Annotated in this window: 56 protein-coding genes, 1 riboswitch and 1 other annotated feature (1 of these 58 cut by a window edge); of the genes, 25 read left to right on the top strand and 31 right to left on the bottom strand. The window is 47.0% G+C overall.

The genetic code is table 11. From position 1 onward, the window contains the following. Window positions 1-456: the 3' portion of a BaiN/RdsA family NAD(P)/FAD-dependent oxidoreductase gene (locus tag LCM00_RS04405; protein WP_224898287.1), read on the top strand. The gene continues 804 nt to the left of window position 1, outside the view; the window shows 456 of its 1260 coding nt (coding positions 805-1260); its start codon lies off the left edge, out of view; its stop codon occupies window positions 454-456. 136 nt (window positions 457-592) lie between these two features. Here LCM00_RS04405 and LCM00_RS04400 read toward each other — a convergent pair whose 3' ends face one another. The 7 genes from LCM00_RS04400 to LCM00_RS04370 all read right to left on the bottom strand — a co-directional run bounded on the left by LCM00_RS04400 (window position 593) and on the right by LCM00_RS04370 (window position 9743). Next, window positions 593-775: a sporulation protein Cse60 gene (locus LCM00_RS04400; RefSeq protein WP_224898285.1), complete on the bottom strand. Its 183-nt coding sequence runs from the start codon at window positions 773-775 to the stop codon at window positions 593-595. A 98-nt stretch (window positions 776-873) separates the two neighbouring features. Next, complete coding sequence (locus LCM00_RS04395) at window positions 874-1179, bottom strand: rhodanese-like domain-containing protein (protein ID WP_224898283.1); 306 nt, start codon at window positions 1177-1179, stop codon at window positions 874-876. Window positions 1180-1342: 163 nt separating this feature from the next. Beyond that, window positions 1343-3760 (bottom strand): leucine--tRNA ligase, encoded by a 2418-nt coding sequence (gene leuS, locus LCM00_RS04390; RefSeq protein WP_224898281.1) that lies wholly within the window; start codon window positions 3758-3760, stop codon window positions 1343-1345. A 99-nt stretch (window positions 3761-3859) separates the two neighbouring features. Next, window positions 3860-4078, bottom strand: a binding site (T-box leader). A 177-nt stretch (window positions 4079-4255) separates the two neighbouring features. Beyond that, window positions 4256-5032 carry a 3-hydroxybutyrate dehydrogenase gene (locus LCM00_RS04385; RefSeq protein WP_224898279.1) on the bottom strand — a complete coding sequence of 259 codons (777 nt, stop codon included), beginning with the start codon at window positions 5030-5032 and terminating at the stop codon, window positions 4256-4258. A 62-nt stretch (window positions 5033-5094) separates the two neighbouring features. Beyond that, window positions 5095-6414, bottom strand: coding sequence for a GntP family permease (locus tag LCM00_RS04380; RefSeq protein WP_224898277.1), 1320 nt, complete (start codon window positions 6412-6414; stop codon window positions 5095-5097). Window positions 6415-6735: 321 nt separating this feature from the next. Further along, window positions 6736-8100, bottom strand: coding sequence for a sigma-54 interaction domain-containing protein (locus tag LCM00_RS04375; RefSeq protein ID WP_224898275.1), 1365 nt, complete (start codon window positions 8098-8100; stop codon window positions 6736-6738). A 455-nt stretch (window positions 8101-8555) separates the two neighbouring features. After that, window positions 8556-9743, bottom strand: coding sequence for an MDR family MFS transporter (locus tag LCM00_RS04370; RefSeq protein ID WP_224898273.1), 1188 nt, complete (start codon window positions 9741-9743; stop codon window positions 8556-8558). 246 nt (window positions 9744-9989) lie between these two features. Here LCM00_RS04370 and LCM00_RS04365 point away from each other — a divergent pair, with 246 nt between their 5' ends. Next, window positions 9990-10793 (top strand): alpha/beta fold hydrolase, encoded by an 804-nt coding sequence (locus LCM00_RS04365; RefSeq protein WP_224898271.1) that lies wholly within the window; start codon window positions 9990-9992, stop codon window positions 10791-10793. 39 nt (window positions 10794-10832) lie between these two features. Here the strand turns inward: LCM00_RS04365 and LCM00_RS04360 are convergent, their stop codons facing one another. Beyond that, entirely contained in the window at window positions 10833-11015 is a 183-nt protein-coding gene (locus LCM00_RS04360) for a glycogen biosynthesis protein GlgD (RefSeq protein WP_224898268.1), read from the bottom strand. Window positions 11016-11027: 12 nt separating this feature from the next. Continuing rightward, a complete protein-coding gene (locus LCM00_RS04355) occupies window positions 11028-11291 on the bottom strand; it encodes a YtzC family protein (RefSeq protein ID WP_224898266.1) in 264 nt (87 codons plus the stop codon). Between the two features lie 347 nt (window positions 11292-11638). On the opposite strand from LCM00_RS04355, the gene LCM00_RS04350 reads away from it, so the two are divergent. Beyond that, window positions 11639-12610, top strand: a complete 972-nt coding sequence (locus LCM00_RS04350) for a TIGR01212 family radical SAM protein (RefSeq protein WP_224898265.1) — start codon at window positions 11639-11641, stop codon at window positions 12608-12610. Window positions 12611-12711: 101 nt separating this feature from the next. Then, window positions 12712-13284 carry a tRNA (mnm(5)s(2)U34)-methyltransferase gene (locus LCM00_RS04345; protein WP_224898263.1) on the top strand — a complete coding sequence of 191 codons (573 nt, stop codon included), beginning with the start codon at window positions 12712-12714 and terminating at the stop codon, window positions 13282-13284. Between the two features lie 149 nt (window positions 13285-13433). Here LCM00_RS04345 and LCM00_RS04340 read toward each other — a convergent pair whose 3' ends face one another. Further along, entirely contained in the window at window positions 13434-14525 is a 1092-nt protein-coding gene (locus tag LCM00_RS04340; RefSeq protein WP_224898261.1) for a tetraprenyl-beta-curcumene synthase family protein, read from the bottom strand. An 11-nt stretch (window positions 14526-14536) separates the two neighbouring features. Next, a complete protein-coding gene (locus LCM00_RS04335; RefSeq protein ID WP_224898259.1) occupies window positions 14537-15340 on the bottom strand; it encodes an alpha/beta hydrolase in 804 nt (267 codons plus the stop codon). Window positions 15341-15508: 168 nt separating this feature from the next. On the opposite strand from LCM00_RS04335, the gene LCM00_RS04330 reads away from it, so the two are divergent. Both LCM00_RS04330 and LCM00_RS04325 read left to right on the top strand, forming a co-directional pair. Continuing rightward, the gene (locus LCM00_RS04330; protein ID WP_224898257.1) at window positions 15509-16021 is read left to right on the top strand and encodes a gamma carbonic anhydrase; all 513 of its coding nucleotides are present in this window, start codon (window positions 15509-15511) and stop codon (window positions 16019-16021) included. A 118-nt stretch (window positions 16022-16139) separates the two neighbouring features. Beyond that, window positions 16140-17015 carry a C39 family peptidase gene (locus tag LCM00_RS04325; protein WP_224898255.1) on the top strand — a complete coding sequence of 292 codons (876 nt, stop codon included), beginning with the start codon at window positions 16140-16142 and terminating at the stop codon, window positions 17013-17015. Here the strand turns inward: LCM00_RS04325 and asnB are convergent. The 3 genes from asnB to LCM00_RS04310 form a co-directional block, all read right to left on the bottom strand. Continuing rightward, entirely contained in the window at window positions 17012-18916 is a 1905-nt protein-coding gene (gene asnB / locus LCM00_RS04320; RefSeq protein WP_224899293.1) for an asparagine synthase (glutamine-hydrolyzing), read from the bottom strand. The genes LCM00_RS04325 and asnB overlap by 4 nt on opposite strands. 328 nt (window positions 18917-19244) lie before the next feature. Then, entirely contained in the window at window positions 19245-20444 is a 1200-nt protein-coding gene (gene metK / locus LCM00_RS04315; protein WP_224898253.1) for a methionine adenosyltransferase, read from the bottom strand. Window positions 20445-20874: 430 nt separating this feature from the next. Next, window positions 20875-21053, bottom strand: a riboswitch (SAM riboswitch). 115 nt (window positions 21054-21168) lie between these two features. Further along, window positions 21169-21534, bottom strand: coding sequence for a thiol-disulfide oxidoreductase DCC family protein (locus LCM00_RS04310; RefSeq protein ID WP_224899290.1), 366 nt, complete (start codon window positions 21532-21534; stop codon window positions 21169-21171). 369 nt (window positions 21535-21903) lie between these two features. Between LCM00_RS04310 and qoxA the strand changes: the two genes are divergently transcribed. The 4 genes from qoxA to qoxD are packed head-to-tail and all read left to right on the top strand — an operon-like array spanning window position 21904 to window position 25737. Continuing rightward, window positions 21904-22860 (top strand): cytochrome aa3 quinol oxidase subunit II, encoded by a 957-nt coding sequence (qoxA, locus tag LCM00_RS04305; protein ID WP_224898251.1) that lies wholly within the window; start codon window positions 21904-21906, stop codon window positions 22858-22860. Between the two features lie 41 nt (window positions 22861-22901). Further along, window positions 22902-24854, top strand: coding sequence for a cytochrome aa3 quinol oxidase subunit I (gene qoxB, locus LCM00_RS04300; protein ID WP_224898249.1), 1953 nt, complete (start codon window positions 22902-22904; stop codon window positions 24852-24854). Beyond that, window positions 24854-25450 carry a cytochrome aa3 quinol oxidase subunit III gene (qoxC, locus tag LCM00_RS04295; protein ID WP_224898247.1) on the top strand — a complete coding sequence of 199 codons (597 nt, stop codon included), beginning with the start codon at window positions 24854-24856 and terminating at the stop codon, window positions 25448-25450. Before qoxB ends, qoxC begins: the two co-directional genes overlap by 1 nt. Window positions 25451-25452: 2 nt before the next feature. Beyond that, a complete protein-coding gene (gene qoxD / locus LCM00_RS04290; RefSeq protein ID WP_224898245.1) occupies window positions 25453-25737 on the top strand; it encodes a cytochrome aa3 quinol oxidase subunit IV in 285 nt (94 codons plus the stop codon). Between the two features lie 397 nt (window positions 25738-26134). On the opposite strand, the gene LCM00_RS04285 is transcribed toward qoxD, so the two are convergent. Further along, window positions 26135-26377, bottom strand: a complete 243-nt coding sequence (locus tag LCM00_RS04285; RefSeq protein WP_224898243.1) for a hypothetical protein — start codon at window positions 26375-26377, stop codon at window positions 26135-26137. A gap of 268 nt (window positions 26378-26645) precedes the next feature. Between LCM00_RS04285 and pckA the strand changes: the two genes are divergently transcribed. Further along, window positions 26646-28235, top strand: a complete 1590-nt coding sequence (gene pckA / locus LCM00_RS04280) for a phosphoenolpyruvate carboxykinase (ATP) (RefSeq protein ID WP_224898241.1) — start codon at window positions 26646-26648, stop codon at window positions 28233-28235. 85 nt (window positions 28236-28320) lie between these two features. On the opposite strand, the gene LCM00_RS04275 is transcribed toward pckA, so the two are convergent. Both LCM00_RS04275 and LCM00_RS04270 read right to left on the bottom strand, forming a co-directional pair. Continuing rightward, window positions 28321-28767, bottom strand: coding sequence for a DUF4385 domain-containing protein (locus tag LCM00_RS04275; RefSeq protein WP_224898239.1), 447 nt, complete (start codon window positions 28765-28767; stop codon window positions 28321-28323). Between the two features lie 72 nt (window positions 28768-28839). Beyond that, window positions 28840-29718 (bottom strand): LysR family transcriptional regulator, encoded by an 879-nt coding sequence (locus LCM00_RS04270; protein ID WP_224898237.1) that lies wholly within the window; start codon window positions 29716-29718, stop codon window positions 28840-28842. A gap of 109 nt (window positions 29719-29827) precedes the next feature. On the opposite strand from LCM00_RS04270, the gene LCM00_RS04265 reads away from it, so the two are divergent. Continuing rightward, complete coding sequence (locus tag LCM00_RS04265) at window positions 29828-30907, top strand: citrate synthase/methylcitrate synthase (protein ID WP_224898235.1); 1080 nt, start codon at window positions 29828-29830, stop codon at window positions 30905-30907. Window positions 30908-30968: 61 nt separating this feature from the next. Here the strand turns inward: LCM00_RS04265 and LCM00_RS04260 are convergent, their stop codons facing one another. After that, complete coding sequence (locus LCM00_RS04260) at window positions 30969-31211, bottom strand: DUF2584 domain-containing protein (RefSeq protein WP_224898233.1); 243 nt, start codon at window positions 31209-31211, stop codon at window positions 30969-30971. A gap of 21 nt (window positions 31212-31232) precedes the next feature. Continuing rightward, window positions 31233-32033 (bottom strand): alpha/beta hydrolase family protein, encoded by an 801-nt coding sequence (locus LCM00_RS04255; RefSeq protein ID WP_224898231.1) that lies wholly within the window; start codon window positions 32031-32033, stop codon window positions 31233-31235. Window positions 32034-32176: 143 nt separating this feature from the next. On the opposite strand from LCM00_RS04255, the gene LCM00_RS04250 reads away from it, so the two are divergent. Genes LCM00_RS04250 through LCM00_RS04240 form a run of 3 tightly spaced genes read left to right on the top strand, consistent with a single transcriptional unit; the run spans window position 32177 to window position 34769 of the window. Next, entirely contained in the window at window positions 32177-33172 is a 996-nt protein-coding gene (locus tag LCM00_RS04250; protein WP_224898228.1) for an ABC transporter substrate-binding protein, read from the top strand. Window positions 33173-33208: 36 nt separating this feature from the next. Then, window positions 33209-33979, top strand: a complete 771-nt coding sequence (locus LCM00_RS04245; protein ID WP_224898226.1) for an ABC transporter ATP-binding protein — start codon at window positions 33209-33211, stop codon at window positions 33977-33979. After that, window positions 33966-34769, top strand: coding sequence for an ABC transporter permease (locus LCM00_RS04240; protein WP_224898223.1), 804 nt, complete (start codon window positions 33966-33968; stop codon window positions 34767-34769). The genes LCM00_RS04245 and LCM00_RS04240 overlap by 14 nt, the downstream gene beginning before the upstream one ends. A gap of 333 nt (window positions 34770-35102) precedes the next feature. On the opposite strand, the gene ytkD is transcribed toward LCM00_RS04240, so the two are convergent. Next, a complete protein-coding gene (gene ytkD, locus LCM00_RS04235) occupies window positions 35103-35570 on the bottom strand; it encodes an RNA deprotection pyrophosphohydrolase (protein WP_224898221.1) in 468 nt (155 codons plus the stop codon). 326 nt (window positions 35571-35896) lie between these two features. Here ytkD and LCM00_RS04230 point away from each other — a divergent pair, with 326 nt between their 5' ends. Further along, the gene (locus tag LCM00_RS04230; RefSeq protein WP_263623274.1) at window positions 35897-36799 is read left to right on the top strand and encodes a DUF6612 family protein; all 903 of its coding nucleotides are present in this window, start codon (window positions 35897-35899) and stop codon (window positions 36797-36799) included. A 429-nt stretch (window positions 36800-37228) separates the two neighbouring features. Here LCM00_RS04230 and LCM00_RS04225 read toward each other — a convergent pair whose 3' ends face one another. Continuing rightward, window positions 37229-37558, bottom strand: a complete 330-nt coding sequence (locus tag LCM00_RS04225; protein ID WP_224898217.1) for a hydrolase — start codon at window positions 37556-37558, stop codon at window positions 37229-37231. Window positions 37559-37734: 176 nt separating this feature from the next. Here LCM00_RS04225 and LCM00_RS04220 point away from each other — a divergent pair, with 176 nt between their 5' ends. Continuing rightward, window positions 37735-37992 (top strand): DUF6154 family protein, encoded by a 258-nt coding sequence (locus LCM00_RS04220; protein WP_009795296.1) that lies wholly within the window; start codon window positions 37735-37737, stop codon window positions 37990-37992. A gap of 115 nt (window positions 37993-38107) precedes the next feature. Here LCM00_RS04220 and LCM00_RS04215 read toward each other — a convergent pair whose 3' ends face one another. Beyond that, window positions 38108-38545, bottom strand: a complete 438-nt coding sequence (locus LCM00_RS04215) for a Dps family protein (RefSeq protein WP_224898215.1) — start codon at window positions 38543-38545, stop codon at window positions 38108-38110. A 209-nt stretch (window positions 38546-38754) separates the two neighbouring features. On the opposite strand from LCM00_RS04215, the gene ytzI reads away from it, so the two are divergent. Then, window positions 38755-38940, top strand: coding sequence for a YtzI protein (ytzI, locus tag LCM00_RS04210; protein WP_224898213.1), 186 nt, complete (start codon window positions 38755-38757; stop codon window positions 38938-38940). Window positions 38941-39071: 131 nt separating this feature from the next. Continuing rightward, the gene (gene cls / locus LCM00_RS04205; protein ID WP_224898211.1) at window positions 39072-40520 is read left to right on the top strand and encodes a cardiolipin synthase; all 1449 of its coding nucleotides are present in this window, start codon (window positions 39072-39074) and stop codon (window positions 40518-40520) included. 55 nt (window positions 40521-40575) lie between these two features. Here the strand turns inward: cls and LCM00_RS04200 are convergent, their stop codons facing one another. After that, window positions 40576-41049 carry an S-ribosylhomocysteine lyase gene (locus LCM00_RS04200; protein ID WP_009795301.1) on the bottom strand — a complete coding sequence of 158 codons (474 nt, stop codon included), beginning with the start codon at window positions 41047-41049 and terminating at the stop codon, window positions 40576-40578. Between the two features lie 184 nt (window positions 41050-41233). Between LCM00_RS04200 and yidD the strand changes: the two genes are divergently transcribed. Continuing rightward, window positions 41234-41461, top strand: a complete 228-nt coding sequence (yidD, locus tag LCM00_RS04195) for a membrane protein insertion efficiency factor YidD (RefSeq protein ID WP_224899286.1) — start codon at window positions 41234-41236, stop codon at window positions 41459-41461. On the opposite strand, the gene LCM00_RS04190 is transcribed toward yidD, so the two are convergent. Next, window positions 41462-42025: a beta-class carbonic anhydrase gene (locus tag LCM00_RS04190; RefSeq protein WP_224898209.1), complete on the bottom strand. Its 564-nt coding sequence runs from the start codon at window positions 42023-42025 to the stop codon at window positions 41462-41464. It lies immediately after the preceding gene. A gap of 219 nt (window positions 42026-42244) precedes the next feature. Here LCM00_RS04190 and LCM00_RS04185 point away from each other — a divergent pair, with 219 nt between their 5' ends. The 4 genes from LCM00_RS04185 (at window position 42245) to LCM00_RS04170 (ending at window position 46184) form a co-directional block, all read left to right on the top strand. After that, window positions 42245-43264, top strand: a complete 1020-nt coding sequence (locus LCM00_RS04185) for a metal ABC transporter solute-binding protein, Zn/Mn family (protein ID WP_224898207.1) — start codon at window positions 42245-42247, stop codon at window positions 43262-43264. 255 nt (window positions 43265-43519) lie between these two features. Beyond that, window positions 43520-44881, top strand: coding sequence for a cytochrome ubiquinol oxidase subunit I (locus tag LCM00_RS04180; protein WP_224898205.1), 1362 nt, complete (start codon window positions 43520-43522; stop codon window positions 44879-44881). Window positions 44882-44894: 13 nt separating this feature from the next. Further along, window positions 44895-45944, top strand: coding sequence for a cytochrome d ubiquinol oxidase subunit II (locus tag LCM00_RS04175; RefSeq protein ID WP_224898203.1), 1050 nt, complete (start codon window positions 44895-44897; stop codon window positions 45942-45944). 84 nt (window positions 45945-46028) lie between these two features. After that, a complete protein-coding gene (locus LCM00_RS04170) occupies window positions 46029-46184 on the top strand; it encodes a DUF1540 domain-containing protein (RefSeq protein ID WP_224898201.1) in 156 nt (51 codons plus the stop codon). Between the two features lie 45 nt (window positions 46185-46229). Here LCM00_RS04170 and LCM00_RS04165 read toward each other — a convergent pair whose 3' ends face one another. The 7 genes from LCM00_RS04165 to LCM00_RS04135 form a co-directional block, all read right to left on the bottom strand. Next, window positions 46230-46928, bottom strand: a complete 699-nt coding sequence (locus LCM00_RS04165; RefSeq protein ID WP_224898199.1) for a hypothetical protein — start codon at window positions 46926-46928, stop codon at window positions 46230-46232. Between the two features lie 178 nt (window positions 46929-47106). Next, the gene (gene menC, locus LCM00_RS04160; protein WP_224898197.1) at window positions 47107-48216 is read right to left on the bottom strand and encodes an o-succinylbenzoate synthase; all 1110 of its coding nucleotides are present in this window, start codon (window positions 48214-48216) and stop codon (window positions 47107-47109) included. Next, a complete protein-coding gene (locus LCM00_RS04155; protein WP_224898195.1) occupies window positions 48213-49700 on the bottom strand; it encodes an o-succinylbenzoate--CoA ligase in 1488 nt (495 codons plus the stop codon). Before LCM00_RS04155 ends, menC begins: the two co-directional genes overlap by 4 nt. 94 nt (window positions 49701-49794) lie before the next feature. Then, the gene (gene menB, locus LCM00_RS04150) at window positions 49795-50613 is read right to left on the bottom strand and encodes a 1,4-dihydroxy-2-naphthoyl-CoA synthase (protein ID WP_224898193.1); all 819 of its coding nucleotides are present in this window, start codon (window positions 50611-50613) and stop codon (window positions 49795-49797) included. A gap of 17 nt (window positions 50614-50630) precedes the next feature. After that, the gene (menH, locus tag LCM00_RS04145; protein WP_224898191.1) at window positions 50631-51440 is read right to left on the bottom strand and encodes a 2-succinyl-6-hydroxy-2,4-cyclohexadiene-1-carboxylate synthase; all 810 of its coding nucleotides are present in this window, start codon (window positions 51438-51440) and stop codon (window positions 50631-50633) included. Between the two features lie 2 nt (window positions 51441-51442). After that, the gene (gene menD, locus LCM00_RS04140; protein WP_224898189.1) at window positions 51443-53191 is read right to left on the bottom strand and encodes a 2-succinyl-5-enolpyruvyl-6-hydroxy-3-cyclohexene-1-carboxylic-acid synthase; all 1749 of its coding nucleotides are present in this window, start codon (window positions 53189-53191) and stop codon (window positions 51443-51445) included. Beyond that, the gene (locus tag LCM00_RS04135) at window positions 53188-54594 is read right to left on the bottom strand and encodes an isochorismate synthase (RefSeq protein WP_224898187.1); all 1407 of its coding nucleotides are present in this window, start codon (window positions 54592-54594) and stop codon (window positions 53188-53190) included. The genes menD and LCM00_RS04135 overlap by 4 nt, the downstream gene beginning before the upstream one ends. A gap of 355 nt (window positions 54595-54949) precedes the next feature. Between LCM00_RS04135 and LCM00_RS04130 the strand changes: the two genes are divergently transcribed. Beyond that, the gene (locus LCM00_RS04130) at window positions 54950-55882 is read left to right on the top strand and encodes a 1,4-dihydroxy-2-naphthoate polyprenyltransferase (protein ID WP_224898185.1); all 933 of its coding nucleotides are present in this window, start codon (window positions 54950-54952) and stop codon (window positions 55880-55882) included. Window positions 55883-56032: the final 150 nt, after the last annotated feature.

Here is a 56032-nt window from a genome sequence, read left to right as displayed (position 1 = left end):
AGCCTTGATGCTGTTCCTGACCGGAAGGAAGAGCCGTTATTCCAGGAGGTGTCCTCCATGATAAAGGCAGATCCAAAAAAGAGCATAAAAAATATTCTGAAAGGGCTTTTGCCGGAACGCTACCTGCTGTTCCTGCTCGATTGGAATGAAATCGATCCATCTGCACAGGGCGGCACCATTTCCCACGAAAAGATCCGCCTGTTCGTAAAAAGCTGCAAAGCATTTCAGTTCAAAGCCGATGGCACCCTTCCGATTGACAAAGCATTTGTCACAGGCGGCGGTGTATCCACAAAGGAAATCGAACCGCAGACAATGGCTTCCAAGCTGATGCCCGGCCTTTACTTTTGCGGTGAGATCCTGGATATTCACGGCTATACCGGCGGCTATAACATAACCTCTGCACTGGTGACAGGGAGGCTTGCCGGAACCAATGCGGCAGAGGCTGCTTCCTATTAAGGAAAGCGCAAGCGCCTTGTTCACCTAAGGAACGCAGACTAAGAACACCACGTCCTGTGGCAACGTCTGCATGACCCCGAGGGGGCAGGCGCAGCTGCCAGATCATAATTGATTATAAAAAAACCGGCCCTTCTGTTCAGGACCGGTAAACAACCATAGCGGAAAAGCAGTAGATCTGATCTTCTTCCTCTTCCTGAATGGCTGCAACATTATATTTAATATCAATCAGCCTGTTTTCATCAATCCGTTCCAGGAAATGGTTCATATCCTTTTCAAGATCTTTTTCATGCTCATGGTCAAAGAGCTTCACTTTAATCATTTTCGCCCCTCCTCAATTGCTTTTTTTAAAAGTATGGACGAAATATTCAGAAATTATAACCATGATAAAAAGCTGCCTGCGACAGGCAGCTTTCTTCTTTACTTTGTTTCGCCTTTCCATTCGAGCATTCCGCCAGCCATATTGCGGACCTTGAAGCCCTGGTCCTGCATGTAATAGCAGACGTTCTCACTGCGGCGGCCGGAGCGGCAGATGAAAATATATTCTTTCTCATCATCAAAGTAATCCATATTGGCAGGAATATCTCCCATCCTGATATGCTTGGCACCGGGAATCATGCCCTGCTCCACTTCTTCATCTTCCCTTACGTCTACAAGCTCAAGCTTCTTGCCTTCCTTCAGCAATTGCTCAAGCTCTTCTGTTGTGATGATTTCAATATTCTCCATCTACGACACCCTCTCATTAATTCGTCTACCCAATATGATTAGTATAAACAAAGGAAGTAAAATAAGGCAAAAAACTGGTTCCATTGATGACAGTTTCTATCGCAAAAGTCTTCCCTGCCTTAAAAAATCCCCTGTCTCTCGCTGAAACAGGGGATCATTGGCTTTAGTTGGCTACTATATTGACAAGCTTTCCTGGGACGGCAATGACCTTGCGGATTGTTTTGCCATCAATCTGCTCCTGGATTTTATCATCATCCATTGCAATCTTCTCCAAGGCTTCACGTCCCGCATCGGCAGGCACCATAAGCTTCGCTTTGACCTTGCCGTTGACCTGGATGACGATTTCAACTTCATCATCGACCAATTTGGCTTCATCATAAGCAGGCCATGCTTCATAAGATATTGTGCCGCTGTGCCCAAGCTTCTCCCAAAGCTCTTCCGCAATATGCGGAGCAATCGGTGACAGCATTTTGACAAAGCCTTCAATATAGCTTACAGGCAGTGTCTCTGCTTTATAAGCTTCATTGATGAATACCATCAGCTGGGAAATGGCTGTATTGAACCTCAGCCCTTCATAATCTTCTGTTACCTTTTTAACTGTCTGATGGTAGGCTTTTTCCAGGCCTGATTCCGGCTCTGCATCCTTTATTCTGCTGTGCAGATTTCCATCAGCATCAATCAGCAGCCTCCACACACGGTCAAGGAAACGGCGGGCGCCATCCAGGCCGTTCGTTGACCAGGCAACAGAAGCTTCGAGCGGTCCCATGAACATTTCATACAGGCGCAGTGTGTCGGCGCCATGTGACTCAACGATTTCATCCGGATTCACTACATTGCCTTTTGATTTGCTCATTTTTTCATTGTTCTCTCCAAGGATCATCCCCTGGTTGAACAGTTTCTGGAACGGCTCCTTGGTAGAAACCACACCGATATCGTACAGGAATTTATGCCAGAAGCGTGCATACAGCAAGTGAAGAACCGCATGCTCAGCACCGCCGATATAAATATCAACCGGAAGCCATTCTTTCAGCAGGTCGGCATCAGCGATCGCATTTTCGTTTTTAGGATCGATATAGCGCAGATAATACCAGCAGCTTCCCGCCCATTGCGGCATTGTATTCGTCTCACGGCGCCCTTTTTTGCCTGTTTCAGGATCTGTCACATTGACCCACTCATCAATATTGGCGAGCGGTGATTCTCCTGTTCCGGATGGCCTGATTTCAGTTGTCTTCGGAAGCATCAGCGGCAGCTCTGATTCCGGTACGGCAGTCATTGTGCCGTCTTCCCAATGGATGATCGGAATCGGCTCTCCCCAATAGCGCTGGCGGCTGAACAGCCAGTCGCGGAGGCGGTAAGTTACTTTCTTCGTCCCGATGCCCTTTTCTTCAAGCCACTCGATTGCTTTGGATATGGCTTCTTCCTTCTGCAGGCCATCAAGGAATCCGGAGTTTACATGCTCCCCGTCACCTGTATACGCTTCTTTTTCGATATCTCCGCCTGCAACAACTTCCTTGATCGGCAGGCTGAATTCTTTTGCAAACTCATAGTCGCGCTCATCATGCGCAGGAACGGCCATGATAGCGCCGGTTCCATAGCTTGCAAGCACATAGTCGGCAATCCAGATCGGCATTTTTTCGCCGTTTACAGGGTTGATGGCATATGCGCCGGTAAATACGCCTGTTTTTTCTTTTGCCAGATCCGTACGTTCCAGGTCACTTTTGCTCTTCACTTTTTCAAGATATGCTTCGACCGCCTCAGCCTGGTCTTCAGCCGTAATGCTTTCAACAAGAGAATGCTCTGGTGCAAGCACCGCATAAGTCGCCCCAAAGAGCGTATCAGGACGGGTTGTAAAGACGGTGAATGCCCCTTCATGGTTCTCAATGCTGAAGGTCACCTCTGCTCCTTCAGAACGGCCGATCCAGTTCCTTTGCATGTCCTTCAGGCTTTCCGGCCAGTCAAGCTCTTCCAGATCCTCAAGCAGCCTGTCGCCGTAAGCAGTGATTTTCAGCATCCACTGCTTCATCGGGCGGCGCTCCACCGGGTGCCCTCCTCGCTCGCTCTTGCCGTCGATTACTTCCTCATTGGCCAGGACTGTTCCAAGTGCCGGGCACCAGTTGACAGCCACCTCGTCAATATAAGCCAGCCCTTTTTCATACAGCTTAGTGAAAATCCATTGTGTCCACTTATAATATTCCGGGTCCGTCGTGCTGATTTCCCGGTCCCAGTCATATGAAAATCCAAGCGATTTGATCTGGCGGCGGAATGTATCGATATTTTTCTTCGTGAATTCTGCCGGATCATTGCCTGTATCCAGGGCATATTGTTCTGCCGGAAGCCCGAAAGCATCCCAGCCCATTGGATGGAGTACATTATAGCCCTGCATCCTTTTTACACGGGACAGAATATCTGTCGCTGTATATCCTTCCGGATGCCCGACATGAAGTCCGGCGCCTGAAGGATACGGGAACATATCAAGCGCATAAAAATTGCTTTTTCCCTTTTCCTCGCCCATTTTAAATGTTTTATTGGCTTCCCAAGACTTTTGCCATTTCTTTTCAATCTCCCTGTGATTGAAGCTCATTGTGCTTTCCTCCTGCATAATATGAATTTTTCTTTTGGGGAAAGGTTTTGCCGGTCTGCTTTACAGCGAAAAAGACCATAAAAAAACCCCTCATCCCAAAACAGGGACGAGAGGATATGTATTCTCCCGCGGTACCACCCACATTAGCGGCATTGCCGCTCTCTTCATTCATCCTTAACGCGGAAAACGGCAGGCATTACTGTGGTTCACACCTGCAACTCCAAGGCGAGTTCATGACAGTCCCGGCTGGCTTGCACCTCCCGCCAGCTCTCTAATGAGCGGAACTACATCATTACTATTCCTCATCATAGTTTTTACTTTAAAATATATAAAGCTATTGTATTAAAATTCTCCTTTGTATGCAAGTATGCTCTTGAATTAGAAAAGTTATACTTTTCAATGTATGCAAAGGCTGTGCTCTCGTGCAAACAGCTTCACTATTCTTTGTGATGGCAAATAAAAGACGCAGCAGCCTTGCCGGCTGTCTGCGCCTTTTCATTGCACTGTATATCCCCCGTCAATGACAATAGCCTGCCCCGTTATACCTCTCGCATCTTCACCTGCCAGGAAAACGGCATAGGCGGCGACTTCTTCTACTGACAAAAGCCTTTTCTGGGGAACCAGAGGATAAAGTACTTCTTCGAGAACCTTTTCCAGCGGGACTTTTCTTGTGTCTGCCAGGTCCTTCAGCTGATTTCTGACAAGCGGGGTATCCACATAGCCCGGGCAGATGCTGTTCACGGTGATTCCATAAGGGGCCGCTTCAAGGGCCGCGACTTTTGTCAGCCCGATGACCCCATGCTTGGCGCTGTTATAGGCCGCCTTCCCTGCAAACCCCACCAGGCCATTGATCGAGGCCATATTGATGATCCTGCCGAACCCCTGCTTTTTCATGATGGGCAAACTATGCTTGATGGCGGTGAAAGGAGCCGTCAGCATGACCTTTAGCATAAACTCGAATTTCTCAGTCGGGAAATCTTCAATCATGGATACATGCTGAAGCCCCGCATTATTGATCAGAACATCCAATCCCCCAAATTCTTCAACGGCAGAATGGATGGACTTTTTGATTTCTTCTTCAAGTGTCACATCACATTTCAGGCCAACTGCCCTGAACCCCTCTGCCCTCAGCTGCTCAGCAGCCTTTTCCACCTGTTCTTGCTGGATATCAGTCAGGACAAGATTGGCTCCTTGCCTGGCAAAGCTTTTTCCTATCTCATATCCTATCCCCTGGGCTGCCCCGGTGATAAGTACTGTTCTTCCTTGCACCATTTCTTTTCTCCTTCCATCAAGGACAGGAAGGGATTGGAAAACCCCTTCCTGTCCCGAAAATGTTATATGCCCAGCCCAAGCGAGAATAAAAGGATCGCCAATGCCAGGCCGAGCAGAGGGACGATGACTGTTACAATGCCGACAGCTCCGTATGCATCCTGGTGGGTCTCTCCGCAGATGGATCTGACCGTGGTAACTACATATCCATTATGCGGCAGGGAATCCAGTGCACCCGATGATATGGCCGCCACACGGTGCAATGCCTCAGGGTTGACACCCATATCCATATAGTGCGGCGCAATCAGCGGCAGGGCGATTACCTGGCCTCCGGATGCAGAGCCAGTCATCCCGGCGATGACACTTACCGCGATTGCTCCCCCGATCAGAGGGCTTCCGGGGATATCTGTCATAAAGCCGACCGCTGTCTGGAACGCAGGCACTGCCTTGGCCACCCCGCCAAACCCGACGACCGCGGCAGTATTTCCGATGGCAATTAGCGCTCCAAGCGTCCCCTCGGAAACAGCATTCCAGAAATTCCTGAAGTACTTCCTATTCAGCAGGTAAGTAGCGATGACTCCACCCAATAAAGCTATAATAAGTGCGGATTGTGCGAGTGAGTCATGAAAAATAAAGGCAATGACCAGCACGACTGCCAAAGGCAGGACTCCCATTACAGGGTGCGGAAGCTCTTTTTTCTCTGCCACCGGATCTGTTTCCCTGGAAATAAAGGTTTCACCCCTGTTGACGGCTTTTGTAATGATCCTTTTCAGCCACCAGTATCCGAAGATCATCATAAAGACTGCGACAATAAGGCTGACCTCCCAGCCGGCATACGGAGATGTCCCCAAGTGTTCTATCGGGATCCAGTTCTGGATTTCAGGAGATCCCGCAGAAGTCATAGTGAAGGTGACCGACCCAAATGCAAGGGCGGCCGGAATAAAGCGGCGCGGAAGATTGGCCTGCTTAAAAAGGCTCAATGCCATCGGGTAGACAGAAAATGCCACGACGAACAAGCTTACGCCTCCATATGTCAAAACCGCACAGGATGCAACTATGGCAAGGACAGCATATTTCATTCCCAGCTTTCCAACAATCAATTCAGCGACACTGTCGGCTGCACCGCTGTCCTCCATCACTTTTCCAAAAATGGCGCCGAGCAGGAACATCAGATACCAGGATGTTACAAACCCGGAAAAGCCGGTCATATAATTCCCTACCAGGTTGGCCTCTCCCTCGCCCGCCAGCTGCGGAAACAATGGCATCCCGCTCAACACAGCAACAAACAGAGCTGAAAGCGGCCCGACAACAAGCAGGTTCATTCCCCTCATCGTCAGGAATATCAGGAGGGCAAGGCCTCCTACCAATCCAATCATACTAAGCATTCGTTTTCCCCCTTATTTATCTCCTTTTTTGAAATCGTTTACATTTGTATGAAAGCTTCCTCCCTTCTCAAAAATTTGTCTGCATATAATCCAATGCAAGATGTGTGCCAGGTGTCCGAAAATAGCAACGGCGGGAAAAGATGGCTGTTCTGCGATCTTTTCTTCCGGATTTCCGGAAAAAAAGTTTCTCCTATAAAATATCCCCAGATTCTAAATTACTAGATTATTGCCTTCCCTAAACAAGCATGAGGAACCTATGTCTCCTTTTCATATAAAAACAAAAGTCCGGAAATCCGGAATATTTTCCGGTTTTCCGGACTACTAGATTTCCAGTCCGTATTTTTTCAGCTTTTCATAAAAAGTCGATTTGCTGATGCCTAAAACCTTAGCAGCTTTCAGTTTATCATCCTTATACTTTTCCAGGCTCTGCGCCAGTACTCTCTTCTCTGTCTCTTCCAGGATTTCTTTCAGTTTTCTCGTCCCGATCGGGAGAACGGCCCTTTCCCGCAAATATTCTGGAAGGGATTCCTTCTGGATTCGTTCATCGCTGGTCAGGTAAATGGATGCTTCCATTACATTTTCTATTTCCCTTATGTTTCCCGGCCAGCTGTAGGCACGGAAGATCTGGCGCACCTCTTCATCTATGCCCGTTATTCTCTTCCCGGACTTTTTAGTAATTTTGCCTGTAAAATAGTCGACCAGCTCATCAAGGTCTTCCATTCGTTCTCTAATAGGCGGAATGAAAAACGGAACAACATTAATTCTGTAAAACAAATCCTCCCTGAATCGTTTTTCCTCCATCATTTTCTCCAGCGGCCTGTTTGTCGCGGCAATGATCCGGACATCAACTGAGATGGGCTTAACAGAACCCACAGCCTCTACCTCACCTTCCTGAAGAACGCGAAGAAGCTTAACCTGCATATTGGCCGGCATATCGCCGATTTCATCCAAGAATAAGGTCCCTCCGTGCGCCAGCTGGAACTTTCCTTTTTTCCCGCCCTTTTTCGCTCCGGTAAAAGCTCCTTCCTCATATCCGAAAAGCTCGGATTCAAGAAGATGCTCAGGTATCGCACCGCAATTAATTTTGACAAAAGGCTGATGGCTCCGCGCGCTGAGCTGATGGATGCTGTGGGCAAAAAGCTCTTTTCCAGTCCCGCTTTCACCCCTGATCAAAATGGAGATATCGCTGGAAGCGATCATTTTGACTTTTTCCTTCAGGCTGGCGATCTGCTTTGATTCTCCCAAAATATCCTCAAGGCTGTATTTCACCCCGCTGTCGATATGCTGGATATAATTCTGGATTTTGTTCAGCAGGCTTTTGACATGGCTGTTCATCTTCATCCATTCCTGTGTATCACGGAAAAAGACAGTCCCAAATGCGCCGATGATTTCTCCGCCTGACATGATCGGCATTCTGTTGGCAATCATATAATTCCCTTTTATATACTGAAGATCTGCCACTTCTTCCTTCCCGGTTGCTGCAACGATATGCATTCGTGTGTTTTCAATCACACCTGTCACATGCCGGCCGATCACTTCATCACGTTCACAGCCGATAAACTCGCAATAGTTGCGGTTGATATAGATGATATTGCCTTCCTTATCAACCACAACCAGCCAGCCGAAGGCATTTTCAACAATCGTTTCCAGGATCTCGTATGGAAGCTCCATCAATGTTTTGTTCATCTGCTTCTCCCTTTAACTCTAATCTTACTTAGGATTTTATCACATTTTTCTGATAATAAAGGATGGAGATAGAAATAATTGGACAAGCTGGTTTGGCGTATCTTTTTGATAAAACAATATTTGAGTTCTTTCAAAATGGTTCTAATTGCCATCAAAGTGTAAAAAGCCTGTTCATTGGAGTGCAAGGCACGCAGACTCCTGCGGGATTGCAGCGGCCATGCTGAGACCCCGCAGCGCGCAGCGTGAGGAGGCTCAGCGTCGCCCCGCGGAAAGCGAAGTGCCTGGAACGGAAATGAACCCCCTGTCTTACCGCCCTCCTTTGTGAATAAAAATTTCACAGGACACGTGGAAGAAGGCTGTCCAGAAATGCGTGAAACAGAGTCTTCCACGGCTGAGACCAAATCCATATGGGCACTAACACAGCCAAATAGAAAAAAAGCGCCGGAATCCGGCGCTTAGGATGCTCGAACAGTCATTTCTTCCGACTGTTTCAGCTTTTTATCATACATGATGGTTGTAAAAATGGAAATGACCAGCAGTCCGATCAATACGGAGAACAGCATGCCCATCCCATTCATATCTACAAGGATCCCGCCAAGAAGCGGCCCGATCATCCTGCCGCCGGTCGCCGTACTGTTGACGATTCCCTGGTAGAAGCCTTCCCGCCCTTTTGGGGCAAGATCATTGGCGATAGTCGGCACAGCCGGCCAAATGAGCATTTCACCGATTGTGAGAATGACCATGGAGGCAATAAATGCAGAGAATTGCTCAGCAGAAGCGGCAAGGGCAAATGAAACGATGAATATGATGATCCCGGTAATGATCTGGGTCTTCAGATTCTTGCCGATCTTTTTCAGCATTGCATTTAAAAACGGCTGTCCAAGGACGATAAGCGCTCCATTGATTGTCCACAGCAGGCTGTATTGCCTCAGGGAAATATTGATTTCCTGTGTATAAGCCGCAATTGTGGACTGCCACTGGACATAGCCGACCCAGCACAACAGATAGCCAGCACAAAGGACCAATAATGCGTATAGCTTGGCATGGTTCTTGATCCTTTTGTTTTCCTTCAGGACAGATGTCTGGTTTCCTGAAATCGTCTGGATCCCTTTATAGCCAAAGACGGCTATTAGAAGGAAAATAATATACATCAGTGCATTCGCAAGGAAAATCAATTGGAAGGAATAGGAGGCGACAAGCCCTCCAAGAGCTGCTCCAACCGCAACACCCAGATTCTGTGCTACATAAATGGCGTTGAAGGATTTCCTGCCGCCTTCCTTCCAGACTGAACCGGCCATTGCATACATGGATGGAAAAACAATCCCGGATCCGAATCCGATGACAGTCAGAAAGATCACATAATGCGGCCACCCATGCCAGATGGTAAGGCCTGTGAGAGCTAATACTGTAATGCCTATTCCAAGAAGGATCGATTTATATCCCCCGATTTTATCAAAAAGATATCCGCCGTATAAATTTCCGGCAACACTGGCTGCAGAATTGAGCATCAGCACAATCCCCGCAACCGACAGCGACTTGCCCAGATGATCGTGAATGTATATGGCATTAAGAGGCCACAAAAAAGAAGAGCCTGTTACATTCACCGCCATCCCTATAATTAAAAGCCAGAGGGCACGAGGCATGAAAAACGCTCCTTTGCTTAAATGATATTTCGAACACCAAAACAATTCTAGTGGTTTTTACCCTTCCCTGCAATAGAAAAGTTTCATGTTTTTTCGCCTAATGCTGCCAGGAAATGAATAAAAATAAATAGAAGAAAATAACGTCCGGCCCAGCGGCTGTTTTCCTCAATACAAAACAGGGGGAAATCCTGTATAGCCCATGGGTTAATATTCACTTTTCATCTGAAAAATAAAGGAGGATTTTTCATGCCAAGGGCAGCCGTCAGCGAATCACTTGAATTGTATTATGAGGAGTCCGGCAGCGGGACGCCTGTCATTTTTATACATGGCGTCTGGATGAGCAGTGCTTTTTTCCAAAAGCAGATTGGAAGGATTTCCGGTGCGAGGACTATTGCAGTCGATATGAGGGGACATGGAAAATCAGGCCAGCCGCATTCCGGCCATACCATTTCTTCGTATGCCAGGGATCTTCACGACTTTATGGAGAAGCTTGAATTAAAGGATGTGGTCCTTGCCGGCTGGTCAATGGGGGCATTTGTCGTCTGGGAATATATTAAGCAGTTCGGTGAGGAGAACCTCAAGGGTACGATCATTGTGGATGAATTGCCATCTGATTTTAGATGGCCGGATTTTCCGATGGGCGCATTTGATATGCCGGCCCTCATCCATTTCATGCAGGAAATTCAAAATAACAGGAGGGAGTTCGTAAGCGGATTTCTGCCATTGATGTTCAAGGAAAGCATTAAAGAAAAGGATTTAGAATGGATGATGGATGCTGTTACAGCGATGCCTGAATCAATTGCATCAAGCATCTTATTCGATCAATCCATCGTTGACTACCGGCCGCTCTATCCCACCCTGAAAAAGCCGTCCCTGCTCTGCTATGGCAGGGAAGAAAAACTGATACCGGTGGCGGCTGGCCAATATATACAAGAGCATAGCGCTGATTCTGAGCTGATCATCTTTGAAAACAGCTGCCATTGCCCCTTCCTTGAAGAAGCTGATTTATTCAATAAAACGGTGGAAAGTTTCCTTGTCAGGCTTGGATAATAGGTTAAGCCGGCTCATTCAGGATGAGCCGGCTTATTTTTATGAAAGCTGTTCAGGTTCGGGATGCTGCTTCGACTTAATGGGCTGGCTCCCAAGATTTTTTTCATATTTCTTTTTTGATTCTTTTACAGGATCATAATCCCTGCCTATTTCAATATCCTGGTTATTGATGCCGTTTCGTGTCTTTTGTTCGGGATTATTCTGCTTTGAACGTTTTTTCATCATGATTCCCCCTTAATGCCTGAGCAGTGTCATGCTGTTCTGAAGCTGCTGCAGCTGAAGCCTCATCCTGTGGAGCTGCTCCCGCTGCTGAGCATTGGCGCTATGGGCAAGATCCGCCATATCATTGAAAGCAGCCTCCAGCCCCTGCATCGCATCGGCATATTCATGGCTGTTAAAGTGCTCCTGCATGCTCGCTTGCTGGTATTGCTCATTTGCATTTCTTATCGCATCTTCACACTGCTGAAGAAATTGTTCTACAGATTGACGGGTAGCCATCATATACCCTCCTTATAAATCTCAGTGGAGAAGCTTTAAGCTTCCCTATTAGTGTGTTTCACGGGCACATTTCTATCACAGACTTAAGGCGGGAAATCATGGCAGCCCCATTCCCTCCAACCGGCTGACTGGCAAAAATTTTTAAAACAGTTGCTAAGGTACACATTGCTGTTGATTTTGGGCTCATTTATCCCGATAATCACCGCTGAAAGGCGTTGAAACAAAGTTTCACATGTATAGGTCCAAAATCCGCCAAAGTAAATACTGCATGCCCCTTCAATTTAATTTATGGTAAAATCCATTATAGAAAAGCGGATGCTCCGCGTTTATCAAAGGAGGTGTCTGACATGAATCAGGCCAATCCTTTTTCATTTGCCTCAGACAATAAAAGATACCACACGTGGAATTACCATCTCCGCCAGGTTTTTGGCCATAAAGTCTTCAAGGTGGCTCTTGACGGAGGTTTTGACTGCCCGAACCGTGACGGTACACGTGCCTTTGGCGGCTGTACATTCTGCAGTGCCGCCGGCTCCGGCGACTTTGCCGGCAGCCGGGCTGATGATCTGGAAAACCAATTTAATGAAATCAAGCAGAAGATGCATCATAAATGGAAGGAAGGCAAGTATATGGCTTACTTCCAGGCCTTCACCAACACTCATGCACCTGTCGAAGTATTGAGGGAGCGCTACGAAAAGGTGCTTGCACAGGAAGACGTTGTCGGCCTGTCGATAGCGACTCGCCCTGACTGCCTTCCTGATGATGTCATCGAATATCTGGCTGAACTGAACGAAAGAACTTACCTATGGGTGGAACTTGGCCTGCAGACAGTGCATGAGAAGACGGCCCTGCTGATCAACAGAGCGCATGATTACCAATGCTATATCGACGGTGTCAGCAAGCTCCGCAGGCATGGCATCCGCGTCTGTTCACATATCATTAACGGCCTTCCGCTTGAGACGCCGGAAATGATGATGGAGACGGCCCGGGAGGTATCCAAACTTGACGTTCAGGGAATAAAGATTCATCTGCTCCACCTGCTGAAAGGAACGCCGATGGTCAAGCAGTATGAAAAAGGAATGCTGGAATTCCTCTCCCAGGAAGACTATGTCCGGCTCGTCTGCGATCAGCTTGAAATCCTTCCGCCGGAAATGATTATTCACCGGATAACAGGGGATGGCCCAATCAATCTGATGATCGGCCCGATGTGGAGCGTCAATAAATGGGATGTCCTTAATTCCATTGATGCCGAGCTTAAGCGCCGCGGCAGCTGGCAGGGGAAATATTATAAACAGCCTTCAGAAACCGGTGCTTTACAGTAAATTCGTGTTAACATCAGCTGCACCGGCAATTCATCGGTGCAGCCTGTTTTGTCTTTATAGCTTATACCAATAATACATACTGCTATGCATGGAGGTTTGTCATGAAACTTGAGAGAATTCTTCCCTACGCCAGGACCATCCTTGAGAAAGCGGTAAGTCCCGGGGATGTCGTTGTTGACGCCACTCTTGGCAATGGCCATGATGCCCTTTACCTGGCTAATCTGGTCGGTCCGAACGGGCGGGTATATGGGTTTGACATCCAGGAACAGGCTATACAAAATAGCAGAACCCGCTTATCCGGGCATGGCATGGAAGAGCGGGTAACGCTTTTTCACAGCGGCCATGAACAGCTGCTGGAGTGCATACCGCCTGTCCATCATAAGAAAATTGCTGCAGCCGTCTTCAATCTGGGCTATCTGCCAGGAAGCGACAAAACTGTGGTCACCCGTCCGCGAACAACCATTTCTGCAATTGAACAGCTTCTGGAAGTCATGCCGCCAGAAGCTGTCATCGTCCTGGTGATCTACCATGGGCATTTTGAAGGGGCCGTTGAAAGGGACTATCTCCTGCGATATGTTAAAACAATTGAGCAGGAGCGCGCCCATGTCCTGCAATACCAATTCATCAACCAGGCCAATAAACCGCCTTTTATTATTGCCATTGAAAAAAGATGAAAGCCTGCCGCTGTGCAGGCTTCTTTGTTATACCGCTGCAATGCACGGGCGGGGAAACACTGTGGGTCAGAAAGACGGGGCCAGTTTTATCATTCTCCTTACCCAATGAAACAGCGCTGCCAAAAAGACAGCGCTGTACAATGCCAATTTTAAAAAAGCAGCCTGGCCAATCCTGCGGGCATCCATTTCTGTACGGTCCGATAGGCCCTTCCATTTACATAAAAGAAATAGCTGACTGGACCGCCTGTTTTTATGATATGGCGGGCCAGGCGGCGCACATGCTTTTGCCTGCGCACTTTTTCATCGGAGAGGTAAATGCCGAGCAGCCCCCTGTTGATAAGCCGGTGGAAGCTCTTGTGCGGCAGTCCTTCAATATGCTTATCCGCTTCGGCAATAAAGTGCTGCAATCGTGCAAAAAGCTGCTGTTCATCCTGATAATAGAAGCAGAAATTCAAGTCTCCTCCCTCCAGGTCTTCCTCCTGGTCGATCAGGTAATCGAGGAGGATATGAAGTCCCTGGATATAAGGAAAATAGCCGTGGCGGATCTTTGCTGCATCCTCCTCTGCAAATTCATCAGACAGGGCGAAGGACACAAGACTGAAAATACCGAGTGTAGAGCCGGAACAGGCTGAAAATTCATACCATTCCATTTCAGGTACAAGTCCCCTGTATTCTGCATGCCAATTTTGCAGCCTCGGGACACGTTCTTCGAGACAGACATGTTTATGTATCTGCAGATCCGAGTAATAGCGGCAAAGCTCCTTCAAATAAGAGCGGATGCTTTCATAATGCCTGCAGCCCCTCAGCATCCCCCGGCAGGCGCCGGCCAATTCTGCGAGATACCCGCCATCCTCTTTCTCCTGCCGCTCCCGGTAGTAATCACCTGATCCCGGCTCGAGGGAAAGGGCATCATCCATTGCCTCATGAAGGGCGGAGAAATCAGCAGGGTCCTGGGAAGTGCTTCGGTCACAAAGATTATCCAGATAATCGCTGACCGTCTGATAGGCGACAATGAACCGGACTGCCTCCTTGTACCGGTCCTTGGCCAAAAGGGCCATGATGGCCCCTCCCTCGCAGTGGAAGGCTTTATGGCCGATGCTTGCCAGCGCCTGCTTTCTAAGCTCCGGATCAGGGATATTCTCTGCTCTTTCCCTCCAGTACGCCAGCTCGCGGTGGACTTCAGGGATTATTTTTTTATATACCTTTGTCATTAAAGGAATCGGCATGGAAGGTACAGTCATTTCAACACCTCTTAAACAAGGTAGCCGAGCGTTTTCAGCTGGCTGTCGACAAAGTCCTTGGCATATTCGAAAACTTCTTCCCGTTCCGGTTCATTGAAGATTTCATGATAGCATTTTGGCCATTCCTTGAATCTTTTTTCCGTCAGGGGAGCCTGATTGAACCAGGTTTTTACCGTCGCTTTATTGACAATCTTGTCGTCCCCTCCCTGCATGACAAGCATGGGAATATCCTGTGTTTTTTCCTGATTTTCAAAAGCGAGCTTCATGGCATGCACAAGCTCTCTGTACCATCTGACAGATACCTTTGTCACATAAAGGCTGTCATTTAAGTCCGCTTCCTGCACATCCTTATTTCTTGTAGCCATATCAATCGTCAGCCCGGAATTCATCCTGAGGCTGGGCGCCACTTTATTAAGCCCGTAAGATAGGAGATTCAGCACACCGGATGGCTTTTGAACCAGTCCAAGGCAAGGAGAGGACAAGATGACACCGGCCAGATTCATCCGGTCTGTTTGAAGCAGCCTGATCGATGCAAGGCCTCCCATGCTGTGCCCAAGCAGGAATACAGGCAGTTCAAACTGATAGGCAGCCTGGATCCAGTCCTTAATTTCATATATGTATTCATCAAAGGAGTCGATATGGCCTCTTCTTGATCTGGTTGTCATGCCCTGGCCTGGAAGATCGCCCATTATTACATGAAAACCGGATAAGCGCCACATTTCGATAAGCCAGCCGTACCGGCGATGATGCTCCATGGCACCATGGACCATTACGATTACCGCCTTAGCCTCTCCTTCAGCTTCCCATTTCCACATAGTGTTCCTCCTGTCGGTACTCAAATTTTCTACTAGCATTATCCTATAAACAGAAGCTGTTTGCCAAACGGCAGCTTCATCGAAAAAAAACAATCTTCTGCAAAAAATGGCGGCCTGCTCTGACAAAAAATGATAAAATCTAACTATTACAACTAGGGAGTGTATAAAATGATATACCCATATAAAGGGAAGATGCCCCGTATTTCGCCGACAGCGTACATCGCTGATTATGCAACCATCACCGGGGATGTTGAAATCGGGGACGAATCCAGCATCTGGTTCAATACTGTCATCCGCGGAGATGTAGCCCCGACAATCATCGGAAGAAAAGTAAACGTCCAGGACAATTCCGTCCTTCACCAAAGCCCCGGCAACCCGCTGATCATTGAAGATGAAGCGACCATCGGACACCAGGTCATCCTGCACAGCTGCATCATCCGCAAAAAAGCGCTGATCGGCATGGGCTCCATCATCCTCGACAACGCCGAAATCGGGGAAGGCGCCTTTATCGGGGCCGGCAGCCTTGTAGCACAGGGCAAAAGGATCCCGCCCAATACGCTGGCATTCGGAAGGCCAGCCAAGGTAATCAGGGAACTGACAGAAGAGGATATTAAGGATATGGAGCGGATCAGCCGCGAGTATGCCGAAAAGGGCCAGTATTATAAGTCGCTCAAAGACTAGAAGTCGGCTGCAGAACGGACAGGCTAGTTACTTTATAGTTACCCTATTGGAAAAAACTTATGCTTATCAGCAAAAAGCGGCTGAATGGGCTGGAACAAGATAATACAGGGTGGTGCAAATGAATTATCTCTTTATTGTTATTCTATTGCTGCTGATCTTTTTTCTTTCTCTTCTTTTTAAAGCGAAGAAAGGGAAACGGCTCTTCAGCCCTCTTATTCTATTTATCTTCATTGCTGTTCTCCTTGCAGGGGCCATGGCCATTGACCATAATCAGCCAGGTTCACCAGGGGGCATTGCGGACCGGATTAAGTCATGGATCAGGTCCCCTTTGACCTCAGCAAGTTCCTTTTTGGACAAGACGCTTGACCGGCCTATCATCAAAATCAAGGATGAGGTGCTGCTTGATGCCCCTGCCCTGCATCAGCTCCCGGAGCTTCCGCGGGGCTGCGAGGTCACAAGTCTCGGCATGCTGCTGCTGCATGCCGGGGTTCAGGCAGATAAAATGGCGCTTGCAAAGGAAATAGAAAAAGAACCGACTCCCTACAAAAAGGAGAATGGCAAAGTATATTACGGCCATCCGAACGACGGCTTCATCGGGGACATGTACTCCCTTGATGCGCCCGGTCTCGGCGTGTACCACAAGCCGGTCAAGGATCTGGCCGAAAAGTACCTTCCTGGCGATATAATCGATTTGACCGGTTCTGACTTTACAGAGCTGAAAACACATCTATCAGATGGACAGCCTGTCTGGGTGATTACAAATACGGCCTATCAGAAACTGTCTCCCGACTTTTTCCAGACATGGGAGACGCCAAGCGGGCCGGTTGAGATCACTTATAAAGAACATTCAGTCCTGATCACCGGATATGATTCCGAATATGTATATTTCAACGATCCACTCACTGGAGAGAAAAATAAAAAAGCACCCATTGATGGCTTTGAAGAAGCCTGGGTGCAGATGGGAAGACAGGCAATCACCTATCTATCCCGCTAGCCTTTCATTGGCTGAAAGGATGGTTCGCTGATCAGTTCCTTTTCAAATGAATATTTCTTTTCGACATACACATCATGCCAGAGCATGAACATGAGCACAGTCCAGATTTTCCGGCTGTTGTCTGCTTTATCCTGGCAGTGGTCTTCAAGAAGCTTCAGAACATAATCTTTGTTGAGCAAATGATCCGTGCTGCTTTCGCGGATTATTTTTTTTGCCCACCCGTTCATCTCGTCCTTCAGCCAGTGGCGGATCGGGACAGGGAAGCCAAGCTTCTTCCGGGTAAGCACATGATCAGGCACAACGCCTTCCGCTGCTTTTCTCAGGATATATTTAGTCGTTCCATTGGCCGTCTTCAGGCTTGTAGGGATCCTTGATGCCACATTGAATACCTCTTTATCAAGGAATGGCACGCGAAGCTCAAGGGAATGGGCCATGGTCATTTTATCAGCCTTCAGTAAAATATCGCCGCGCATCCAGGTGTGGATGTCGATATACTGCATGCGGTCCACCGGATCATAGCCGCGGCTCTCAGCATATAAAGGCCTCGTGATATCTTTATAATCGATTCCGTTCTGGTAGACGCCAAGGAGGCTGCGCTTTTCTTCTTCAGTGAACATTTTGGCATTTCCGATATATCTTTCTTCCATCGGCGTCACGCCGCGTTCAATGAAGCTTTTGCCTTTCATGCCCTCCGGCATCATCTTGGCAATCAGCCTCAGGAAGGCTTTCCCAACCTGCGGTATTTTATTGAACATTTCAAGCGACTGTGGCTCGCGGTAAATATTATATCCGCCGAACAGCTCATCCGCACCTTCGCCTGAAAGGACGACCGTTACATGCTTCCTTGCTTCACGGGCAACGAAGTATAAAGGCACACATGCCGGATCTGCGAGCGGATCGTCCATATGCCACATGATCCTGGGCAATTCATCCATATACTCCTGCGGTGTGATCACATAGCTGATGTTTTCAACACCAAGCTTATCCGCTGTTTCTTTGGCTACATCAATTTCGCTGAACCCGTTCCGCTCAAAACCGACAGAAAAAGTCTTGATATTCGGATGGTACTGTTTTGCAATGGATGCAATGATGGAAGAATCAATGCCTCCGGACAGGAAAGAACCGACCGGTACATCGCTTCGCATATGCATTTTAACTGAATCGAACAGGACGTCTTTGATTTCTTTCACAAATTCCGGCTCAGACTTTTGGACAGGCTGGAAAGATGCTTTCCAATAGCGTTTGATGTCCATCGGAGAACCGATTTTTTTTGTGAAATAATGGCCTGGTTCAAGCTTATGGATGCCCGCGGACATTGTTTCCGGCTCCGGGACAAACTGGTAGGTCAAATAATGCTGGAGGGACTCATAGTTAAGGACGTCGTTTTCCAGCGCCATCAGGATACTTTTCTTTTCAGAAGCAAAGAATGTTTTCCCGTCATTCTCGAGGTAGAAGAAAGGCTTGATCCCGAAATGGTCCCTTGCCCCGTACAAGGACTGCTCCTGTTTATCCCAGATGACAAATGAGAACATCCCGCGGAGCTTTTCGACCGCTTTTTCCTTCAGGTGGCTGTAAAGCGCAATAATTACTTCTGTATCTGAATTCGTCTCAAATGTAAGGCCTTCTTTTAAGAGTTCTTCCCGAAGCTCCACATAGTTGTAGACTTCGCCGTTGAAAATGATCCAGTATCTTTCATTTTCATAGGTCAGCGGCTGATGGCCGCATTCGATGTCAATGATGCTCAGGCGGCGGAAGCCGAACTGAATATGCTCATCATTATAATAGCCTGCATCATCAGGCCCCCTGTGGGTAATAATATTGTTCATATTTTCAAACTGCTGCTTTTGCGCTTCGTTCAGAACTTGCGCATTTTCATGGACACAGCCGATAAAACCGCACATTATGTAGTTCACCTTCTTCAATTTAGTCAAAAATCCCATTCCGTCTGAAAAAAACAGCGGAAGGCATTCATGCCGGTGCAGTGCCTGCCCGGCCAGCCATAATCTGCAATATCACACATTGTTTCCCCAAAAAACATACTCTCTAATACTACCACTAAACCTGAAAAAATGGCACTATCAACATGAAAAACGGGCAGGGGAAAAATTAGGCATTTACATGAATTATTCACAGATCATCAGGCCGTTAAACACTCCTATCCTCTTAGACGAAATATAAAAGCGGGAGTTGCATATTTCAGCACTCCCGCTTTTTCTGTACATATGAGGATTACTTTACAGCCTGCTGGCGCAGGGCATCTGCTTTGTCAGTGCGCTCCCATGGAAGATCAACATCTGTACGGCCAAAATGCCCGTAAGCTGCAGTCTGCTTGTAGATAGGGCGGCGCAGGTTCAGCATATTGATGATGCCTGCAGGGCGAAGATCAAAGTTATCGCGGACAAGATCGACAAGCGTATCTTCGCTTACAGTTCCTGTTCCGAATGTATCCACTGAAATGGAAACCGGCTGCGCTACACCGATGGCATAGGCAAGCTGCACTTCAACCTTATCAGCAAGGCCTGCAGCGACGATATTCTTCGCTACATAGCGGGCTGCATAAGCTGCTGAACGGTCAACCTTTGTAGGATCCTTGCCGGAGAATGCGCCTCCGCCGTGGCGCGCATATCCGCCGTAGGTATCAACAATGATTTTGCGGCCAGTCAAACCTGCATCCCCTTGAGGTCCGCCAATAACAAAACGGCCAGTAGGGTTGATGAAGTATTTTGTATTTTCATCGATCAGTTCTTTTGGAACGACCGGATTGATGACATGTTCTTTCAGGTTGCGCTGGATTTGCTCCAGGCTGATTTCAGGATGATGCTGTGTGGAGATGACAATAGTATCGATTCGTACCGGCTTGTCGTTCTCATCATACTCAACAGTCACCTGTGTCTTGCCATCCGGACGCAGATACGGAAGAATCTCTTCTTTGCGCACTTCTGTCAGGCGGCGTGATAATTTGTGTGCCAGGGAAATCGGAAGAGGCATAAGCTCTTTCGTTTCATTGCAGGCAAAGCCGAACATAAGGCCCTGGTCCCCTGCGCCGATCGCTTCGATTTCTTCATCTGACATTTGGCCTTCACGCGCTTCAAGCGCCTGGTCGACACCCATTGCAATGTCAGCTGACTGCTCATCAATGGAAGTCAATACGGCACATGTTTCGGAATCAAAACCGTATTTAGCACGGGTATAGCCGATTTCCTTGATTGTTTCGCGGACAAGCTTTGGAATATCAACATATGTAGATGTTGTAATTTCACCTGCAACAAGGACTAACCCTGTTGTAACAGATGTTTCAGCAGCAACGCGGGCATTTGCGTCTTTTGCTAAGATAGCGTCTAAAATAGCATCAGAAATCTGGTCACAGATCTTATCCGGATGACCTTCAGTAACTGATTCAGAAGTAAACAAACGGCGTTTATTTGACATCTGATTTCCTCCTTATTTATAAGAATAGAGTGAGGTTCTTATCCGGCGCTACACCTTATTCTTCCCCTCGGATTGATACGGTACTCATTCCCTAAGTAGTATTGAATAAACATGGAGTTTTTATCCCGCTCTCGCGTATGCATTGCTTCACAATCTGCATAACCGGCTGGTTCCATTCCCCGGGACCTCCCGTCTCAGGCAAGTGCTGAACAGGCAGGTGCCCGCTGATGCAGATAACCGGTCAAAGGCATTATATATAAGCCAGGCTCAATAAGATTGTATGATTTTATCCTGTTAAATGCATAGCCATTGTAAATCAGCTTTATGCAAAAACTACCATAATATGCAATTAAAAGACTTCCCTCAAAATGCAAAATAAAAAACCTTCCCAAAGTGAAAAGGTTGAAAGCAAAATGATTCGCGCCTTTCACTCTTATCGTTCAAGGAATCTTCCTTGCATCAGGTTAGCACCTTTGCTAAAAACAGACCATTGCTGGCTGGTAATTTGAACCGTTATGCTCTTTTCAGCATATATCCGTTTTCAAAAAGCTTCATTAGCAGGTTGCTGGGTTTCATCGGGCCTGTCCCTCCACCAGCTCGGGATAAGAGAGTATCCGTTCAAGGTAAAATCATAACGTAATGATGTAGTGGCGTCAATCATTTTCTCCGCTATAAAGAGAAGAAATTCACCCTGGATCAGCTTTATATCTGATATGGGAATTAATCACAGGGAACAGCTGCCATCCCTGCATTTCTTCCTGAGCAATTTATGTCTGTTCCGTGCAATCAGCCGGTATACCGGAACCCCTGCTGCTGAAGCAAAAGGAAGGTGCATAAAGAGCCCGGGAACGAAGGTAAGGGGAAACAGCAGCAGCAGCTTCCTTACCGCATAAAAACCCTTCAGGACCTTTTTTTCAGGAGTAATAATATGAAGCTCTTTCCTCAGCTCCCTGCTGCTGAACTGTGGCTCACCATACTCCTGTTCATATTTCTGGAGTGAAACCCAGTCTACCCTGTGAAACAGGTCAAGCTTTTGGAAAGATTTCTTTGTCATTTGGCAAAGCTGGCAAGTATTGTCGTAAAGGGCCATCGTTTTCACATTACCATCTCCCGCCTGTAATATCGTGCATTTTATTAAATTTTACCATACCTTTCAATCATTTTAGAAGCAGTGTAAACTTATATCTATATAATATATGTTTCATTAAATAAAGTGCCCCATCTGCTTAGCTGCAGAGGTTTCCCCGCCTTTGGCAAGCCCCCCTAATTTATGTTGTGCAAATAATATGCCGCAAAGTTCGGAAAGAATTTCTATCTTCTTGAACAATTTGTGACACCTTTCACATTCTATTGAATTACCCTTTAAAATTGCTTATGATGATAACAGATTGTGAACTATGTAACATATACACTATTATTATGTTATTAAACTTTCAGCCATTGAGAAAGGGGCTTATCCATGAAAAAGAAATATTCTTTGCTTTTAGGAATATTTACAATCATTACTATTCTATCAGGCTGTGAGCCGCTGATGGTTCTGGATCCCAAGGGGCCTCAGGCCGCCATCCAGGCAAAAGACATCATCCTGTCAACGGCAATCATGTCTGTCATCGTTCTTGTGGTTTTTGCCATGCTTGCTTACATGCTCTATAAATACCGCTCTTCGAAGCAAAGCAAGGATTATGAACCGCCGCATATTAAAGGAAACCTTCTCGTCGAAGCAGTCTGTGTCGGAATTCCTGTCCTGATCGTTATCTTCCTTTCGGTCGTATCCACACAAAGTAACTATAAAGTGGAATCAGCACCGACAGGATACGGCGACAAAGAGCCTTTAGTCGTCTATGCATCATCTTCTAACTGGAAATGGCATTTCAGCTACCCGGAAGAAGATATCGAAACAGTCAACTATCTATATGTCCCGACTGACCGCCCGCTTGAGTTTAAGCTGTATTCATACGGACCGATTACAAGCTTCTGGATCCCGCAGCTTGGCGGACAAAAGTATGCCATGGCTGACATGGTCAATACGCTGCATCTGGCCGCTGATGAACCTGGCGACTATATGGGGCGCAATGCCAACTTCAACGGAAAAGGCTTTGCTGAAAATACTTTCAATGTAACAGCCATGCCGCAGGAAGAATTTGACCAATGGGTTGATGACGTCAAAGAGACGGCTGAGCCTCTTACAGAAGAAAAATTCGATGAACTGCTTGAACCAGGGCATCTTGGACAGTCCACTTATACCGGGACACATCTTGATTTCATGCCTGCTCCTGAAGGCGAGCATGGCGGCCATAACCATGGTTCCAGCTCTGACAGTGACGACGCTGACTCAGATCATGAACATCATGAGAATATGGATATGGAAGAGGACGGATCTGGCGGCAATGGCCACTCAGAACATGAAGGCCATTAATATGAACAGACCCGCTACCCTAGAAAGGAGTTTTAAATCCTATGGAATTCTTTGAACGTTTTGCCATTCCGCATCCAAGCCCTGTTATCTATGCGTCAATGGTTGCTATAGGTTTAACGGTTATTGCCATCATTGCAGGCTTGACCTATTTCAAAAAATGGGGCTATCTGTGGAGAGAATGGCTGACAACAGTCGACCATAAACGGATTGGGATCATGTATCTGATTTCCGCCCTGCTCATGCTTTTCCGAGGCGGCGCAGATGCCATCATGATGCGCGCCCAGCTGGCTGTGCCGGACAATACACTTCTTGACGCACAGCACTATAATGAAATCTTTACAACACACGGAACAGTAATGATCCTGTTCATGGCAATGCCATTCATCATGGCATTCATGAACTTTGTCGTGCCGCTCCAGATCGGAGCACGGGACGTTGCTTTCCCTAAGCTTAATGCACTCAGCTTCTGGCTCTTCTTCATGGGTGCCATGCTGCTGAACATCTCATTCGTTATCGGCGGTTCGCCTGATGCCGGCTGGACTTCATACTTCCCGCTTGCAGGCACCGAGTTCAGTGAATCAGTCGGAACGAACTATTATATGTTCTCACTGCAGATCGCAGGTTTGGGTACATTGATGACAGGTATCAATATGGTGACGACCATCCTCAGGATGCGTGCGCCTGGCATGACATTGATGAAAATGCCAATGTTCACATGGTCATCACTTGTTGCCAGCATCATTATCGTATTTGCTTTCCCAGTACTGACTGTTGCTCTTGCAATGGGTTCTCTTGACAGATTATTTGCCACTAACTTCTTTACAACCAGCAATGGCGGTATGGATATGCTGTGGGCAAACTTCTTCTGGGTATGGGGACACCCTGAGGTATACATTCTGATACTTCCTGCTTTCGGTATATACAGCGAGATCATCTCAACGTTTGCACGCAGGAATCTTTATGGCTATAAATCAATGGTAGGATCCATGGTGATCATTTCACTCTTGTCCTTCCTTGTCTGGACCCACCACTTCTTTACAATGGGCCAGGGAGCTTTGACAAACAGTATTTTCTCTATTACAACCATGGCGATTGCTGTGCCGACCGGAGTTAAGATCTTCAACTGGCTCCTTACGCTCTGGAAAGGGAAAATCACGATTACGACGCCAATGCTGTATTCCCTTCTTTTCATCCCGATTTTCACAATCGGCGGGGTAACAGGCGTTATGCTTGGAATGTCAGCGGCAGACTACCAGTATCATAATACAATGTTCCTGGTTGCCCACTTCCACATGGTTATCATCCCGGGTGTTGTATTCGCGATGCTAGCCGGATTCCATTTCTACTGGCCAAAAATGTTCGGCTATATCCTGAACGAAAAGATCGGGAAGCTGACTGCATGGATCATTTCCATGAGTACGCTCCTTGCTTTCATGCCGATGTTCTTCTCGGGCTTGGACGGACAGGCACGCCGTGCTTACACTTATTCTGAAGCTACAGGATACGGCATCTGGAATATGCTTTCCTTTATAGGAGCTGCAGGCCTTGCTGTCGGATTCGCCTTGATTGTTTACAATGTGTACTACAGCACGCGCTACGCTTCAAGAGATATCGGTTCAGATCCATGGGATGCACGTTCTCTTGAGTGGGCGACAAACACACCGGTGCCGGTATATAACTTTGCCGTGCTGCCTGAGGTGAAGACTTCTGAAGGTCTCTGGGATGCGAAAAAGCATGGGCATAACCTGTTCCCTGGCAAATATGAAGAAATTCATATGCCGAACAACAGCGGTTTGCCATTTATCTTAAGCTGCATCTTCTTTGTATGGGGCTTCTCCTTCATCTTTGCTATGTGGATTCCAGTCATCATTGCAACGATCGGCATCTTTGCCTGCATGGCAGTATGGTCGTTCCAAAAAGATTATGGCTACCATATACCGGTTAAGGAAATCGAAAAAACTGAAAATGAAACTAATATGCGGGGTGCTAACTAATGAAAATAGATCACTCGCTGCCGCTTGAATTCAGTACTGAAGAAAATAAAACGAAGATATTAGGATTCTGGATTTTCCTTGGTGCGGAAATCATGCTTTTCGCAACACTCTTTGCCGGATATTTTACCTTGGTGGACAGGACCGGAAACGGTCCGTCTGCCGGTGAAATCTTTGAGATCTCACCAGTATTGATTGAGACATTTGTTCTATTAACGAGCAGCTTTACGATCGGGCTGGCCATACACGCCATGAGGCTCGGCAATAAAAAAGCAATGCTTGCATTCTTCGGGATCACTATTGCTCTTGGGGCAGGATTCTTAGGAGTAGAAATTTTTGAATTCACCACTTATGTGCACGAAGGTGCAGGACTTCAGACAAGCGCCTTTACAGCGATCCTGCTTACAACGCTGGGGACCCACGGACTCCACGTCACATTCGGGATTTTCTGGGGACTGTCAATCATGCTGCAGGTGAAAAAACGCGGATTGAATCCTCACACTGCCAATAAGTCATTCATCTTTTCACTGTATTGGCATTTCCTTGATGTTGTGTGGATCTTCATCTTCAGCTTCATTTACCTGAAAGGACTGATGTAAACATGAGCGAATTATTTCCTCGCAAACAAGTGATGGGCTTTGTATTCTCACTAATCCTGACAGCAGTGGCCCTCATGGTTTACTTCTTTGACATGTCCTATACAGTCGGGCTGACGATTCTTGTCATTACGGCATTCATCCAGGCTGCACTGCAGCTGGTCGTATTCATGCACGCAGGCGAATCGGAGGATAAAGGAACGATTTTTACCAATATTTATTATTCGATCTTTATTGCCCTGGTGACTGTGTTTGGTACATTGCTCACTATGATTTGGGGTTATATGTAAAACTAAAAGCGGAAGCGCCTTGGTTAGGGCAAAAAAATAGGAGAGCCTTTTGTGGCGCTCCTATTTTTTTTGCCTTATAAATGAAGGCTGTTGATTTGCGTTCCAGGCACTTCGCTTTCCGCGGGGCGAAGTTGAGCCTCCTCGCGCTGCGCGCTGTGGGGTCTCAACATTTTCGCTGCAATCCCGCAGGAGTCTTCGTGCCTTCCACTCCAATCAACAGGCTTACTTAACTTTTTTGTGCTTTTGGGTTCCGGCGATTTATTACCATTACTATACCTAAGAGATAAGGAAATCAGAACATCAGATCTTAAGTGGCACCTAGAAATCAAAAAGGGGACAGAAAAGCTTTTTCAGTCCCCTTTTTCCTGCAAAATAAAAAGAGCGTCATCCGACGCTCCTATTTTTTATGTTGTACTGTCAGTCTGCAGCCTTCTGTTTTTTCGAGCATTTCTTCTGTTGCTTTGAAGAAGATGCCCATGAGGAAAATGAAAACTGCTCCGATGACCATCCCGATTCCGACAGGAGTCAGTAAGCTGGAACCGTTTGCAAAAAATCCAGCCAGAAAAGTGAGAATTCCTGCTGCCAGGATGGCTCCGCCGATATTTTTGGTGAAGATAATGATCTTTTGATTGCTGTTCATGCTTATCGCTCCCCTTTTTTCCTTATTATCCCTCTCCGTTCACCATTTTGTCAATATCTTTTCACATAATATACCTTGACTTTATTATTTTTTACCCTTAAGAATGGGAAATCATGCAGTTTTCTTTGAAAATAGGTGAAATGTTACAATTTCTTGTTAACACAAGGAAAAAAGTTAAATAGTATAGATTAATAATTTAAATGTGTTATACTATTTTTGAGATGTAATCACTTTCAAAAACAAATTGGCAAAGGAAGGTATTCATCAGATGAATTCTGTAAGCATCCCAAACGAACTCAGCACCCTATTGCAAGGCCAGAATATTCAAATGCAATTGTCTGTACCCCAGCTTGTGGAAAAAGTACTGAATAAACAGGAAGGCATCCTGACGGCAACGGGTGCAGTCTGCGCCACAACCGGAAAGTATACCGGCCGGTCGCCAAAGGATAAATATATTGTTGAAGAAGCATCTGTGAAGGATAAGATCGACTGGGGCCCAGTGAACCAGCCTATTTCCGAAGAGATATTCTCAAGCCTTTATTCTAAAGTAATCGATCATTTAAAAGATAAAGAAGAAGTTTATGTGTTTAAAGGTTTTGCAGGAGCGGACACAAAGCACAGGCTCCCTATTCAAGTAATCAATGAATATGCATGGCACAATCTTTTTGCACATCAGCTCTTCATACGCCCTTCTGAGGAGGAGCTTCTCGACCATGAAGCTGCCTTCACAGTCATTTCAGCCCCTGATTTTAAAGCAGATCCGGCTATTGACGGGACACAGTCCGAAACTTTCATCATTGTCTCCTTCGAGCGCAGGACTATATTGATTGGCGGTACAGAATATGCCGGGGAAATCAAGAAGTCGATATTCTCTATCATGAATTATGTCCTTCCGGAAAACGGCATCCTGTCTATGCACTGTTCCGCGAATGTAGGCACAGAAGGAGATGTGGCCCTTTTCTTCGGTCTGTCCGGAACAGGAAAAACAACACTCTCTGCTGATCCAAACCGCCGCCTGATTGGAGATGACGAGCACGGCTGGTCATCAACAGGGGTCTTCAATGTCGAGGGAGGGTGCTATGCAAAATGCATCGGCCTGACACGCGAGAAGGAACCGCAGATTTTTGACGCCATCCGCTTCGGCTCTGTTCTGGAAAATGTCATCGTCAACCAGGAGTCACGCCTTCCGGATTATGACGATAATACATTGACTGAAAATACACGTGCGGCATATCCGCTCCAGGCTGTCGACAATATCGTCGATCCGAGCGTAGCCGGCCATCCGAACACGATCATATTCCTGACGGCGGATGCCTTTGGGGTGCTCCCTCCAATCTCCAAGCTTTCAAAGGAGCAGGCTATGTACCATTTCTTAAGCGGCTATACGTCAAAGCTTGCCGGAACCGAGCGCGGCATTACTTCCCCGCAGGCAACGTTCTCAACATGCTTCGGGTCACCGTTCCTGCCTTTGCCAGCAATGAGGTATGCCCAAATGCTCGGAGAGAAAATCAGTGAGCATAATGCCAATGTCTTCCTTGTCAATACAGGATGGACAGGCGGGGAGTATGGAACAGGCAGCCGCATGAAGCTTGCCTACACACGCGCGATGGTTCAATCTGCGTTGATCGGCGAACTGAATCATGCCGAAACGGCAAAGGATGAAATCTTTGGCCTTGAAATTCCGCTTCACGTGCCTGGTGTTCCTGATGATGTCCTTCAGCCAGTGAAAACATGGGCAGACCCGGAAGCATATGCCGAAAAAGCAAAAGAGCTTGCCGCTCAATTCCGGGCCAATTTCAAGAAATTCACAGACGTACCGGCTGAGATCGTGGAAAAAGGCGGGCCTTCTGAGGCCTGACTACCATTTAAAGCTGAGATGCTTTTAACACTGAATAGATAGAAACAAAAAGCCGTGCCCGGACATCCAGGCACGGCTTTCTATTTTATCCATATTTCTTCTGATGCTTCTTTTTTAGTTCCAGGTATTCCTGATCCTCTCTGATCAGGTTCCATTTTTCCTTAAAAATGCGGGCCGACTCCGCTTTTTCCTGATCAATGTTTCTTTCCTTCACCTCCCCATCTTCATCATACTTGCGTCCGCCTTTATAATTCGCATACCTCCTGGCACGTGTATAACCCATCTGAATGAATTTACGGCTCATGTCCATGCCGGGAAAATCTCCTTTTTTCTTATACTCCAAATACAGCTGATAAATCTTTTCCGATGACTCCTTTGCAATCTCCGGCGTCCGGAACCGCCAGTGGGGAAGAATTTCACTTTTATACGGCTCGACCAGCAGCACTCCCTGCTCCCCTCTCCCAACCCTGTATTTCTCCGGATTTTTCCGGAAATCAATTTGTTCAAAGTCCAGTGTATAGTCAAATGCCACTGTTATCATCTCCCTGCTTATCCATTCCTTTTCAGGCAGGCTTCAAAACAATATGCAGCATTTTGCTCTCTTTTAGATTCTGTAATTGGATAGAAAGCTTAGAAATTCCCGCTGCTTTGAGTGGCTGTAACGCATGATTGCATAAGTAGCTGCTTCCGGCAGCTGTATATTCCTGCATTCTACCTCCAGAAGCCGTCCTTCCAGAAGCTCCCGCCTGACAGTCGACTCAGGCAGGAAAGATACGCCAAGGCCTTCGGCTATAAAGCGCTTGGTAATATGCGTCTGCGACACCCTCATCATTTTCACACGTGGATAACGGATCTTTACCGCCCTGCAAAGCTCATCCCAATAGCCTGGGTGGTTATGTGTCAAAAGATAGGCAGACAAGAGAATCTCTTCCTCATCCAGGGGCGGGGCACTTTCCGAATCTTTCCCGTCATGTCCGGCGACCAGCATCACCCGGTCATTGTATAGAAGCTCTGATATCATTTGCGGACCAGCAGCCGGAAGACATGACAGGCCGATATCCACTTCCCCCTTGCTGACAGCTCCTTCTATATCGGAAGAATCAGCGATCATGACTGAAATCTCGACCTGAGGATGCTGTTTTATATAGCTTTTCAGTACATATGGAAGGATGGTATCAGCAATCAGCGGGGAAATGGCAATTTTCAGCGATGAAGTGAACCCCTGTGAAAAGGACTGCAAATCTTCAAGGCTTTCCTGGTGGACAGCAAGCAGCTTCCGGCAGTGTTCCAGATATCTTCTGCCTTCTTCGGTCAGTTCCACCTTTCTGCCTCCCCGTTCAAAAAGAGATGCCCCAGTCTCTTTTTCCAGCTGCCTTATATGAACTGTGACAGTAGGCTGCGAGATATAAAGCAGATCTGCCGCTCTGCGGAAGCTCCCAGTCTCTGCCGCTGCAATAAATGTTGTCACCCAGCTTAAGTCCATAACTCATCCTTTCTGATTAATTTCCTTAATCAATCTAATTAAAAATAATTAATTTTCTTAATAATTAATATCTTATACAATGAAAGCAGATAAGGAAAGGAGAATGATCATGATTGTAAAAGGATTAAAAGGAATCATTGCTGCCGAAACCTCCGTTGGCCATGTGGATGGATTGAAGGGACAGCTGATTTACCGGGGCTATGAAATCGGGGAGCTGACCAGGAAGTGCTCCTTTGAAGAAGCAGCTTTCCTGCTTTGGCATGGCCGCCTGCCGGCCCAGGGGGAACTGAACGACTTGAAGACAGAACTGCTATCATTCAGGGCGCTTCCTCCGCATGTGGCCAGTATCATAACAGCCATGCCCGTGTCTTTTGGCATGATGGATGTTTTAAGAACCGCTGTATCCTCTCTTGGAGGAACCCTGGAAAAGCCTGCGGTCAGGCAGGCTGTCCAGCTGACCTCACTCATTCCAGTGATGATCGCCTTCAGGAGCCGGCTGCTGGAAGGAAAGCAGCCAGTAGATCCTGACCCATCTATGGGCCATGCCGCGAATTATCTTTATATGCTGAAGGGAAAAGAACCCGAAAAGGCTCATTCAGAAGCTTTGGAAACGTATCTGCTTCTTACGATGGAGCATGGAATGAATGCCTCGACTTTTTCAGCAAGAGTGACTGCATCCACGGAATCAGACCTTATTTCAGCCATTACTTCAGCAATCGGCACAATGAAAGGCCCGCTTCACGGAGGGGCTCCATCAGGGGTGATAGAGCTGCTGGATGAAATAATGGAGCGGGGAGATGCAGAAGCTGTCATCAGGGAGAAATTGGAGCGGGGAGAAAAGCTGATGGGGTTTGGCCATCGCATCTATAAAACGCTGGATCCGCGGGCAGTGGCATTAAAGGAGAAGCTTCAGCAGTTTGCCGGCCATGATACATGGCTTGATATGGCGATGGAGACGGAAAAAACAGCATTGAGGCTGCTGGGTGAATATAAGCCGGGCCGATCATTATACACGAATGTGGAATATTACGCAGCAGCCATCATGAAAGCCCTCCAGATGGACCCTTCCCTCTTTACCCCCACATTCACTGCTGCACGGATAGCAGGCTGGACAGCCCACGTCATCGAACAGGCTGACAACAATGCGATCTTTCGTCCAGAGTCGCTGTATATCGGCCCGCATCACTAATAATGATGTTTTCTCTTCCTTGCAAAAAATTAACAGGCCCCCTTCACAGGGACCTGCTTTTTTAGTTAGTTGAATTCAATGCTACCAGCTGATAAGTGATGCGTGTTTTTCCATCTCCCATTTCAAGCTTCCTGATCAGGGCGGTTCCGCTTAGATCAGCTTCTTTTGTTTTGCGGACCTCTACGGGGATGTCCAGCGGATAGATCCTGTAGCCTTCTTTTTCAAGTGTAAAATAATTGTCTTCAAGCCTGGTTTCCCTGCCTTTTGTCACAATCATCGTATTTAATTCCAAAGGCATGCCCATAGGATATCTCTCCTTCATTCTCTAATCTACTCTTATAGTACCGTATTCAGCCTGTTTTTTCATCCATGCAGTTAAATCGTAAACCACCCTGCGGTTGACTGCCGGCGGGAAGTAATGGGTATATTCGTTGAAATACCAGCTCTCGACCGGCTTCCCTAATGCCTTCAGCCGCTTTTCAAGCCTGTAGGCATGCTCGACAGAAACATTATGGTCCTTAGCTCCATGAATGATCAGCACGGGCGGACCCATATCCTCAAGCTGGTAAAGGGGGGTCCTGCTTTCATACCGTTCAGGATATTTAACCGGTGTTCCCCCGATGACCCGCTTCATCATCCTCCGCAAGTCATTCCTCTCCACATACGTCAATGCCATATCGCTGACTCCGCCCCATGTAACGACAGATGCCGCTTCAGGAAAATGGATGCCTGCAAGGAGCGCCATGACCCCTCCCCTGGAAAAGCCAAAAATATGGACTTTATCTACCCGGGGATGCTTCTGAAGCAGGCGGAAACCAGAAAATGCATCTTCCCTGTCTTCACCTGCAAAGTCTTCATTCCCTTCGCCTCCCTGGTTTCCCCGGTAAAATGGCGCGAATACAATGAAGCCTTCCGAAGCAAATTGGACAATCCGCCCCGGCCTGACTTTTCCCACATTTTTGATTCCTCCACGCAGATAGAGAAATCCGTCATATATCTCCCCATTCTTCGGCTCTGCCAGCAGGCCTTTTACCTTCAGCCCACCGGCTGTATAAGTGATAAGGCTCAATTCAATGGCAGGGTTTGGGGAAGGAAAGCGCTGCCTGTCTGTAATCATATCTTCCATATTCTCATCTCCTTAACCCCTTCAGAATAATAGGCACAAAGCCTTCCTTCATTTTTCCGTTACTGGGCATTCACACATTTTTTGCCCAAATCATACGATAGCTTAGATAAGAACACACACCTTTACACACAGGAGGCAATAGCATGAAAAGAGCTTTAAAAATAAGTCTTTCTTTGCTGGCTGTATTTGTATTGCTGGTGCCGCTGGCGGCTTGCGGCAAAGATGAAGTCCAGACCGTCCGGATTGCAGAAGTTACTCGTTCCATCTTCTATGCTCCCCAATATGTTGCCATTGAAAAGGGATTTTTTAAAGAAGAAGGCCTTGATGTCAAACTGACAACCACCCCTGGCGGAGATAAAACGATGACAGCCCTTCTTTCAGATGGAGCTGATGTGGCGCTTGTCGGATCTGAAACCTCCATCTATGTATACGGCCAGGGCACAAATGATCCTGTCATCAATTTTGCGCAGCTGACACAGACAGATGGAACCTTCCTCGTATCCCGGGAAAAGATCGGTGACTTTTCCTGGGATCAGCTGAAGGGTAAAACCTTCCTTGGCCAGCGCAAAGGCGGAATGCCGCAGATGGTAGGGGAGTTTGTATTGAAGAAGCATGGAATTGATCCCCAGGAAGATTTAAACCTTATCCAAAATGTGGATTATGCCAATATTGCTCCAGCCTTTGCTTCAGGCACCGGTGAATTCGTGCAGCTTTTCGAACCGACTGCCAGCGTATTTGAAAAAGAAGGCAAAGGGCATATTGTTGCCTCCTTTGGCACAGAATCCGGTCATGTACCTTATACCACTTTTATGGCAAAAGAAAGCTATATGAAAGAAAACAGTGAAACGGTTGAGAAATTTGCCCGCGCAATCTATAAAGCCCAGCAGTGGGTTGACTCTCATGAACCGAAAGAAACAGCAGAAACAATCCAAAAATATTTCGAGGATACTGACCTTGATATCATTGAAATGGTAGTGGACCGCTACAGAAGCCAGGGCTCATTTGCAGCTGATCCAATATTGGATGAAGAGGAATGGAAAAACCTCCAGGATATTATGGATGAGGCCGGCGAGCTTCCAAAACGGATTGATCATAAAACATTAGTAAATACAGAGATTGCCGAAAAAGTGATGAAGTAGGCAAGGCTCTGAGCTTAAAGAAACGGAGGGTGAAAAATGGACTTTCTCGAGATTGAACAGATCAATCATACTTATTTCACTAAAAATACTGCAAATACGGCCCTCTCTGATATTACCTTAAGCATCAGGGAAGGGGAGTTTGTCTCCTTCCTTGGCCCAAGCGGCTGCGGAAAGACTACGCTTTTGTCCATTATCGCCGGCCTTATAGAGCCCTCGGAGGGCAAGGTTTCACTTGAGGGGCGTCCAGTCAATATTTCTGAACGGAAGATCGGTTATATGCTTCAGCAGGACTATCTATTCCCCTGGAAAACAATCGAGGAGAACATCTTGATCGGCTTAAAGCTTGCAGGAGAAGACACCGGCAGCAAAAGGGATTATGCCTTCAGCCTGCTTGCTGAGATGGGGCTCTCCGGCGTGGAAAAACAGTTTCCCAAAGAGCTGTCGGGAGGCATGCGCCAGCGGGTGGCCCTGGTGCGCACCCTTGCCGCTGAGCCAAAGCTGCTGATGCTCGACGAGCCCTTTTCCGCCCTTGATTATCAGACTAAACTGAAGCTTGAAGACCTTGTTTCAGGCACGCTGAAAGCATTCGGAAAAACGGCCATCCTTGTGACGCATGATATCGGCGAGGCCATCGCCATGAGCGATAGGATATTCATGTTTTCCCCTCGCCCCGGAAGGCTGCACAAAACCTTCCACATCCCGGATGAGCTGCGGAATCTGAACCCTTTTCAGGCCAGAAGCCATTCATTATATTCTGCATTGTTCCAGTCTGTATGGAAGGAGATGGAGTCCCTTGAGTCAGAATAACAGGATTGATGCCCTGCATCTTAGTTACAAGAAGGGGCTGAGACGGGAGAAAAGGTGGGTCCGCTTCTTCCAGCTTGTCATATTCGCTGTGTTTTTTGCCGGCTGGGAAATATTCAGCAGGAACGAATGGATCAATCCGCTGATTTTCAGCTCGCCCGCAAAAGTATGGGACCTGCTCCTGTCTAAGCTGAGCGACGGCTCGCTCCTGGCCAACCTGGGAATCACCCTTTCGGAAACTGTGTTCGGCTTTGTCCTGGGGACCTTTCTTGGTACATTGCTGGCAGCAATTCTCTGGTGGTCTCCCATCATTCAGAAGATACTGGATCCGTATCTTGTCATACTGAATGCCATGCCCAAGGTTGCTCTCGGGCCAATACTGATTGTTGCCCTCGGCCCGAGCTTTACATCCATCGTCGCCATGGGCGCCATCATATCAGTCATCATTACAACCATTGTCGTTTATACATCCTTCAAGGAAGTGGATCCCAACTATCTGAAGGTGCTGCAGACCTTCGGCGCCACCAGGGCCCAATGCTTTAAGGAAGCCATCCTTCCAGCCTCATTCCCTGTCATCATCTCAACATTGAAGGTCAATGTCGGCCTGTCCTGGGTCGGAGTGATTGTCGGAGAATTCCTGGTATCTTCAAAGGGTCTTGGCTATATGATCATTTACGGTTTCCAGGTGTTCAACTTTACGCTTGTCATGCTGTCTCTCCTGGTCATCGCTGTCTTTGCCACTATTATGTACCAGCTTGTGGATCTGCTGGAGAAAAAACTGATTAAAAGCTGAATGCTGCCAGCCTGGGCGTTTCAATTTTCCCCTGCCTTTTAATGGGGCTGTTGATTTGCGTTCCAGGCACTTCGCTTTCTGCGGAGTCTCAGCATTGCCGCTATCTCCCGCAGGACATTGAATGACCATCCTGGAATCTGCTTCGCACGAGAAAAATGCGCATGCATTTTATGAGGAGTCTGCGTACCTTGCACTCCATTTTACAGGTTTATAAAATTTATTGGGCAAAGCTGCAGTCCGTCTATATTTTTCATTAAAACCTATGTATAAAAAAGGTTTGGGAATTCCCTCTGATCCTCTTTTTGATGCACTTGCCCCGGAATGGCTGTGCTATTAGAGCTTTCCCTGCAGCATTTCAATGCTTCGTTTTACCACATCATCCTTCATGATGAAGCTGAAACGGCTGTCCATCCTTTCCTCTATTAAGTCCCCTTTAAAAAGAACCGGTCCATCTGTCTCCAAATAAGAATCCTTTTTCTCCAGCGCTGCTGCATGCCCCCAGTAAATGGCCTTTACAAAGGACAGGCCATCCAGATTCACCTCATATTCTCCAATAAAATGCACGTCATCAAGCAGGGCTCCTGTCTCTTCCCAGACCTCTCTCCTTGCTGCCTCTTCGATCGTCTCTCCCGCTTCACATTTCCCCCCCGGGAACTCCCAGCCCCTTTCCCGGTGATCTGTAAGAAGCCAGCTGTCTTCATAACGGCAGATGACAAGGACATGCTTTGCTTTTTCAAGGAAGGATCCCCTCCGGAAAGACAGCCTTACATCCCCCCCATTGTAATCTTTGAAAACTTCCATTCAAGTCCACTCCTGTTTTCTTTTTTCTCTATTATAGAAGAAGCTTCCGGAATGAAACCACTTTTGCAGCGCACTCAGGCAAATTTTTCATATAAAAACAGCTTAACCTCTTCATAAACAGGGAAAGGACCTGTGAATCCGTTCGATTTTCCTATGAAACTCGCAGAGGATACATAAAAAGCCCGGTATAGGGCGTGTCATAGAGGGAGGGAGCTTAATCAAGATGATTATATTTAGGCTTAAAGGACCATTTTAGACCATATTCGAAACTTTTCGGCAAACAGCCCGTAAAAAAGATAACAAATACTAACAGAGGAGTGTATATTTTGAAAAAATTTTTATCATTAGCAGCAAGCCTTATCCTTCTATTCATGCTGGCTGCATGCAATCAGACTGCTGACCCTGTCAGTGAGGACAATACCAAAGGAGAAAATGGCGCAGCTGCGGAAAATGGCGCAGCTGCGGAAAATGGCGAAACGGCAGAGAAAGAATCTGACCTGACTCTTGAGGAAGTTTTGAATAAAACGACAGAAGCCTCAGAGAACCTAAACAGCTTTTCGGTCGATATGACAATGGATCAGATGATCAGCGCCGGCCAGGAAGAGGAAAACATGAATATCAGCTCTGATATTCAGATGGATGTCGTTACAGAGCCAATGGCCTTTTACCAAAAAACGGCCATGTCCCAGGACCAGTCCGGAGAAACTTATGAAACTGAAAGCTATTTTACTGAAGAAGGCATGTTCATCTATGATCCTGCCGGAGAAACGTGGATGAAGTTCCCGAAAGAAATGTCAGATCAGCTGATCCAAATGTCCGGACAGCAGACAAATCCGGCTGAAGAATTAAAAAAGCTGCAGGAGTTCACAGATGACTTCACATTTGAACAGGACGACAATAATTTCATTCTCAAACTGAAAGCATCAGGGGAAAAATTCACGGAACTCATGAAAGAAACCATGGCTGACACACTGCCGCCAGAGATGGCTGCTGATGAAGAAGTATTCAACAACATGAACATTGAAAACGTTGAGTACACCATCCTGGTCGATAAGGAAACTTTCTATCCTTCAGCACTGAATATGGATATGACTATGGAAATGGCAGTTGAAGGGCAGACAGTCTCACTCAATCAAAAAATCGAGGGCAAATACTCAGACTACAACGAGGTAAAAGAAATCACAATCCCTCAAGAGGTTTTGGACACAGCAGTTGAAATGGAGATGTAAAATAGCAAACATAACTGGGGGCGGGGAAAGATTTCCTTGCCTCTTTTTTTGTATTTTATTGTGAAAAGTCATTTTACCTGCATGGGCGTCGTGCGCTGAAGTTAAACTAAAAAAATTCCTGCCTTTAATGGGGCTGTTGATTTGCGTTCCAGGCACTTCGCTTTCCGCGGGGCGACGCTGAGCCTCCTCGGAGCAAGCTCCTGTGGGGTCTCAGCATTGCCGCTGCAATCCCGCAGGAGTCTACGTGCCTTGCACTCCAATCAACAGGGCTTTGAAATAAATTGGGCATTTGTACACTCCAGGCCAGACAGCAAAACAAATCCATTGAAAGACCCGACTGTTAAAAATATGTTCGTAAAGCACAGTAGGTACAAGACTTCTTATACCTTCCTCATTCGCCTAAAACTGAAACGGGGTATAAAAGCTTTTTCAGCTTTTCTCCCCAAGAATACCCATCTCATCAATATGCTTCCTGGCTTCTTCATCCCCAAGCTCATAAATCATTTTGTATGCCCCGGCCAGGCCTTCATCATAGGCATCATTCTCCCGGTCATAATGATACTGGACATATGGAACATGGGCACGGAAGAAATTCTGCCAGTCAGTTGAATGGTTCTGGTCAAAGTACTCTCTAAGCATGGTGATTTCTTCGTCATTGGCCTCTATTTTAAAATTCCAGGGCGAACTGTCCGAACTCTGGGAGATTTCTCCGCTGGCAACGCTTATATAATACACTTTCCTATTTTCCATCCTGGTCATCCCCTTTTTATTTCCTTCTTATCTTTGTTTCCCTCAAGGAAGGCAATTTTATTCTCGGGGAATACTTTTCATAATGGAGGGTATTTACTAAATATAATATAGAAAGACTGGCGGGCAGGATTTTTCCTGGCCGCCGCGAATATACATTAGCAATCCATCACGAGGAGGTGTACCATATGAAAATTGTTGACGAGCTCTATGAATTGTACCGCGGAAAACTGACAGGGGATGAGGAAGACATTGATATGCTGGCATTCGCTTTTCTTGAGGAAATGAGCTATGATGACCTTCTTTCCCTCCTGAAGGAAATGGATAAACAGGAGCTATACAGCCTGATGGGCCTTTATTTAATCGAAAGCCTGAAGGGCAAATTTGCCAATGAGGACTACGGCCAGGAAAGGCATCCAATTTTCCCTCAGCGGAATATTCATTAAATTGATACATAAATGGAGAAAGGAAAAGCCGGTATCACTTATCCAGGCTGCTCCTTTCTCTCCTTTTTTTTGGACACAAAAAAAGCATCCGGCAGCTGCCGGATGCTTTTTATACTTATCCTAAGAATGCTTTGAACATCCAAATATGCTTTTTCAAGCCCTGCTTCACAGACAGCAGCATATCCGCTGTGCCTTCATCATTTGCCTCTTCAGCAATTTCAATGGCACTTTGCAATTCATCTTCCATTTTGATGAAATCATTGCAGATGCTCCTGACCATATCTTCTTCTTTTTCAGAGCCTGACGCTTCTTCAACAGAAGCCATTTCAAGGCATTCCCTCATCGTAGCAACAGGGCTGCCTTCCAAGGCCAGTACCCTTTCAGCAAGAACATCGATATGCTCATTTGCCTCGTTGTACAGCTCCTCGAATTTTTCATGAAGGGTAAAGAAGTGGCGCCCCTTTATGTACCAGTGGTAATTATGGAGCTTTACATATAATACCGTCCAATTGGCCACCTGTTTATTAACTGCTTGTACTAATTGATTTGACATACTATCAACCTCCCTTCTTTATAGTACCCACCCTCGTTTTTTTAAAAACATGCTGCTGCTTTTTTTCTGATAACCCACCAAGCCAATGTTTCATGATAAAATACGAATATTGGAAAACCCGCGATTACCAGGTAATTTAAAGGGAAAAATACAGAAACATTGCCATGATGGCAGCTGTTCTTTCCGCCTGTTTAAAAAGGAGGGAAATCATGTATATCATTTTAATAATCAGCATCATTATTGTTTTAGCCGTACTGCTCCTGAGCGTGGTCACAACCTCCAAGGCATATACGTATAAACATACCGTCGATCCAATCGAAAACAATCCCCATCTGAAAAATCAAGAAGGGGATAATGCAGAAGAAGAGCAAACAGAGACAGAAAACAAGGCTTAAAACACCTATACTGCAATCATGATTCGCAACGGTGCTTAAGCGGCCGGAACTATCTTATTCATCCGGATAGGGAGCTGGCCGTTAGACTGCTGGATACAAGCGGTTTTGCCTTAGCAGGGAGAGTAGTTTTCATGGATGTTTATTCAATTTTCATCAGTTTGATTTTTGTATTGAATGTGATTTTTGCCGTCATTGTTATTTTCCTGGAGCGGAGGGACGCAGGAGGGACCTGGGCGTGGCTGATGGTTTTATTTTTCATACCAATCCTTGGTTTCATCATGTATTTCCTGTTTGGCCAGAACCTTGCGAGAAGGAAGATGTTTCAATGGGAGGATCGGGAAAAGGTCGGCATAGATGAAATGATCAGACAGCAGATCCATTCGATCAAAAATAAATTGTTTTCCTTCCGCAATGAAACCATCAGGGAGAACTATGATCTGATATATATGCATTTGATCAATAATGAAGCCGTCCTTACCCAGGATAACGAGGTTGAGATATTTACCGACGGAAGGAAGAAATTCGATTCTTTAATCGGCGATATAAAATCGGCAAAAGATCATATCCATCTCCAGTATTATATTTTTAAAAAGGACAACCTCGGCAAAGGGCTTGTGTCCCTTTTAACCGAAAAAGCAAAAGAAGGGGTAAAGGTCAGGGTCTTATATGATGAATTGGGCTCCAGAGGCGTGACAAAACGTTTCTTCAGGGAGCTGCGTGCAGCCGGAGGGGAAGTGGAGGCTTTCTTCCCGTCAAGGCTCCCTTTTATCAATATCAGGGTCAATTACCGCAACCACCGGAAGCTTGCCATCATAGACGGCAAGCTAGGCTATGTGGGAGGCTTTAATGTCGGAGATGAATATCTGGGACTGGATCCTTCCTTCGGATATTGGAGGGATACCCACCTGAGGATTTCCGGAGAGGCAGTCCACGCCATCCAGACAAGATTCATTCTTGACTGGAACCAGGCGTCACACCGCCACGATATCCATTATCATACCCGCTATTTTCCGGAAAGCACCGGCAGCGGGAATATCGGGATTCAGATCGTCAACAGCGGGCCGGACTCAGAATGGGAACAGATTAAAAATGGCTATATCAAGATGATCAGCTCGGCAAAGGAAAGCATTATGATCCAGACGCCGTACTTCATCCCTGATGCGAGCCTGCTTGATGCACTTCGGATTGCTTCGCTTTCAGGGGTAAAAGTAAAAATCATGATTCCGAACAAGCCGGACCATATGTTTGTCTATTGGGCCACTTACTCATATATCGGAGAAATGCTGAAAACCGGTGCAGAGATCTATATTTATGATAATGGTTTCATTCACGCCAAAACCATTGTCGTCGATGAAAAGATTGCCTCCGTCGGTACAGCCAACATAGATGTAAGAAGCTTCCGGCTGAATTTTGAGGTCAATGCCTTCATATATGATAAAGAGGTATCCCGCCAGCTTGCCGGCAAGTTCCGTGATGACATCGAATTGTCCAGCCTGATGGATGCAGATCGCTACAGCAAAAGAAGTTTTTACATTCGCCTTAAAGAATCCATATCGCGGCTTCTGTCGCCCATTTTATAAAAAGCTGAAATCAAAAAAACCGGCATTATGCCGGTTTTTTGCTTACTGCGTTCTATTAAGCAAATACTTGCTTCAGATCTTCCTTGCTTTGATCGAGCCAGAAGCGCATCAGACGCTTTGCCCCTTCAAGGTCATGAAGCTTGGCCTGGCCGCACTGTTTTTCGTTTGCAGCTGGAATCTCCGTGATCTCAAGAGCATCCTTTAATGTGTCTTCAAGCAAATCAATGATTTCTTCCACTGTAGGCTCGCCGCTGACAACAAGATAGTAGCCAGTCTGGCATCCCATTGGGGAAATATCAATAATATCGAAATGGTCATATTTCTCTGCATGCGTACGGATATTAAAAGCAAGCAGATGTTCAAGCGTATGGATGGTGTCCGGCTTCATCGCCTGCTTGTTCGGCTGGCAGAATCGGATATCGAATTTATTGACAACTCCGTCGCTCCCCACTTTGTGGACACCGCAATGTCTTACATATGGAGCTTTAACGGCATTATGATCTAATTCAAAGCTTTCTACTGAAGGCATATAATCACTCCTTATAAGTCTTAATTCCATTATAACGCAAAAGCCGAGTATTTTCATCAAATTAATATAGAATGAAATCCCCAGTCCGTTACCAGCATAACTATGCATGCAGATGGACTCTTATGACTCAAAAACAGTATAATCAATAATTATGCCAGTACATATTGAAAGGATGAGGCAGAACATGCTCCAAAAGATGATGATCGGACTGATCCGGTTTTATCAGATTGCCATTTCACCCCTTAAGCCGCCGTCCTGCCGTTTTTACCCGACCTGCTCCCATTATGGCCTGGAGGCCGTCAAAAGATTTGGTCCCTTTAAAGGAGGCTGGCTTGCGGTCCGCAGAATAACAAAGTGCCACCCATTCCATCCTGGAGGCTTTGATCCGGTTCCTGAGAAAAAAGAGAAATGACTACTGCCCGTACCCGTCAACCACCAGGTCCAGCTTTCCTGTTTCCGGATTGATGACAAGGCCATGGACCGGCACATCCTTCGGCATCAGCGGATGCTTTTTAATCATATCGGCACTGTGGGCGACACTCTCGCTTACACTGCTGAAGCCCTTGAGGAACTCCTCCACATTGATCCCTGAATATGCCAGTGTTTCGAATGCCTGCTCGTCCACGCCTCTCTTCTTCATTTCATCAATCACAAGCTCCGGCTTGATGGCGCTCATTCCGCAGTCATGATGGCCGATGACGAAAACTTCATCCGCCTGCAGCTGATAAACAGCCACCAGGATGCTCCGCATGATGCTTCCAAACGGATGGGCTACAAGCGCACCTGCATTCTTGATGATCTTAACATCCCCATTCGCAACATTGATGGCTTTTGGCAAGAGCTCAAGCAGCCTTGTGTCCATACATGTCAGGATCACCATCCGTTTATCGGGAAATTTTGTTGTTGTAAACTCCTCGTAACGCTTATTTTCAACGAAATCCTTGTTGTGGTCTAAAATTTGCTGTAACAGTTTCATAATACCCTCCTGTAAACTTTAGAATGATTCACTACCTTCTAGCATACATAATCCCGTTCCCTTAGACAAAATTTTTCCCTTGCTTTTCAGATAAAAATTTTGTAAGATTACTTAGTAAAATCGTAACGATTACGTATTATATAATCAACATTATAAACATATGATAATGTATCTTAACCAAATCGGAATAAATACGGTTTAATAAGAAAGGCGGTTATTATGAGAAAGTTAATCATGCTCCTCACTCTATTGATGCCCGTGAGCCTTTTCCTTGCAGGCTGCGGGGACGGAGATGCAGACCAGGCGGAGGAAAAAACAAAAGACCAGCTGAATGTGTATACCACGGTATATCCGCTCCAATATTTTGCGGAAAGAATCGGCGGCAGCTATGTGGACGCTCATACCATCTATCCTCCGGGAGCTGACGAGCATACATTCGAACCCTCGCAAAAGGATATGATGACTCTTGCCGATTCAGATCTGTTCATTTACATCGGCCTTGGCCTTGAAGGATTTGTCAGCAAAGCCGAAGGCACCCTGGAGAATGAGAATGTAACATTGCTGGCTGCAGGAGAAAATATTGATATGACCGGTACAGAAAATGGGCACACCCATGAGGAAGGCCATGAAGAAGATGGACACAGCCATGAAGAAGACGGACACAGCCATGAAGAAGACGGGCACAGCCATGAGGAAGATGGACACAATCATGGTGATGTCGATCCTCACGTCTGGCTTGACCCTCTTTATGCTGCCGATTTGGCTGAAGCCGTTAAAGACGCGCTGGCAGAGAAAATGCCGCAGCACCAAAAGGAATTCGAAGAGAATTACCAAAACCTTGCCGCTGAACTGGATTCCCTCCACCATGAATTTGAGGAAACTATAGCTTCTGGAAAACATAAAGAAATCATAGTCTCTCATGCGGCATACGGATACTGGGAGAAAAGATACGGTCTTGAGCAGATCAGTGTATCAGGCCTCTCAACATCCAATGAACCAACCCAGAAGGAATTGGAGAACATTATTAAGACTGCCAAGGACCACGGCTTGAACTATATCTTTTTTGAACAGAATGTAAGCTCCAAACTGACGGAAATCGTCCAGGATGAAGTCGGCGCCAAGCCGCTGCAGCTTCATAACTTGTCTGTACTGACAGATGAAAATATCGATAAGGAAGAAAACTACTTTACCCTGATGGAAAACAACCTGAAAGGGATTGAGAAAGCCTTGAATAATTAAGGGGTACAGCAGCAGGATATATTCCTGCTGCTTTTTTCATGGCTTTGTTAAATATTGTTGTTGATTTTGGGCTCATTTCAGCTGTGCTGAAATGCGTGTGAAACAGAGTTTCACGAATGAGCCCAAAATCAACAAGGTACACTGCCACAGCCTTTTTCATTTATTTTTCTTTCTTTTTTCAAGGAAATGTTTACATATTCCAGATTGAATCGCAGACACTATGTAAATGGAAGAATTGGCGAAAGGAAGATAATTATGAATGACTTGGTAATTGCGCGCTCGCTGTTTGGGACAACAATGGGTTTCCATATTATTTTCGCGACCATCGGCGTTGGCCTGCCGCTGATGATGCTGACAGCCGAGCTTATTTATCAGAAAACAAAGGACCATGACTATGTCATTATGGCAAAGCGCTGGACAAAAGCATTTGCTGTCCTCCTGGGAGTCGGCATTCCGACAGGAACCATTGCGGGCGTTCAGCTTTCCCTGCTTTGGCCGGGCTTTATGGAAGTGATTGGACGGGTTATGGCCCTCCCGTTCCAGATTGAAATTTATGCCTTTTTCATTGAAGCGCTATTTATGTCCATTTATGTCTATGCCGCGGAACGGATCCCACCGTGGATGAGGATTTCGAGCCTTGTCCTCGTTGCACTCGGCGCATTCGCTTCTGCTGTCCTGATTACAAATGTCCACGCCTTTGAAGGGACACCGCAGGGCTTCAGAATTGAAAACGGAGAAATTGTAGATATTGATCCCTGGGCAGCCTTCTTCAATCCCAGCTTTCTTGTGACAGCCGGCCATGTGGCTGTTTCTGCCTATACAACAGGCGCGTTTGTAGTCGCGTCTGTGGCTGCTTTTAAGATGCTGCGCAATAAATTCGGTACGAGGGTATATGATTTCCACAAAAAGGCACTCATGCTGAGCCTGATTGTCGGCGGCATTTTCTCATTGCTGACTGCCTTGAACGGGCATGCATCCGCCCAGTATCTCCATGAGTACCAGCCGGAAAAACTCGCTGCCGCAGAGGGGCTTTTTGAGACCCAGTCGCACGCCCCGCTTGCAGTCGGAGGCTTTACCGACCGGGAGACACAGGAGGTAAAATGGGGCATTGAGATACCATGGGCCCTCAGCTTTCTGGCAGGAAACAGCTTTGACACAGTGGTCATCGGCCTGAACGATTTTCCGGAAGAATTGTGGCCGCCGCTTTTCGTCCATACACTCTTCAATGGAATGGTGGCCATAGGCAGCCTGCTGATTCTCCTTTCCTTTGTAGCATTTGTCTGGAATAAATTCTTAAAAAAGGACCAGTTCCCAAAAATATTTATGTGGGCTTTTGTGCTGTCAGGCCCTGCCGCTGTCCTGGGCATTGAATTCGGCTGGATTTTCGCCTGCACAGGCAGGCAGCCCTGGACAATTTACCGCGTCCTGTCAACTGAAGATTCGGTAACGACGGCCGGAAACCTTGGGATCTTATTTGTCCTCTTTGCTGCCGTTTATGTCATTCTCGGACTGACGGTTGTTCTGGTGCTTCTGTATTATTTTAAGAGAAATACGGTACTCGACGATATCAACCGGACCAAGGAAAAGGGAGTCCCGCTGTATGGCTCCAATACATAAGGGGTGAGAAAGCATGTCAGATGCTCTATTAGCCATCACAATCCTGTGGGGATTTGTATTCATCTATGCTGTCATGGCAACGATGGATTTCGGCGCGGGCTTTTGGTCGATGGTCTATATGAAGAGGACCAAAACCAAGGCGACTAATATTGCCAACCGCTATCTCTCCCCGACATGGGAAGTAACGAACACTTTCATTGTGGCACTTGTCGTTGCAATCTACAGCCTGTTTCCAGGAGCGGCCTACACATTGGGCACTGTGCTGCTCGTACCCGGGAGCATGATTCTTTTATTGCTTGCCATTCGGAGCGCATTTCTGGTGTTCTCAAACATTGCGAGTGATTATAAAAAACCGCTCACCATTATATCCGGCATTTGCGGGATTCTCATTCCAGGCCTTTTGATCAGTGTGCTGCCGATCACACACGGCGATTATATAGACTTTTCAGATGGCGGCCAGTCACTCAACCTGGCCAAGCTTTTCACCAGCCAGAACGAGTATGCCTTTTTCGGCTTTGCCGTCAGCAGCACTCTGTTCCTTTCTTCTCTTCTCCTGGCCGATTATTCCAAGGCAGCAGATGAAATGGATGCTTACTATGTTTACCGCCGGGATGCCCTGATGATCGGGCCAGTATCGCTGCTGATGGGTGTAGTCATTATGCATACCCTCAGCCTTGAAGCTGCCTGGCTGTATAATAAAATGATCAATGATATGCCGATTCTGATGCTGTCGGTAGGGTTATTCCTCCTGGGAATCCTGGCGCTGCTCCTGCCCTCTTTTACAAAAAAAGGGACTAAAGGCATCCCAAGGCTTGCTGTCATCGCCGTAACACTGCAGTATTTGGCAGCCAGCTTTGTTTACGGGAAAGCACATCTCCCCTACATGGTCTACCCTGAGGTCACAATTGAATCAGGGTTTACAGACCCCAATTCATTCAGGGCCGTGTTTGCCACCTATATCGCAGGCTTTGCTATTCTTTTCCCGGGTTTTGTCTACTTCTGGAGCCTGTTCATGAAAGACAAACGCTACCTGAGGCAAAAGGGCAGCAAACAGCCTAATTAAGGCTTCCCTTTTTCTGTCACGTATTCCCACTCACCGGGCAGTGAAAGCTAATGCTGTATCAAATACTTTAAGGAGTGGATACAGATGGCACAGGATGTACTATGTGAAGTAAACAACTGCACCTACTGGAAAAAAGGGAATAACTGCGGAGCCGACCGTATTTATGTTGTCAGCCATCATGGCGAGCAGGCCGAGAACAGCCATGAAACGGACTGCAAAACCTTCAAGCCGCATGAATAGGAAAATTAACAAGCCAGGCCGGGAACTTTGTCCTGGCCTGGCTTGTTAAATGGTCCATTCTCCTGTAACCAGCGCAGACAATTTCAGCTTGCCTTCTGCATCATGATGGAATACCAAAAACAGACTCCTCCAATCCATCCCTCCATATTTATCCGTACCATTCTGATAAAACTCTACAGTTTTTGAATCAGGGAAGCCTTCTTTAATATTGTTCTTCGTGTTCCCTCTCTGCTGCACATCATCCAATAATATCTGATCCGGCTCTGTAAATCCTTTAAACCGGTCAAAATAATCTTGCGGCACCGACTGGATGGGCTTGCCGCTTCCATCATGGTAACCCCACAAATATTCTTTTTCAATGCTGCTTAAATTCTCAACCTCTTCCTTGGACAAAACCACTGCATCGCTTTCAATAAATTCGTACGGTGAAATCAACAGACCCTTCTCTTTAGAGACATATTCTGAAATTGCGCCGTAGTTTTCATTTTCCAGCGCCTTCACAATGCTCTTTGCCATTTCTTCTGCTGATTCTTCACCTGCCTCTTCATTTTCACCAAGCTCTTCAACTTGATTTTCCTCTCCTCCTTCCGGCTGGCTCTGTCCACTTTCATTCTCAGGGCTGGCTGTTTCTTCCACTGTATCAGCTTCTTCCTTTGTACCAGTAGTGCCATCCCCGGACTGGCCATCTGAACATCCGGCTAAAAGGGCAGCAAGAAGAACAGCAGCGGTAAGTTTATGCACCATAGACACTTCTCCTTTCTGTTATTTATATTATTCTCATTCACTATGCCGGATTAAGGTAAACGTGAGTTGTATGAGGCTGGGATGATGAGCAGCAGAGGAATTGTGGAAGCTATTAAGTGAATGTTTCTTTATATTTAAAACAGACACTGCTGTCCAGCCAGTGTCTGTTTTTTGACCTTTAACCGAGTGACACAGCTTCTTTCATCAATGTCACTTCCGCCAGCCTTCGCCTGTCTATTTCATAGCCGATTCCCGGTCCATCCGGAACACTTATACAGCCTTCATTCACTGTGACCCCGGGAGAAATGATATCTTCTTCCCAATAGCGCTCAGAGCCTGATATGTCCCCAGGTATCTCAAACCCCGGCAGTGAAGCGAGAGCGATATTATGGGCCCTTGAAATGCCGAATTCAATCATGCCGCCGCACCATACCTGAATGCCATTCTGCAGGCAATAATCATGGATCTTTTTTGACTCTGATAACCCGCCGACCCGACCGGCTTTAATATTGATCACTTTACAGCTGCCAAGCTCTGCTGCCTTCCTTGCATCACTGAAAGAGACAATGCTTTCATCCAGGCAGATCGGAGTGCTGATGCTTTTCTGCAGGACACTATGGTCGATAATATCATCATGGGCAAGAGGCTGTTCAATCATCAGCAGCCTGAATTCATCAAGTGCCTTCAGCCTGTCTTTTTCCTTGAGCGTATAAGCGGAATTAGCATCGGCCATTAAGTCGATATCCGGATATTCTTTCCGGATAGCAGACAGCAGCGGCAGATCATTTTCAGGGCTGATTTTCACCTTGATGCGCCTGTAGCCTTGCTGAAGGAATCCTTCGATCTGCAGAAGACTTTCCTTCACGGTTTTCGCACCGACCGCAACACCGGATCCTATCCTGCCTCTCGTCCCTCCAAGCAATGAATGGAGCGGCTTTCCGGCCTGTTTGGCCTGCAAGTCCCATAGCGCAGCTTCCAGGCCTGCCTTTGCCATCTGGTTTCGCCTGACAGAGCTGAACAGGGAGTGAGCATCTTCCGCCTTCAGGCCGGGACTCTCCTTCAACAATGGCAGGAGAAAGTCCTTGATGACATGATAGCATGTCCTGACAGTCTCCTCAGTGTACCAAGGGGAAGAAAAAGCAACCGCTTCCCCAAATCCGCTCAATCCGTCCCTGTCGATCAGCTCGACAATAAGGGCTTCTCTGCTCCTGACGGTGCCAAGATGGGTGGAAAAAGGCTTCTTCAGCTGCATGCTGATCACATGCAATACAGCCTCTTTAACATTCATAACCCTTCTCCGCCTTTCCCCAGCATGGCACGGAGCTCTCTTCGCAATATTTTTCGTGATGCATTCCTCGGTATTTCTTCAACGAAATAGCAGGTTTTCGGTACTTTATACTTTGCCAGCTTACCGAGGCAGAATTCCTCGATTTCTTCAGATGACAGTTTTGCACCTCCAATGATCTGGATGAATGCAGCCGGCACTTCTCCCCACTTCGAGTCCTTCTGCCCGATGACTCCTGCATCAGCAATTGCAGGATGTGAAGTGAGCACCCCCTCGATTTCTGCCGGGTATATATTTTCCCCGCCGGAAATGATCAAGTCAGATCTCCTGTCAAGTACATAAAGAAAACCTTCCTCATCAAGCATGCCGATATCTCCTGTGTAAAACCAGCCGTCCCTCATCGCCTTGGCTGTCTCCGCTTCCCTGTTCAAATATCCAGGTGTAACATTAGGTCCTTTTACGGCAATTTCACCAGCCTGCCCTTTATCTGCTTCCCTGTCTCCCTCCATGATTCTCAGCTGTGAGGGAAATAGCGGCTTTCCGGCCGAACCGAGCTTTGAGAAGCTGTATTCAGGAGCAAGTGTCACGATTTGGGAGGAAGTTTCAGTCATGCCATAGCTTTGAAAGACAGGCAGCCCCTTTGCGGTACATTTTTCGAGCAGATCGCGGGAAGCGGGCCCTCCGCCAAGAAGCATGCAGCGGAAGTGAGACGGCAGTCCGTTTTCTCCAATTGCAGCAGCAAGCCTTGAAAGCATGGTGCTGACGACAGACATGATTGTCACCTTTTTCTCCCGGATGTCAGTGATGGTCTGCTCCTCGCTGAAAGATCCGTGCAGAACGACGGGGATTCCGTAAATCAGGCTTCTCATCAGGATGGAGTAGCCGCTGATATGGAATAAAGGGACAGCGCACAGCCAGCAGTCATCTTCCCTGACGCCAAGATTGAAGGCCGATCCCGATGCACTCCACCAGTGGTTTCCGTACGTCTGAAGAACTCCTTTCGGATGTCCTGTCGTACCGGAGGTGTACATGATGGTGCATACCTGATCCAGCGAAACTTCCTCCTCTTCCATAAAGGCAGCTGAAGGCTGTTCAGCGAGAGCCTCCTTTGTCACCATGCTGCAGCCATCCAGTGACAGCTCCCGGGTTTTATCTGTAAATGCTGCCTCTGTAATCAGAATCGAAGCATTGGAATCCGTCAGCTGCCAGCCGATCTCCTCAGCAGTCAGCCGGTTATTCAGGATAACCGCTGTGGCTCCCAATAGCTGAAGGGCGAGCAGGATGAAAACAGAATCAGAATGGTTTTTCAGAAGCACCCCGGCATAGGAGCCCCTGCCTGCCCCTGCACCCGCCAGCTTTCCGGCCATATCGGAGGATGCTTCATATAATTGTTTGAAAGTATAGGCACTGCCTTCAAAATAGAGGGCGTGCCTGTCCGGTGTTAAATCGGCTCTTTTCTTTAAAAATTGAGGGAGAAATTCACCCATTGGCTCCACCTTCCTTGCATATCCAGTGTTTTAAAATACCATAGAAAAACAGCCTGATGGTTTACCATCAAGCTGTTTTTATTTTCGTATAAAATCAAGGGAAACGCGGGAATTGTCCAAAGTCCGGCTTGCGCTTTTCTTTGAACGCATCGCGGCCTTCCTTGGCTTCATCTGTTGTATAGTAAAGAAGCGTAGCATCACCTGCGAACTGCTGGATTCCAGCCAGTCCGTCAGTGTCGGCATTGAACGCTGCTTTCAGGAAGCGGATGGCAGTCGGACTCTTCTCAAGGATTTCCTCGCACCATTGAATGGTTTCCTCTTCCACTTTTTCAAGCGGAACAACTGTATTGACAAGCCCCATATCAAGAGCTTCCTGTGCGCCGTATTGGCGGCATAGGAACCAGATTTCGCGGGCTTTCTTATGGCCGACGATCCTTGCCAGATAGCCTGATCCGTAACCTGCATCAAAGCTTCCCACTTTAGGGCCTGTTTGTCCGAAGACAGCATTATCGGCAGCGATAGTCAGGTCACATACGATATGAAGGACATGGCCTCCACCGATGGCATAGCCTTTTACCATGGCAATGACCGGCTTTGGAATGACACGGATAAGGCGCTGCAGATCCAGGACATTCAAGCGGGGAATCTCGTCTTCGCCCACATATCCGCCGTGCCCGCGAACCTTTTGGTCGCCGCCGGAACAGAATGCTTTCTCTCCTGCCCCAGTCAGGATGATAACGCCTACGCTTGCATCATCGCGCGCATAAGCAAAAGCATCAATCAGCTCCATTACCGTTTTCGGGCGGAAGGCATTATGTACTTCTGGCCTGTTAATTGTAATTTTAGCAATTCCGTTGTAAGTTTCGTATAAAATATCTTCATAATTGTGTCCAGCAATCCATTCTACAGTCATAACGGAATCCTCCTTTTTTATAGTTTCTGCAAAAACTCACTTACTATTGTACCAAACTTTTCTGGTTCTTCCACATGTATTGCATGCCCGGCTCCAAATACAGTCTCCCATTGGCATACTGGAATCAGCTTGGACATCCTTTCAGCCAGGGTGCCGAATTTTACATCCTCAGAGCCTGTGATCAGAAGGGTGTCCGCCTTTATATCCGTGAGCTTGCCCCACCATGATGGCTGGGCCCCGGTCCCCATCCCCCTGAGGCTTAATCCAAGGCCTTCCGGGCTGTTTTGAAGCCGCTGTTCCCTAATCTGCTTCTGGACATCAGCCGGCAGCATTTTCTGCGTTTTGAACAGCGGGATGTTTTCCCAGTAATCAACGAATGCTTTGATTCCGTTCTCTTTTATGTATTCCCCAAGCCGCTCATCCTGATTACGCCTATTCATTCTTTCTTCAGCAGTCTCTAATCCAGGTGATGCACTCTCAAGGATCAGCTTTCTGACATTGCCGGGATACAGGGCGGCAAAAGACAAAGCCAGACGCCCGCCCATTGAATAGCCCAATAGATCGGCCCTGGGAATCTGCAGGGATTCCATCAGCTCATGGATCATCCGGGCAGCTGCAGTGACAGTGTAGCTTTCTTCTGAAGCAGGCACATCAGTGTCTCCGTGTCCGGCAATATCGATGGATATGGCCATGGATCCTGATTTCCAGCGGGAAATGAAGGGGTCCCAGGTGGAACGGTCACCTGTAAACCCATGAAGCAGGATAAGGGGAAAACCGCTGCCCTCTATTTCGACATGGTAGGACCCTCCGCCGCTTACAAATTTCATTCTTATTCTCCTTTTAGGAACAGCGTTATTTCCCGGGAAACACGATTCCACAATTCTCGATGCTCAGCAAGGTTTTTGTCCCGGTTTGTCATTATTTCGGTTACCTTTAGGCCGTGTTCACCAAAACCCTCTTTAATGGCACCCTCAAAGTCTTCCCAAGTTTCAGCGCGGACGAATTTCGCCCCGTAAAGCCTGGCCGCATGTTCAAAATCCAAATCCAAAGGCGTTCCAAAAAGGAGCTCAAAGTTCTTTTTCTCGCCTGCCTGCGGCAGGAATGAAAATATACCGCCGCCATTGTTATTGATGAGCAGGATATGGACATTGATATTGTGGAGTTTTGAAGCAATCAGCCCATTAAGGTCGTGGAAAAATGTCAAATCCCCCAGCACCAGATAAAGGGGCTGAGAATATAAGCCTGCCCCAAGTGCAGTGGAAACGATCCCATCAATTCCGTTTGCCCCCCTGTTGCCCATCGCCCGAATGCTTTTGCCATTATTGTGGAAGAAGGTATCAAGATCACGGATTGGCATGCTGTTTCCGACAAACAGTGTACTCTCATCAGGCAGAAGTTCTGCAAGCTGGAGGAACAGCTTTCCCTCGCTCATCTCTACAGCCGAGCCGGCCTCTGCAAGCACCAGCTTCGTTTTTTCATTGACCGCTTTCCAAAGCGCACTATACTCGCCGCCAGGCTCCCTGTGATCAGCAAAGCTTCGTACCTTCTCACAGAAGAGGGCTTCACTGCAGTAGACCATCTCTGAAGAAAGCAGGGATGGGTCACGCCAGCCTGCACCGCCATCGACAACAACTTGCCTGCTATCCTTGTTTTCCTTTAAGAAAATGGTGAGTGCCTTTGAAACAGGCATTGAACCAAAGCGGATCACCACATCGGGCTTCAGGGCTTCTTTTGCCGCATCCGTCCTCAGAAAGCTGTCGTATCCGTCAATGACAAGCGCTTTTCCATGCTTTCCGCTTCTCAGCTGTGAAAGCGGATCTGCTAAAATTGGATAATCAAGCGTCTCTGCCAGCTTGACCACTTCAGATACAAACCGGCTGTCATCATTTGGCCCGCAAATGATGATGCCATTTTGGACTGATGAAAGGACGTCTGCCATCTCTCTAAAAACAGAATCTGGAAGAGCAAGCTCCCCCTGCTGGATGGAGACAAAACCTTCAGGCCTTTCCTGGCTCTCAAACAGATTTTCATCGAGCTTAGGTATAAGGGGCTCACGAAAAGGAAAGTTGAGGTGAACAGGACCGGCAGGGGCCTTGACTGACTCTGCACATGCCCTGGCACATACTGTCCTGGCATATCTGATCATTTCATCTGAATTCTCGGGCGGCGCCATTTCTGCAAACCATTTTACATGCCCGCCGTAAAGGTGGATCTGATCGATTGCCTGTGGAGCCCCTACATCCCTCAGCTCATGGGGACGGTCTGCCGTCAGGACAACAAGCGGGACTCTTGAGATCTTTGCCTCAACAACGGCCGGAAAGTAATTCGCCGCAGCTGTCCCTGAGGTACAAAGCAGGGCAGCCGGCATGCCTGATGCTTTGGCAATGCCAAGGGCAAAAAAGCCCGCTGAGCGTTCATCCACATGAATATGCACATTGAGGTCCGGATGCTCCGCCATGACCATGGCCATCGGCGTAGAACGGGATCCCGGGCTGACAACAACGTCCCGGACACCGGTTTTGGCCAGCTCCGAGACAAATGCAGCGATATAAGTTGTTAATGCTTCTTGATGATTCATTCTGATAGTCCTCCCAGAGCTGACCGCATAGGACGGAATTTGATCTTGGTTTCCATGAATTCGCTCTCAGCGTTTGAATTCTCCACGATTCCGCATCCGGCAAACAAGGAAGCTTCATCTCCCTGAAGAAGGCCGGAACGGATCGATACAGCAAATTCTCCATTTCCGCTATAGTCAATCCAGCCCAGCGGCCCTGCATAATAGCCCCGGTCCAGTTCCTCAATCTTTCTGATCATAGCTACAGCTTCCTGCCTTGGCAGCCCGCCGAGCGCAGGGGTCGGATGAAGTTTTTCAACCAGCAGGAGCAATGAAGCTTCCTCCTTGGTAGTACCCTCCACTGGTGTGTACAAATGCTGGATATGCTTCATTTTCAACAGCTGGGGCTTTGAAGGAATCTTAATCTCCTCGCAGGCTTCATCCATGGCTGTTTTTATCATATCAACCACATACTGATGCTCGATGAGATTCTTTTCGTCCGATAATAAGGCATCGCCAAGTGCCTGGTCATCCTCGGGAGTCTTTCCCCTCGGGATGCTGCCGGCCAGGCAGGTCGAATAAAGACTTTTTCCTTTCTTTTTAACAAGCCGTTCGGGAGAGGCCCCGATAAAACAGTCTCCTTGGGATTCAAAAGCAAAGATAAAGCTTTCATTCTGTTCATTGTGAAGATTGCCTAATACCTGCTCCGCTTCTATATTCCCGGAAAAAGAAAGCCGCAGTTCCCTTGCAAGGACCACTTTCTTAAGCTTTCCAGCCTTGAGCTCTTCGACCGCTGAAGTGACTGAATCCATCCACTCCTGTGGATGAATTTCCTCTTCAGAGATAAGCCTGCCTTCGTTCTCCTGAACAGGTGCACTAATCCCTTCGAGCAGGAGGCGTCTTTCTTCCCTTACTTTTTCAGCAAGCGTTACATCATCATGTTTCGTGCAGACAATATTGGTCGTCAGGAATGTTTGACCTTCTGTCTGCGTCAGCAAATACCTCGGAACATGAAAAAGAGAATCCGGATATTTGGACCATAATGCGGTCTTTTCCTTTTCCGGATCAAAAGAGAATCCCCCGAACAGGGCAGGGCCTGCAGCGGCGGCAGAGTATTCATTATATATGACTGCATTGCGGATAAAGCGCTTCCACTCTTTTTCTACATGAGAAAAACGGCCGGAAGCCTGATCCGACTGAATAAGTTTGCATATTCCCAAACCGGCTAGGATGGTTTCATTTGAAGGATCTTTCCAGTAAAAGCGTTCACCAAAAAACGCCTGTCTTCCTGAAGCAAAGAATGATAATGGGTCAATATGGTCCAATTTATGGACTTCACTGACAAGGATAGGCTCCGAAAAAGCCCCGGCCCTTTTAATTGCTTCCAGGATTCCTTCCTTAAGTTCCGTATCCTGTATCGTAACCAAGAAAATCCCTCCAATAACAGCTTTACCGCTGTTATTCTTTCGTTTTTCAGCTTATTTTAAGATACACCTCATGATTATATGATGTCAACAACATCGCCCTGATGATGCATGTAGCATCATCATTATAAAAGGCTGCACTTCACGTTTTCCTTCCATATTCTTTTTTTGGCTGCAGGCGGCAGAAAAAAGGCGGAAAGTCAGGGAATTCCCGCCTCGGCAGTATGCAAAAATCCATTGACACCCCATTGATCTTTGCTAAACTTAAATATGTCAGGATACTTTTGACCTGCAGCTTATTTTAAGCTAAAATATAAAGGTTTGTTATACAAAGAATACATTAAGGGGAGAGTCATAAATGCAACCACAAACGCATCCCGATCCTTCGCCTGCCATGAAATCGGGCGGATGGAGAGTCTGGTGGCAATTAACCAGGCCGCACACCTTGACGGCAGCTTTTGTGCCCGTCCTGCTGGGCACTGCTTTAGCAATAGATAAAACAGATATCAGCTTCAGCCTTTTCCTGGCCATGCTTATGGCCAGCCTCCTGATTCAGGCGGCTACAAATATGTTCAATGAATATTTTGATTTCAAGCGGGGCCTTGATACAGCTGAATCAATCGGGATTGGCGGCGCCATCGTCCGTGAAGGGATAAAACCGAAGACAGTTATTCAGCTTGCCTTTACACTTTACTTCATTGCGCTGCTCCTTGGCGTCTATATATGCATGAACAGCAGCTGGTGGCTTGCAGCTGTAGGGCTTGTCTGTATGGCAGCCGGCTATTTGTATACTGGCGGCCCTTTCCCTATTGCCTATACGCCATTTGGGGAAATTGTAGCAGGATTTTTCATGGGGATGATGATTATCCTCATATCCTTCTTTATCCAGACAGGCACAGTTACAATGCTTAGTGTGATGATTTCAGTTCCGATTTTTATCCTCGTCGGACTGATCCTGATGGCCAACAATATCAGGGATCTGGATGGAGACAAGGAATTTGGAAGGAAGACCCTGGCTATTCTGCTCGGCAGGGACAAGGCGATATACTTCCTGGGAATCATGTTCACCATCTCTTATATTTGGATATTTGTGATGATAGCTGCAGGTTATATCTCTCCATGGCTGGCCATTGTAGCTCTGAGCATTCCAAAGGCTGTAAAGGCCACAAAGGGCTTCATCGGCAAAACAAAGCCGGCCCAAATGATGCCTGCCATGGTGGCTACTGCACAGACGAATACCATTTTCGGTTTTCTGCTGTCTGTCGGCCTGTTTCTGGGATATTTATTGTAAAGTTTGATGTAAAAGCCCTCTGCTACTCTGCGAGGCCACTGAAAAAGTCTCTAAATTAAAGAAAAGGCAGAAACGTTGAATTTTGAAAAGCGTTTCTGCCTTTTTTTTGTTTATAATTGAATCATTACTATAAGTGGGTGGTTTCTAATG

The organism is Bacillus infantis (assembly GCF_020171945.1).
Lineage (GTDB): Bacteria > Bacillota > Bacilli > Bacillales > Cytobacillaceae > Bacillus_AB > Bacillus_AB infantis_A.
This window is presented reverse-complemented; position numbering and strand designations above follow the sequence as displayed.

Excerpts from the sequence above, each read along its gene's own strand:
- LCM00_RS04270 (WP_224898237.1), bottom strand. The coding sequence starts at position 29,718 with ATGGACTTAAGCTGGGTGACAACATTTATTGCAGCGGCAGAGACTGGG.
- LCM00_RS04200 (WP_009795301.1), bottom strand. The coding sequence starts at position 41,049 with ATGCCTTCAGTAGAAAGCTTTGAATTAGATCATAATGCCGTTAAAGCT.
- yidD (WP_224899286.1), top strand. The coding sequence starts at position 41,234 with ATGCTCCAAAAGATGATGATCGGACTGATCCGGTTTTATCAGATTGCC.
- LCM00_RS04265 (WP_224898235.1), top strand. The coding sequence starts at position 29,828 with ATGATTGTAAAAGGATTAAAAGGAATCATTGCTGCCGAAACCTCCGTT.
- LCM00_RS04130 (WP_224898185.1), top strand. The coding sequence starts at position 54,950 with ATGCAACCACAAACGCATCCCGATCCTTCGCCTGCCATGAAATCGGGC.
- menH (WP_224898191.1), bottom strand. The coding sequence starts at position 51,440 with ATGAAATTTGTAAGCGGCGGAGGGTCCTACCATGTCGAAATAGAGGGC.
- LCM00_RS04375 (WP_224898275.1), bottom strand. The coding sequence starts at position 8,100 with ATGAACAAAACATTGATGGAGCTTCCATACGAGATCCTGGAAACGATT.
- LCM00_RS04155 (WP_224898195.1), bottom strand. The coding sequence starts at position 49,700 with ATGGGTGAATTTCTCCCTCAATTTTTAAAGAAAAGAGCCGATTTAACA.
- metK (WP_224898253.1), bottom strand. The coding sequence starts at position 20,444 with ATGTCAAATAAACGCCGTTTGTTTACTTCTGAATCAGTTACTGAAGGT.
- LCM00_RS04385 (WP_224898279.1), bottom strand. The coding sequence starts at position 5,032 with ATGGTGCAAGGAAGAACAGTACTTATCACCGGGGCAGCCCAGGGGATA.
- LCM00_RS04215 (WP_224898215.1), bottom strand. The coding sequence starts at position 38,545 with ATGTCAAATCAATTAGTACAAGCAGTTAATAAACAGGTGGCCAATTGG.
- LCM00_RS04330 (WP_224898257.1), top strand. The coding sequence starts at position 15,509 with ATGATATACCCATATAAAGGGAAGATGCCCCGTATTTCGCCGACAGCG.
- LCM00_RS04350 (WP_224898265.1), top strand. The coding sequence starts at position 11,639 with ATGAATCAGGCCAATCCTTTTTCATTTGCCTCAGACAATAAAAGATAC.
- LCM00_RS04225 (WP_224898217.1), bottom strand. The coding sequence starts at position 37,558 with ATGACCAGGATGGAAAATAGGAAAGTGTATTATATAAGCGTTGCCAGC.
- menD (WP_224898189.1), bottom strand. The coding sequence starts at position 53,191 with ATGAATCATCAAGAAGCATTAACAACTTATATCGCTGCATTTGTCTCG.
- LCM00_RS04395 (WP_224898283.1), bottom strand. The coding sequence starts at position 1,179 with ATGGAGAATATTGAAATCATCACAACAGAAGAGCTTGAGCAATTGCTG.
- LCM00_RS04260 (WP_224898233.1), bottom strand. The coding sequence starts at position 31,211 with ATGGGCATGCCTTTGGAATTAAATACGATGATTGTGACAAAAGGCAGG.
- LCM00_RS04325 (WP_224898255.1), top strand. The coding sequence starts at position 16,140 with ATGAATTATCTCTTTATTGTTATTCTATTGCTGCTGATCTTTTTTCTT.
- LCM00_RS04340 (WP_224898261.1), bottom strand. The coding sequence starts at position 14,525 with ATGACTGTACCTTCCATGCCGATTCCTTTAATGACAAAGGTATATAAA.
- ytzI (WP_224898213.1), top strand. The coding sequence starts at position 38,755 with ATGTATATCATTTTAATAATCAGCATCATTATTGTTTTAGCCGTACTG.
- LCM00_RS04380 (WP_224898277.1), bottom strand. The coding sequence starts at position 6,414 with ATGCTTAGTATGATTGGATTGGTAGGAGGCCTTGCCCTCCTGATATTC.
- LCM00_RS04285 (WP_224898243.1), bottom strand. The coding sequence starts at position 26,377 with ATGAACAGCAATCAAAAGATCATTATCTTCACCAAAAATATCGGCGGA.
- LCM00_RS04310 (WP_224899290.1), bottom strand. The coding sequence starts at position 21,534 with ATGGCCCTTTACGACAATACTTGCCAGCTTTGCCAAATGACAAAGAAA.
- pckA (WP_224898241.1), top strand. The coding sequence starts at position 26,646 with ATGAATTCTGTAAGCATCCCAAACGAACTCAGCACCCTATTGCAAGGC.
- menB (WP_224898193.1), bottom strand. The coding sequence starts at position 50,613 with ATGACTGTAGAATGGATTGCTGGACACAATTATGAAGATATTTTATAC.
- LCM00_RS04370 (WP_224898273.1), bottom strand. The coding sequence starts at position 9,743 with ATGCCTCGTGCCCTCTGGCTTTTAATTATAGGGATGGCGGTGAATGTA.
- LCM00_RS04220 (WP_009795296.1), top strand. The coding sequence starts at position 37,735 with ATGAAAATTGTTGACGAGCTCTATGAATTGTACCGCGGAAAACTGACA.
- qoxB (WP_224898249.1), top strand. The coding sequence starts at position 22,902 with ATGGAATTCTTTGAACGTTTTGCCATTCCGCATCCAAGCCCTGTTATC.
- LCM00_RS04400 (WP_224898285.1), bottom strand. The coding sequence starts at position 775 with ATGATTAAAGTGAAGCTCTTTGACCATGAGCATGAAAAAGATCTTGAA.
- cls (WP_224898211.1), top strand. The coding sequence starts at position 39,072 with ATGGATGTTTATTCAATTTTCATCAGTTTGATTTTTGTATTGAATGTG.
- qoxC (WP_224898247.1), top strand. The coding sequence starts at position 24,854 with ATGAAAATAGATCACTCGCTGCCGCTTGAATTCAGTACTGAAGAAAAT.
- LCM00_RS04165 (WP_224898199.1), bottom strand. The coding sequence starts at position 46,928 with ATGGTGCATAAACTTACCGCTGCTGTTCTTCTTGCTGCCCTTTTAGCC.
- LCM00_RS04345 (WP_224898263.1), top strand. The coding sequence starts at position 12,712 with ATGAAACTTGAGAGAATTCTTCCCTACGCCAGGACCATCCTTGAGAAA.
- LCM00_RS04180 (WP_224898205.1), top strand. The coding sequence starts at position 43,520 with ATGAATGACTTGGTAATTGCGCGCTCGCTGTTTGGGACAACAATGGGT.
- LCM00_RS04360 (WP_224898268.1), bottom strand. The coding sequence starts at position 11,015 with ATGAAAAAACGTTCAAAGCAGAATAATCCCGAACAAAAGACACGAAAC.
- LCM00_RS04245 (WP_224898226.1), top strand. The coding sequence starts at position 33,209 with ATGGACTTTCTCGAGATTGAACAGATCAATCATACTTATTTCACTAAA.
- leuS (WP_224898281.1), bottom strand. The coding sequence starts at position 3,760 with ATGAGCTTCAATCACAGGGAGATTGAAAAGAAATGGCAAAAGTCTTGG.
- LCM00_RS04355 (WP_224898266.1), bottom strand. The coding sequence starts at position 11,291 with ATGGCTACCCGTCAATCTGTAGAACAATTTCTTCAGCAGTGTGAAGAT.
- LCM00_RS04335 (WP_224898259.1), bottom strand. The coding sequence starts at position 15,340 with ATGTGGAAATGGGAAGCTGAAGGAGAGGCTAAGGCGGTAATCGTAATG.
- ytkD (WP_224898221.1), bottom strand. The coding sequence starts at position 35,570 with ATGGAAGTTTTCAAAGATTACAATGGGGGGGATGTAAGGCTGTCTTTC.
- LCM00_RS04365 (WP_224898271.1), top strand. The coding sequence starts at position 9,990 with ATGCCAAGGGCAGCCGTCAGCGAATCACTTGAATTGTATTATGAGGAG.
- menC (WP_224898197.1), bottom strand. The coding sequence starts at position 48,216 with ATGAATGTTAAAGAGGCTGTATTGCATGTGATCAGCATGCAGCTGAAG.
- qoxD (WP_224898245.1), top strand. The coding sequence starts at position 25,453 with ATGAGCGAATTATTTCCTCGCAAACAAGTGATGGGCTTTGTATTCTCA.
- qoxA (WP_224898251.1), top strand. The coding sequence starts at position 21,904 with ATGAAAAAGAAATATTCTTTGCTTTTAGGAATATTTACAATCATTACT.
- LCM00_RS04255 (WP_224898231.1), bottom strand. The coding sequence starts at position 32,033 with ATGGAAGATATGATTACAGACAGGCAGCGCTTTCCTTCCCCAAACCCT.
- LCM00_RS04190 (WP_224898209.1), bottom strand. The coding sequence starts at position 42,025 with ATGAAACTGTTACAGCAAATTTTAGACCACAACAAGGATTTCGTTGAA.
- LCM00_RS04175 (WP_224898203.1), top strand. The coding sequence starts at position 44,895 with ATGTCAGATGCTCTATTAGCCATCACAATCCTGTGGGGATTTGTATTC.
- asnB (WP_224899293.1), bottom strand. The coding sequence starts at position 18,916 with ATGTGCGGTTTTATCGGCTGTGTCCATGAAAATGCGCAAGTTCTGAAC.
- LCM00_RS04185 (WP_224898207.1), top strand. The coding sequence starts at position 42,245 with ATGAGAAAGTTAATCATGCTCCTCACTCTATTGATGCCCGTGAGCCTT.
- LCM00_RS04250 (WP_224898228.1), top strand. The coding sequence starts at position 32,177 with ATGAAAAGAGCTTTAAAAATAAGTCTTTCTTTGCTGGCTGTATTTGTA.
- LCM00_RS04170 (WP_224898201.1), top strand. The coding sequence starts at position 46,029 with ATGGCACAGGATGTACTATGTGAAGTAAACAACTGCACCTACTGGAAA.